Source organism: Aliiruegeria lutimaris, from assembly GCF_900099935.1.
Classification (GTDB): Bacteria; Pseudomonadota; Alphaproteobacteria; order Rhodobacterales; family Rhodobacteraceae; genus Tropicimonas; species Tropicimonas lutimaris.
Genome location: NZ_FNEK01000037.1, coordinates 1 through 46,045, shown reverse-complemented (window position 1 = coordinate 46,045; position 46,045 = coordinate 1). Strand labels below are relative to the sequence as shown.

The 46,045-nt window shown below is 63.0% G+C and carries 41 protein-coding genes, 1 tRNA gene and 1 pseudogene; 23 read left to right on the top strand and 20 right to left on the bottom strand.

Annotation, left to right across the window (positions count from 1 at the left end; translation table 11 throughout):
• Together BLR85_RS16880 and BLR85_RS16870 are read right to left on the bottom strand one after the other, a co-directional pair.
• A pseudogene (locus tag BLR85_RS16880) lies at positions 1–256 on the bottom strand (transposase); the annotation flags it as partial.
• Positions 257–886: 630 nt separating this feature from the next.
• Positions 887–2,305 carry a LuxR C-terminal-related transcriptional regulator gene (locus BLR85_RS16870; protein WP_093158830.1) on the bottom strand — a complete coding sequence of 473 codons (1,419 nt, stop codon included), beginning with the start codon at positions 2,303–2,305 and terminating at the stop codon, positions 887–889.
• Between the two features lie 180 nt (positions 2,306–2,485).
• Between BLR85_RS16870 and BLR85_RS16865 the strand changes: the two genes are divergently transcribed.
• The 3 genes from BLR85_RS16865 (at position 2,486) to BLR85_RS16855 (ending at position 4,704) form a co-directional block, all read left to right on the top strand.
• A complete protein-coding gene (locus BLR85_RS16865; RefSeq protein ID WP_093158826.1) occupies positions 2,486–2,899 on the top strand; it encodes an ester cyclase in 414 nt (137 codons plus the stop codon).
• A 92-nt stretch (positions 2,900–2,991) separates the two neighbouring features.
• Positions 2,992–3,507: a GNAT family N-acetyltransferase gene (locus tag BLR85_RS16860; protein WP_170844608.1), complete on the top strand. Its 516-nt coding sequence runs from the start codon at positions 2,992–2,994 to the stop codon at positions 3,505–3,507.
• 720 nt (positions 3,508–4,227) lie between these two features.
• The gene (locus BLR85_RS16855) at positions 4,228–4,704 is read left to right on the top strand and encodes a heme-degrading domain-containing protein (RefSeq protein WP_093158818.1); all 477 of its coding nucleotides are present in this window, start codon (positions 4,228–4,230) and stop codon (positions 4,702–4,704) included.
• 164 nt (positions 4,705–4,868) lie between these two features.
• On the opposite strand, the gene BLR85_RS16850 is transcribed toward BLR85_RS16855, so the two are convergent.
• The 5 genes from BLR85_RS16850 to glpX form a co-directional block, all read right to left on the bottom strand.
• The gene (locus BLR85_RS16850; protein ID WP_093158814.1) at positions 4,869–5,648 is read right to left on the bottom strand and encodes an SGNH/GDSL hydrolase family protein; all 780 of its coding nucleotides are present in this window, start codon (positions 5,646–5,648) and stop codon (positions 4,869–4,871) included.
• A gap of 66 nt (positions 5,649–5,714) precedes the next feature.
• On the bottom strand, positions 5,715–6,932 hold the full coding sequence (locus BLR85_RS16845) for a zeta toxin family protein (protein WP_093158809.1): 1,218 nt from the start codon (positions 6,930–6,932) through the stop codon (positions 5,715–5,717).
• Positions 6,933–7,032: 100 nt separating this feature from the next.
• Positions 7,033–7,107, bottom strand: a tRNA-Glu gene (locus tag BLR85_RS16840).
• Between the two features lie 94 nt (positions 7,108–7,201).
• Entirely contained in the window at positions 7,202–8,953 is a 1,752-nt protein-coding gene (recJ, locus tag BLR85_RS16835; RefSeq protein ID WP_093158804.1) for a single-stranded-DNA-specific exonuclease RecJ, read from the bottom strand.
• Between the two features lie 6 nt (positions 8,954–8,959).
• A complete protein-coding gene (gene glpX / locus BLR85_RS16830; protein ID WP_093158801.1) occupies positions 8,960–9,922 on the bottom strand; it encodes a class II fructose-bisphosphatase in 963 nt (320 codons plus the stop codon).
• A 264-nt stretch (positions 9,923–10,186) separates the two neighbouring features.
• Between glpX and BLR85_RS16825 the strand changes: the two genes are divergently transcribed.
• Both BLR85_RS16825 and BLR85_RS16820 read left to right on the top strand, forming a co-directional pair.
• Positions 10,187–10,480, top strand: coding sequence for a Dabb family protein (locus tag BLR85_RS16825; RefSeq protein WP_093158796.1), 294 nt, complete (start codon positions 10,187–10,189; stop codon positions 10,478–10,480).
• A 21-nt stretch (positions 10,481–10,501) separates the two neighbouring features.
• Positions 10,502–11,614, top strand: coding sequence for an aminodeoxychorismate synthase component I (locus BLR85_RS16820; RefSeq protein ID WP_212635098.1), 1,113 nt, complete (start codon positions 10,502–10,504; stop codon positions 11,612–11,614).
• 26 nt (positions 11,615–11,640) lie between these two features.
• Here the strand turns inward: BLR85_RS16820 and BLR85_RS16815 are convergent, their stop codons facing one another.
• Both BLR85_RS16815 and BLR85_RS16810 read right to left on the bottom strand, forming a co-directional pair.
• The gene (locus BLR85_RS16815; protein ID WP_093158787.1) at positions 11,641–12,927 is read right to left on the bottom strand and encodes a homoserine dehydrogenase; all 1,287 of its coding nucleotides are present in this window, start codon (positions 12,925–12,927) and stop codon (positions 11,641–11,643) included.
• A 69-nt stretch (positions 12,928–12,996) separates the two neighbouring features.
• On the bottom strand, positions 12,997–13,326 hold the full coding sequence (locus BLR85_RS16810) for a hypothetical protein (protein WP_093158782.1): 330 nt from the start codon (positions 13,324–13,326) through the stop codon (positions 12,997–12,999).
• Positions 13,327–13,432: 106 nt separating this feature from the next.
• Here BLR85_RS16810 and BLR85_RS16805 point away from each other — a divergent pair, with 106 nt between their 5' ends.
• Positions 13,433–14,026, top strand: a complete 594-nt coding sequence (locus tag BLR85_RS16805; RefSeq protein ID WP_093158778.1) for a TetR/AcrR family transcriptional regulator — start codon at positions 13,433–13,435, stop codon at positions 14,024–14,026.
• 18 nt (positions 14,027–14,044) lie between these two features.
• On the opposite strand, the gene BLR85_RS16800 is transcribed toward BLR85_RS16805, so the two are convergent.
• Entirely contained in the window at positions 14,045–14,956 is a 912-nt protein-coding gene (locus BLR85_RS16800) for a pirin family protein (RefSeq protein ID WP_093158774.1), read from the bottom strand.
• Positions 14,957–15,101: 145 nt separating this feature from the next.
• Between BLR85_RS16800 and BLR85_RS16795 the strand changes: the two genes are divergently transcribed.
• Positions 15,102–15,623, top strand: coding sequence for a hypothetical protein (locus BLR85_RS16795; RefSeq protein WP_093158769.1), 522 nt, complete (start codon positions 15,102–15,104; stop codon positions 15,621–15,623).
• 50 nt (positions 15,624–15,673) lie between these two features.
• Here BLR85_RS16795 and BLR85_RS16790 read toward each other — a convergent pair whose 3' ends face one another.
• The 6 genes from BLR85_RS16790 to BLR85_RS16765 all read right to left on the bottom strand — a co-directional run bounded on the left by BLR85_RS16790 (position 15,674) and on the right by BLR85_RS16765 (position 21,224).
• A complete protein-coding gene (locus tag BLR85_RS16790) occupies positions 15,674–16,282 on the bottom strand; it encodes a TadE/TadG family type IV pilus assembly protein (RefSeq protein ID WP_093158764.1) in 609 nt (202 codons plus the stop codon).
• A gap of 17 nt (positions 16,283–16,299) precedes the next feature.
• Positions 16,300–16,845: a TadE/TadG family type IV pilus assembly protein gene (locus tag BLR85_RS16785; protein ID WP_093158760.1), complete on the bottom strand. Its 546-nt coding sequence runs from the start codon at positions 16,843–16,845 to the stop codon at positions 16,300–16,302.
• Between the two features lie 18 nt (positions 16,846–16,863).
• Positions 16,864–17,430, bottom strand: a complete 567-nt coding sequence (locus tag BLR85_RS16780; RefSeq protein ID WP_139188431.1) for a hypothetical protein — start codon at positions 17,428–17,430, stop codon at positions 16,864–16,866.
• A 90-nt stretch (positions 17,431–17,520) separates the two neighbouring features.
• Complete coding sequence (locus BLR85_RS16775; RefSeq protein WP_093158750.1) at positions 17,521–18,711, bottom strand: Tad domain-containing protein; 1,191 nt, start codon at positions 18,709–18,711, stop codon at positions 17,521–17,523.
• 238 nt (positions 18,712–18,949) lie between these two features.
• The gene (locus BLR85_RS16770) at positions 18,950–20,560 is read right to left on the bottom strand and encodes a pilus assembly protein TadG-related protein (RefSeq protein WP_093158745.1); all 1,611 of its coding nucleotides are present in this window, start codon (positions 20,558–20,560) and stop codon (positions 18,950–18,952) included.
• Between the two features lie 379 nt (positions 20,561–20,939).
• A complete protein-coding gene (locus BLR85_RS16765) occupies positions 20,940–21,224 on the bottom strand; it encodes an SH3 domain-containing protein (protein WP_093158740.1) in 285 nt (94 codons plus the stop codon).
• A gap of 175 nt (positions 21,225–21,399) precedes the next feature.
• Here BLR85_RS16765 and BLR85_RS16760 point away from each other — a divergent pair, with 175 nt between their 5' ends.
• The 13 genes from BLR85_RS16760 (at position 21,400) to ribD (ending at position 34,829) form a co-directional block, all read left to right on the top strand.
• Positions 21,400–22,653, top strand: a complete 1,254-nt coding sequence (locus BLR85_RS16760) for a sarcosine oxidase subunit beta family protein (RefSeq protein WP_093158736.1) — start codon at positions 21,400–21,402, stop codon at positions 22,651–22,653.
• Positions 22,631–23,176: a hypothetical protein gene (locus BLR85_RS16755; protein WP_093158731.1), complete on the top strand. Its 546-nt coding sequence runs from the start codon at positions 22,631–22,633 to the stop codon at positions 23,174–23,176. The genes BLR85_RS16760 and BLR85_RS16755 overlap by 23 nt, the downstream gene beginning before the upstream one ends.
• 4 nt (positions 23,177–23,180) lie before the next feature.
• Positions 23,181–23,447: a sarcosine oxidase subunit delta gene (locus BLR85_RS16750; protein ID WP_093158726.1), complete on the top strand. Its 267-nt coding sequence runs from the start codon at positions 23,181–23,183 to the stop codon at positions 23,445–23,447.
• Complete coding sequence (locus tag BLR85_RS16745; RefSeq protein WP_093158721.1) at positions 23,444–26,371, top strand: sarcosine oxidase subunit alpha family protein; 2,928 nt, start codon at positions 23,444–23,446, stop codon at positions 26,369–26,371. Before BLR85_RS16750 ends, BLR85_RS16745 begins: the two co-directional genes overlap by 4 nt.
• Positions 26,368–26,928: a sarcosine oxidase subunit gamma gene (locus tag BLR85_RS16740; protein WP_093158718.1), complete on the top strand. Its 561-nt coding sequence runs from the start codon at positions 26,368–26,370 to the stop codon at positions 26,926–26,928. Before BLR85_RS16745 ends, BLR85_RS16740 begins: the two co-directional genes overlap by 4 nt.
• Positions 26,929–27,198: 270 nt before the next feature.
• The gene (gene dnaG, locus BLR85_RS16735) at positions 27,199–29,196 is read left to right on the top strand and encodes a DNA primase (RefSeq protein WP_093158714.1); all 1,998 of its coding nucleotides are present in this window, start codon (positions 27,199–27,201) and stop codon (positions 29,194–29,196) included.
• Between the two features lie 126 nt (positions 29,197–29,322).
• Entirely contained in the window at positions 29,323–31,326 is a 2,004-nt protein-coding gene (gene rpoD / locus BLR85_RS16730) for an RNA polymerase sigma factor RpoD (protein WP_093158709.1), read from the top strand.
• A gap of 12 nt (positions 31,327–31,338) precedes the next feature.
• Complete coding sequence (locus tag BLR85_RS16725; protein ID WP_093158705.1) at positions 31,339–31,611, top strand: HlyU family transcriptional regulator; 273 nt, start codon at positions 31,339–31,341, stop codon at positions 31,609–31,611.
• Positions 31,612–31,812: 201 nt separating this feature from the next.
• Complete coding sequence (locus tag BLR85_RS16720) at positions 31,813–32,241, top strand: hypothetical protein (RefSeq protein ID WP_093158701.1); 429 nt, start codon at positions 31,813–31,815, stop codon at positions 32,239–32,241.
• 8 nt (positions 32,242–32,249) lie between these two features.
• Positions 32,250–32,696 carry a hypothetical protein gene (locus BLR85_RS16715; RefSeq protein ID WP_093158696.1) on the top strand — a complete coding sequence of 149 codons (447 nt, stop codon included), beginning with the start codon at positions 32,250–32,252 and terminating at the stop codon, positions 32,694–32,696.
• Position 32,697: 1 nt separating this feature from the next.
• The gene (locus BLR85_RS16710) at positions 32,698–33,114 is read left to right on the top strand and encodes a secondary thiamine-phosphate synthase enzyme YjbQ (RefSeq protein WP_093158690.1); all 417 of its coding nucleotides are present in this window, start codon (positions 32,698–32,700) and stop codon (positions 33,112–33,114) included.
• A 138-nt stretch (positions 33,115–33,252) separates the two neighbouring features.
• Positions 33,253–33,720 carry a transcriptional regulator NrdR gene (nrdR, locus tag BLR85_RS16705; protein ID WP_093158685.1) on the top strand — a complete coding sequence of 156 codons (468 nt, stop codon included), beginning with the start codon at positions 33,253–33,255 and terminating at the stop codon, positions 33,718–33,720.
• A 29-nt stretch (positions 33,721–33,749) separates the two neighbouring features.
• On the top strand, positions 33,750–34,829 hold the full coding sequence (gene ribD / locus BLR85_RS16700) for a bifunctional diaminohydroxyphosphoribosylaminopyrimidine deaminase/5-amino-6-(5-phosphoribosylamino)uracil reductase RibD (RefSeq protein WP_093158852.1): 1,080 nt from the start codon (positions 33,750–33,752) through the stop codon (positions 34,827–34,829).
• A gap of 4 nt (positions 34,830–34,833) precedes the next feature.
• Here the strand turns inward: ribD and BLR85_RS16695 are convergent, their stop codons facing one another.
• The 3 genes from BLR85_RS16695 to BLR85_RS16685 all read right to left on the bottom strand — a co-directional run bounded on the left by BLR85_RS16695 (position 34,834) and on the right by BLR85_RS16685 (position 39,432).
• The gene (locus BLR85_RS16695; protein WP_093158682.1) at positions 34,834–36,876 is read right to left on the bottom strand and encodes a capsular polysaccharide biosynthesis protein; all 2,043 of its coding nucleotides are present in this window, start codon (positions 36,874–36,876) and stop codon (positions 34,834–34,836) included.
• A gap of 10 nt (positions 36,877–36,886) precedes the next feature.
• Entirely contained in the window at positions 36,887–38,017 is a 1,131-nt protein-coding gene (locus tag BLR85_RS16690; protein ID WP_425284489.1) for a polysaccharide biosynthesis/export family protein, read from the bottom strand.
• Between the two features lie 128 nt (positions 38,018–38,145).
• Positions 38,146–39,432, bottom strand: coding sequence for a capsule biosynthesis protein (locus BLR85_RS16685; RefSeq protein WP_093158843.1), 1,287 nt, complete (start codon positions 39,430–39,432; stop codon positions 38,146–38,148).
• A gap of 223 nt (positions 39,433–39,655) precedes the next feature.
• Between BLR85_RS16685 and BLR85_RS16680 the strand changes: the two genes are divergently transcribed.
• Complete coding sequence (locus BLR85_RS16680; protein WP_093158677.1) at positions 39,656–40,243, top strand: riboflavin synthase; 588 nt, start codon at positions 39,656–39,658, stop codon at positions 40,241–40,243.
• A gap of 206 nt (positions 40,244–40,449) precedes the next feature.
• On the top strand, positions 40,450–42,264 hold the full coding sequence (locus tag BLR85_RS16675) for a M3 family oligoendopeptidase (protein ID WP_170844607.1): 1,815 nt from the start codon (positions 40,450–40,452) through the stop codon (positions 42,262–42,264).
• A 259-nt stretch (positions 42,265–42,523) separates the two neighbouring features.
• On the opposite strand, the gene BLR85_RS16670 is transcribed toward BLR85_RS16675, so the two are convergent.
• Positions 42,524–44,437 (bottom strand): PHA/PHB synthase family protein, encoded by a 1,914-nt coding sequence (locus tag BLR85_RS16670; protein WP_244520757.1) that lies wholly within the window; start codon positions 44,435–44,437, stop codon positions 42,524–42,526.
• A gap of 227 nt (positions 44,438–44,664) precedes the next feature.
• On the opposite strand from BLR85_RS16670, the gene BLR85_RS16665 reads away from it, so the two are divergent.
• Positions 44,665–45,630: a Gfo/Idh/MocA family protein gene (locus tag BLR85_RS16665; RefSeq protein WP_093158668.1), complete on the top strand. Its 966-nt coding sequence runs from the start codon at positions 44,665–44,667 to the stop codon at positions 45,628–45,630.
• Positions 45,631–46,045 lie beyond the last annotated feature (415 nt).

Here is a 46,045-nt window from a genome sequence, read left to right as displayed (position 1 = left end):
GTTCCGGCATCGTGATGTCCCCGTCCTGCCCGATGATCTCGGCGAAGAAGGCGCGATGCGGATCGAGCTTTCCCTTGCCTTTGGGACGACCTTGGGGAGCGGCACAGGCACGGCCCGTGCGCCGGATCGAGAGCGCCCATCTGGCCCCTGTTGCTGGCGACAGCTTTAACCGCAACGCTGCCGCGCGCCCGCTTAACCCTACTTCAACCAACTTCTGAAACCGCAGCCGCAGCACGTCCGGCAAAGGTGCTGACATGATCCATCCTCCCAAACAGGATGAATCACAGATCAGGCTTCAACGGAATCCCAACGATTCAGGTTTTTGGCGGTACGCTTTAGTGGCCTTTCTTGGGAGATGATACTGTCCCGGAGGACATGGGAGGCGAAAGCCCGGGGCGCTACTCGACGTGGGTTGTCCGGAAACGTTTGCAATCCAAATTGGACTTGACCCGCTTTGGTGGAGAGCCTTTGGGCTCCAGCCCAATCAATTTCAAAGCCACAAGATGACGGTTTTGGTCAGTGCGACTGAGGAAAGGAAAACCAATGGAGATTTGTCGTGTCGGGTGGTGACACGCTGCCAATCCTTCAACCGACCGGGCATGATCTCCATACGGTTGCGTTGCCTGCATCTGAGCCTGGCCCAGACGTGCTTGGGCAGCAATTGCTTGAGAGAGCGGAAGCCGAATTTGCTCTGCATTCGCGATGCGGCGGTTCTGAGAAGATGGAAGCCGACAGTCATACCGTCTCGAAACCCGGCGTCTCTCTGCGCCACCGCAAGTCGGCAACCTACCCCATAACCACGGATCGTGGTGACAAGGTCGTTCGAGGCCAAGGGTGGCAAGCGGGCTTTCACGTCACAGCGTCCGGATTTTCAGCGGCACGTATCTCAGGAAAACCCGGCTTCACTCAGGCGGGCACGCAACTCCCCCATCTTGCCGGTCGCCTTGATTGGAATCCTGTCGATCTCCGAGATACGGATATCGGGCAGAACGGCGCGGCAGGCCCGGACTGTCTCCTTTGCCTGCTCGGTATGCCCGAGCGCGACATGACTCGCGGCCAGGATGAAATGCGCGCGATACCAGCCGGGCATGCGGTGAATGGAGCGTTCGGCCCATTCGATGGCGACTTCGTAGCGGCCGGCAATGTAGTGCGCGAGGGCAAGACCGGAAAAACGGAAAAAGATGCTCGGGTCTCTCGGGTTCATTCGGATCGCGATCTCCTGGTTGCGAATTGCCCTGTCGGTTCGTCCCGCCAGTGCGAGGGCCGTCCCGAGACTGCCATGGGCGACCGAACAATTGGGGTTCAGGTCCACGGCCCGTTCGAGCGCCGCGATCCCTTCGTCGAGCCGGTCCACCCCCAAGCAGGAGAGACCAAACGCCCAATGCGCATATTCGTTTCGGTCGCCGAGGCGGGTCGCCCGCCGGCTAAGCGCATAGGCGGCTTCCATCGCCTGCATCCTGTCCGGCGCGAACCCTATGATGGCCTGATGATGGTTGACGAGAGACAGGAGCAGGTTGGCCTCGCAACTTTCGGGATCGAGCGCCAGGGCCCGCTCCAGAAGCGTCTTGGCGGCAGCTAAGGCCTCCGGGGTAAAGTCGTAGAGCAGGCGCCACGATCGCATCGTCAGCTCCCAAACGGTCAGGTCCGGTCGGCTGAGGCGTTCCACCGGTTCCTCGATCGTGTTCAAATGTACGGCGGTCTGGATCGAGGCGACGACCTGCCGCGTGATCTCGTCCTGCAATTCGAACACGTCCTCGATCCGGCCGTCGTAACGTTCGGACCAGATATGGCCGCCGGTCAGGCCGTCGATCAGCTGTGCGGTGACGCGGACCTGATCGCCGCCCCGGCGCACGCTGCCCTCGAGAACGAAACGAACGCCAAGTTCTGTCGCCACTCGCCGGACATCGACGCTCTGGCCCTTGTAGGTGAAGGTCGTGTTTCGGGCGATGATGAAGAGCCATGGCGAGCGGGAGAGCGCGGTGATGATCTCCTCGGTAATCCCGTCGGAGAAATACTCCTGCGCGGGATCGCCAGACATGTTCTCGAAGGCCAGAACGGCAATCGACGGCTTGTCCGGGCGCGGCGGAAATTCCGTCGCCGGGTCGATCGGGACGGCGCCGGCGATCAACTTGCTGAGTTCAAGCTTGGAAGACACGCCAAGCTTGCGATAGATCGTGGCCAGATGGGTGCGGACGGTCGATGGGGCGAGGTGCAGGCGCTCGGCGATCTGCTGGTAGGTGGCACCTGCCGCATAGGAGCTGGCGATCTCGATCTCGCGGGGGCTGAGCATCTCGTCGGGCGACATGGGCGGAAACTGTCCTCGTTCGAACGGCCGATCATCCTGTTCCGGGCGCCGGCATCACGCAATAATGCAAATGCTGTAGCAGAATACTGCACGGCGCGATGACAATTTACTACACCTGCCTGATATCCATGGCGCGATCCCAAGAGCATCCTTCTGTCATGTTTGACAGGGGATACGCCAATGACAATCGAACAGACTGCGCGTGATTTTTTCGAAGCCTGCGAGACGGGTGGAGGTTGGGCCGCCTGCAAGGCCTGGTGCAAGGACTTCGCAAGCTTTTCCTGTCAGGCCGATGCGCTGGCCGAAACGGAAACCCTCGCCGAATATGCCGAATGGATGAAGGGTCTGCTGGTGCCGATCCCGGACGGACGCTACGAACTGACGGCTTTTGCGGCTGACGAGGATCGCGGGACGGTGGTCGCGTCGGCGGTGTTCCGCGGCACCCAGACGGGCGCGGGCGGGCCAGTGGCTGCCACGGGGCGCGCGGTTGCGTCGGACTATGCCTATGTCATAGCCTTTGAGGGCGACAGGATCAGCCACATGACCAAGATATGGAATGACGCTCAGGCGCTGCGTCAGCTCGGGTGGGCGTGATGGTGGGCACCACTGCGGCGCGCATTTCGGCGCCTACCAGGGCCGGCATCGGGTCAGCGCCTGGTTCGAACGAAAGCACGGAAGCTGGAAAGATGACCTACAGGATATCCTCCGTGACGGAAGTTGCCGACCGGCCCGCGCTCGACGCGTTGCTACTGGAATATTACGGCGTCATCCTGAAAAAACTCGCAGTGGCCGGCGGCCCGCCTCGCTACACACCGCAGGACCTGATCGCCTCTTTCTGGCCTAACCTGCATAGGGTTCTACCCCCGACCGGACGGCTCATCCTGGTGCATGACGAAAGTGACCGGCTCGTCGGGTGCGGCACGCTGCACCAGGCGCGTACCGGCGCGGGCGAGCTGAAACGCCTCTATGTCCGGCCCGAGGCCACCGGCCACCGGCTTGGACGCGCCATCGTCGATGCCCGGATCAACGCCGCGCGCGAAATGGGTTGGACAACCCTCCTCGTGAACGCGCTCCGGAACAATCGGGACATGCTGCGTATTTACGAAAGCATCGGGTTCCGGTTCATCGACCGCTATCCCGAATGCTCCGATCCGATCGAGGTCGATCCCTATTTCATCTACATGCAATACGATCTGGATTGATGCGTTTGCGAATCCACCACATTCGGAGAGGGCCGACGACTGCCAGTCTGCGATCCTCGAGATACCTGGGCAATGGACGGCCAGATTGAAGCCTGTCTTCGAATTAGGGCTGTAGGGATTGGTTCGAGAACCGTCGGAAATGTTCTTTGGTCGCGGTGCTTCTCTTCCCTGTGCGATCCGGTGCCGGCGCCTCAACATTCGGGGTTCCCGTACCACGCCTTGCAGAAAATCCGCTCAAGATCGCGATAGCCTGCACGACTGGTCGTCGAGGGGCGTCAGCCGGCGTTTCTGACAACTGATTGGTGCCTGGCGCATGATATTTCGGCGGACTGGAAAGAGCAGGCCATCTTGTTGGGCGTTGGCTGACAAAGCACGTCCCCATACCGGAAAGATGATTTCTGCGAACTGAAACGCTTGCGGATTAGGCCGGCGCTCGCGGCGAGTTTTTCAGTCGCTGTAGTCGTGCGCGGTGCAAAAAGCTTTGAAGTCACGAGATGGTACTCTGTCTGTCTCAGTGCTCTCGAAATTGTCCGGCCCCCATTTCCACGGGCCAAATCCATTTTGAGTCTCGGGAACCGGCGGACGCATGCCGTACGCCGTTCTATTGTTAAAGGTTCCTTTGCTCCGTCGTTCTTGAACTGCCGAAAACACCATTCTCGACGCTTTCCATTCCATGAAAGCTCGGCGATCCTGTGCGAGAATTGAAAAGGAAAGCCGACAATGAACGCTACATCTCCGATGCCGACCGCAGCCGAGATCGCGCAGCAGGAAGACGCCCTCGTCTTTTCCCATTTCGACGAGGAAACCGCCATTGCGCTCGGGTTGGCGCTCGTCTCAGAGGCGCGGACAATGGCGGCCCCGGTGGTGGTCGACATTCGCACACCGGACCGCACGCTCTTTCACGCCGCCTTGCCCGGGAGCGCGCCGGACAATGACCACTGGGCGCGGCGCAAGAGCAACGTTGTGCTGCGCAAACATCGCGCCTCGATGCTGGTCGGTCTTCAGTTCGCTGCCGCGGAAAAGACGGTCGGGGCCGATCTTGGGCTGGACCCGATGGACTATGCCGCGCATGGCGGCAGTTTTCCGATCCGCGTGGCCGGCACAGGCGTTGTCGGGGCCGTCACCGTCTCAGGGCTCGCCTCGGAGGACGATCACGCCATGATCGTCCGCGTCCTCGAAACGATGCTTGCCGGGTAGCGAGCGCCGCCTTGGCATCTGTTGGCAGGGGGCAGTAGCATCTGCCAGGTGTCTCGGACTCCCGGTTCGAAACCGAACGGGGCGGGCGTCGCGGAACTGCGGGCGCGGAGGTCGGGTTTTCACTGGCGTGCCGACGCTCCCGCGAGAGCGCCGGCACGTGCAGATCACAGTGTATTCCGGAAGGCCTGAACCGTCTCCCAGGCGATGGCCTGGAGTTTTGCGGCCGTCTCCTTGGACATGTCCGAACCGATCGGAACGTCGCCTCCGACAGGCGACTGGATGTAAAGCGTCGCGAAGAAGACGCAGGCTGCAAGATAGGTGCCTTCCAGCGAGGGATGCTTGCCGTCGACGAAATAGAGTTCGATCTCCGGATGCTCCTGCATCGCCCGCGCGAAAGCCAGCCCGACGGGCGCAACATATCCTCCTGTCTTCTCGGCGATCTCGACATAAGCCCTGGCCAGCGCCTCGGTCTGTTCGGGATTGGCCTTGCGGGCCCAGGTCATGAAATAGACCACGCTCGAACCGGCGTCGTGCGCGATCCGTGCCATCTCGGTTGCCGATTCCGTGAAATAGGCGCGCGCCTCGGGTTTTTGGTGGATCTGTTCTATGGAATTGCCCTGGAAGATCACCGCGTCCCAGTGCTTTTGCTCGTTCTGGAACCGGAGATTGGGCAAGTGCCAGCCGAGGCGGGCACTGGAAATGCTCAGGCCGCGATAGCTGTAGCCCTTCGCATTGTTGGGCAGAAGGGAGCGGGTCAGGTCACGCAGGCGCGTGTTCAGGTTGTTGTTGTAGTGCGTGTAGGAGTTTCCGTAGATCGCCACGACCTTGGCATCGCCGACGAAGGCGGCATTGGGTGCGGCGGCGGCGACCTCCTCGGAAATCACCGGGGCTGCCTGGCCGAACAGGCCGAACAGGGCAAGCGACGCAATCAGAAGCTTACGCATTTCATACTTCTCCGATTTCGTAGGGGAATGCCGAAAGGTGTGTCACGGTCCTTTAAAAACAAGGGCTTAGAAAGGAGAGTGTACACCGAAAGGTGTGTGAAGGTGTCCCCAATATGCACCCTTTTGCAGGGGCAATTGGCAAAAAACTGACAAAGATGGACAGGGCGTTCGCGCGTCTGCCTGCGCCTCGAGCCGATCGCGCAGCGTGACGGGCGCGACACCGGCCATGAGCACCTGCTCGCCGGCGCCAGTCTCTTCCGTCAGTGCGTTTTCTGCCCTCGCTCCGCCCGAAGCTTCGCCAGAATTTTCTTGTGCGACGGGGTCATTTCCTTGCCCTCGTTCTCGTCCACCCGGAGATAGATCTGCGTCAACTTCTCTTCCGGGGTCAAAGCGGCTTCCTTCGAGGGGGTTGACCCCTTCGAGCTCTGAGACGGGTTTTGCATCGTGCTTCCCTCCGTTGTTGTCGATTTCCGCGTAACCATCAAAAAGCCCCTTCTCTTTCAACTCGCGGAACACGGATGACGGCTTGTCGCCGATCGCGTCCACATAGGCCGGCGGGATAATCCGGCCAGAACTCACATAGCGCCCGATCATTCGCTTGTAAGCGTTCTCGCTCGTCACGGCCATATTCACGAGCCGGATCTCGTAGCCGGCCGCGCGCAACCGGCCGGCCAGTTTCTCGATCGACGCGGCCGAGCCGCCCACTTTCGGGATAACGACATTGTAGCCGCCGGCGAGCAATTCGGCCTCAACCAGCTTCGCGAGATCCGAGCTTTCCTCATGGACCGCGCCGGCGCCGATCCCCCCGTCAAATTCAGGGATCGTTTTCTTGATCTCGTCGCTGTCTAGGATTGCGGCGCCGCGGGCGACTGCGATCTCGTTTGCGATCGTGGACTTGCCGGCCGCGGGCGAGCCCAAAAGCAATGTAGCCTCGCGCCCGCCGGGCTGCAAGGGCTCCGGCTCGAGATCGAGTTCCCGCCAGGCGAGCGACTTGGCGTCCTCGACTTCGCCGTAAAGCGCAATCATCTTCGCCTCGGCGTCTGCTACCTGCTCCGGCGTTGACGCTGGACCCCGCGCAATCTCATAGAGCTTGTGGCCGCCGCGTTTTCCCTTGGCCTCGAGCATCCCCGGCGGCCAGAATTGGAACTCGCCAAGCGTGCCGTCGTCAAAGACAACCACCAATTTCTGATCGAAATATCCCTGCGGCGTCGTCGCCCAGCCCTCGTCTATCACCCGGTAACGGCGCGCCAACGTGGCGATGAAAGTTTCGGTGCCCTCGGGCAAAAAACTGACAAAACACCTTACGTCTCAAGTGAGATCGAAAGATTAAAAGCAGTAATATCAGTGTGTTATGGGCAAAATGCGGCACTCTTTTGGTGCCAAATGGCAGTCCGTAGGGGAATCGAACCCCTCTTTCCAGGTTGAAAACCTGGCGTCCTAACCGATAGACGAACGGACCATGCTCATCGGTGAGGCGCTATTTAGGAAACGGCGCAGGGGCGCGCAAGCGGTTTTTCGCTTCGGGGATGGATTATTTCCAAGCGGGGTTTTCGTCAGCCGCCGGAAGCCTCGGCGGCGTCTTCCAGCCGGAGCTGCGGGGAGCGGCGGCCGTTCCATTCGTTAACTTCCAGCCGGCCAGCAAGGTGGAACCGCGCGCCGCCATTCTGTTCCAGCCGTGGGCCGAGCGGCGTGTCATAGGCGCCGAAGGCGATCGCGTCCATATGGGCGCCCAGCCCGTCGCCGAAACTGACCTTCAGGTGGTTTTCGCCGACCCTCTTGGCAAAGCGGATCGCCATGTCGGGCAGTACGAAGCGCGGGGCAGGGGCAGAGGCGCCGAAAGGGCCGGCAGTTTCGAGCTTCTCGATCAACTCGACGCTCGCGGCGCCCGGCATCAGGAGCGAATCCACCTTGAGGTCACGCGGGCCGCCGGCATCGGCGCCTTGCCGGGCCAGAAGCTCGCTCAGCCGCTCCATGGTGGCGTCCAGCTTGTCCTCGGCAACGGTCAAACCAGCCGCCATCTTGTGGCCGCCGCCCTTGATCAGCAACCCCTCCTGCGCCACACGCTGGATCGAGGCGCCGAGATCGATGCCCGAGACCGACCGGCCCGAACCCTTACCCTCGCCATCCGACAGCCCGATCACGACGGAAGGGCGGTTGGTGGCCTCTTTCAAGCGAGAGGCGACGATGCCTACCACGCCCGGATGCCAGCCTTCGCCCGCGGCCCAGACGAGCGCGCCGTCGAGGCCGCGCGCCTCGGCCTGTTCCATCGCCTCCTCGGTGACCCGCTGTTCGATCTCGCGCCGCTCGCGGTTCAGGCGGTCGAGCTGCTCGGCCAGTGCCTGTGCCTCGGCGGGTTCGACCGTCGCCAGCAGGCGGGCGCCGAGATCGGCCTTGCCGATGCGGCCGCCGGCATTGATGCGCGGGCCGAGCAGGTAGCCGAGATGATAGGCGCGGGGCGCCTCGTTGAGACTGGCCACATCGGCCAGCGCCCGCAGGCCGACGCGGTTGCGCTGCGCCATGACCTTGAGCCCGGTGCGCACCAGCGCGCGATTGACCCCGATCAGAGGGGCCACGTCGGCGACGGTGGCCAGCGCCACGAGGTCCAGCAGCGCCATGAGGTCCGGCCCGGTGGCGCCTTTGGAACGCAGCTGCCGGTTTACCTCCACAAGCAGCAGGAAGACCACGCCAGCGGCACAGAGATGGGCCAGATCGCCGCTCTCATCCTGCCGGTTCGGGTTCACTACGGCGAGGGCAGCGGGCAGAGTCTCGCCGCCAAGATGGTGGTCGAGCACGATGACATCCGCGCCCTTGGCGGCGGCAAGCGCCTCGTGCGAGAGAGTGCCGCAATCGACGCAGACGATCAGGTCATGGGCCGCGGCAAGGCGGCTCATGGCGGGCGGGTTGGGGCCATAGCCCTCGTCGATGCGGTCGGGAATATAAAGCGTGGCCGGCCGGCCCATGTCGCGCAGCCAGGAGATCAGCAGCGCCGCCGACGATCCGCCATCCACGTCGTAATCGGCGAAAATGGCAATGCGCTCGCCGCGCTCGGCGGCGCGCAACACGCGCGTGGCGGCGGGTTCCATGTCCTTGAGCGAGAGCGGGTCGGGCAGCAGGTCGCGCAGGGTCGGCTCAAGGAAGCCCGCAGCCTCCTCGGCGGTAATGCCCCTGCGCACCAGCGTGTGGCACAGCGGCCCGGGAAGCCGGGTCGCCTGCGCCATGGCTTCGGCGCGGCGTTCCTGTTCGATGGACGGTCCGACCCATGTCCGGCCGGTGAGCGATTGCTCGACCCCGAGGAACGCCGCCATCCCGGATCAGACCGGGTTGGAGTAGGTGATGCGGCGGACGGAGCCCGTCTTGGAACGCATCAGCAGGGTTTCGCAGGTGAACCGGTGCGGCTCGCGCTTCACTCCCGGCAGCAGGTTGCCGTCAGTCACGCCGGTGGCGGCAAAGATCACGTCGCGCGTTACCATCTCGTCCCGGTTGTAGATCTTGTCGAGATCCTCGATGCCGGCCTTGTGGGCGCGGGCGACCTCGTCCTCGTTGCGGAAGGTGAGTCGGCCATACATCTGGCCGCCCATGCATTTGAGCGCCGCCGCGGCCAGAACGCCCTCGGGTGCCCCACCAGATCCCATATACATGTCGATTCCGGTCTTGTGCGGCTCGGCGCAGTGCATGACGCCGGCCACGTCGCCATCGGTAATCAGGCGGATCGCGGCGCCGGTGGCGCGGACCTCGGCGATCAGCTCCTCGTGGCGATCCCGAAGCAGGATGCACACGTTGATGGCGTTGGGCTCGCAGCCCTTGGCCTTGGCCAGCGCGTGAACGCGCTCGGTGGGCGTCATTTTCAGCGTCACGACGTCCTGCGGATAACCCGGTCCGATCGCCAGCTTGTCCATGTAGACGTCCGGCGCGTGCAGCATGGAGCCGCGGGGGCCCATGGCGACGACGGTCAGCGCATTGGGCATGTCGAGCGCGGTCAGCGTGGTGCCTTCGAGTGGATCGAGCGCGATGTCCACCTCGGGGCCTTCGCCATCGCCCACTTCCTCGCCGATATAGAGCATGGGAGCTTCGTCCCGCTCACCTTCGCCGATCACCACCACGCCCCGGATCTCGAGCTTGTTGAGCTCGCTGCGCATGGCGTTCACGGCTGCCTGGTCCGCGGCTTTCTCGTCGCCGTGGCCGATCAGGTGCGCCGAGGCCATGGCGGCCGCTTCGGAAACACGGGCCAGGGCAAGCGAGAGCATACGGTCGTGAAATTCGGGGGGATGGTGCATGAGATGTTTTTCCTGGGTCAGAATAGCGTAAATGGTTCTTCAATCGGCGTAGCGGTGCAGCGCTGGCCCACGCAAGCGGTGTTAGCGCCGAAGCGTCAAAATGGCCACAGCTTCCCTTCGGTACCGGCGGATTTCCCGCGTCTGGCGACCGCGCACGGATGGGCCGGGGATCCGGCAACCCACTGAGAAACCAACTTGCACAAGCGCCTGCGGTGTTCTATCGCCCGCGGGTCGTTTCTGCACGCGCCGCGCATAGGTGATCCAATGAGCTCCAGACCCTTCATCAGGCATGTCGTTTTCTTCAGCGCCAGGGACAAGAAAGATGTTCCGACAATCGTAGAGGGGTTGTCGCGGCTGGGAAACATCCCGCATTCGCAGAATTTCGACGTCAGCCATAACCGGCGCAAGGATGCGCTGTCGGATGATGTCGATGTGATCGTCTACGCGGAATTCGAGAGCGAAGAAGCGCTCGCCGCCTACAAGGCGCACCCGATCTACCAGGAATCCATCGATATCGTCCGCCCGCTGCGTGAGCTTCGCATCGCCGCGGATTTCTGAGGCGGCCGCGACTTGGATCGGCTGCAGGTCCTGTTCGATTGCGGACCGCTCGGCGCGCCCACGGCCTTTCGCGCGCCGGTCAAGCTGATCCGTGCCGATCAGCCGAAGCAGGTTTCCGGGGCGATGGAGGCGTTGAAACAGGCGCAGGAAGACGGGAAATGGCTGGCTGGCTACGCGTCCTACGAGCTGGGCTTCATATTCAGCCACAAGCTGCGCTGGCTTTTGCCGGAACTGCGCGACTGTCCCTTGTTGCTGTTCGGCGTTTTTGATGCGGTCGAGCCTTGGGTGCACGCGGAGGCAGCCGGTCAAGCGGATCTGAAGCGGCCAGAAGCCCTGTGGAGTTTCGAGCGTTACTCGGAGGCCTTCGATCAGCTTCAGGCCCATATCGCGGCGGGGGACCTCTACCAGGGCAACCTGACCTTCCCGATGCGCTCGGAATATCGGGGCGATCTGGAGGCGCTTTACCAGCAACTTCGCGTCCGCCAACCGGTCCGGCACGGCGCGCTGGTCGATCTGGGCGGGCCAGCGATCCTGTCGCGCTCGCCCGAGCTGTTCTTTCGCTGCGATGCCGAGGGACGGCTGACGACCCGACCGATGAAGGGCACGGCACCGCGCGGCGCAACGCCCGAGGAAGACGCGGCCAATGCCGAATGGCTGCGGACGTCCGAAAAGAACCAGGCCGAGAACCTGATGATCGTGGACCTGCTGCGCAACGATGTCAGCCGCATCTCCGAGATCGGCAGCGTCAAGGTCCCGGAACTGTTCGCGGTGGAGAGCTATGCCACGGTGCACCAGATGACGTCGCGGATTACTTCGCAGCTGCGCGAAGGGGTGGGCCTGCCGGAAATCCTCGCGGCGCTCTTTCCCTGCGGTTCGGTGACTGGCGCGCCCAAGATCATGGCCATGACCCTGTTGCGCAAGCTCGAAGAGATGGCCCGCAATGTCTATTGCGGTGCGGTGGGCTGGGTCGCGCCGGATGGCCGCATGGAGTTCAACGTCGCCATCCGCACCCTGACCTGCTGGTCCGACGGGCGGGTGGATCTCAATGTCGGCGGCGGCATCGTCCATGACAGCCGCGCCCGGGAGGGATATGACGAAGCGCTGCTGAAATCGCGCTTCGCCTGGCTTGATTAAAGGGTTTGGGGAAGTCCCGAACTGTTCTAGACCCGCTCGATCCGGATCGCCACCGGCTCTCCCAGAACCACGCCGGTCCCACCGAAGGCGGCGAGCGCGGCGTCGAGCGCATCCCGGCTGGTTTTATGGGTGACGATCACCACCGGGGCGGAGGCGCTGTCGTGCCGGGTCTGGCGCATGCGGTCGATGCTGATGCCGGCCTCGCCCAGAACCGTGGCGATCTTGGCCATCGCGCCGGGTCTGTCGTTCAGGATCATGCGAAGGTAATAGGGCGCCGGCGCCGTGGCGCGGGCAGGGCGTGCTTTCTCCAGCCCCGCGGCCGGCTGGCCGAACGTGGTCAGCCTGGTGCCGCGGGCGATCTCGATGATGTCGCTCATCACGGCGCTGGCGGTCGGGCCTTCGCCCGCACCCGCGCCGCGCATCACGATCTGGCCGACGCTGTCGCCTTCCAGCACGACCATGTTCGTGCCACCCTGCAATTGCCCGATCGGGCTGTCGGCGGGAACGAGGCAGGGCGACATGCGCTGCTCCAGCCCGCGCCCGGTCATCTGGGCCACACCCAGCAGCTTGATACGGTAGCCGAGGCTGGCCGCGGTGCGGATATCGTCGATCGAAAGCTTCTGGATGCCTTCCAGTTCGACCGCGTCGAAATCCACCTGGGTGCCAAAAGCAATGGCGGCCAGCAACGAAAGCTTGTGGCCTGCATCGATGCCGCCGACGTCAAGGTTCGGATCCGCCTCCAGGTAGCCAAGCGCATCCGCCTCGGCAAAGACCTTTTCATAGGGCAGGCCGGCATCCTCCATCCGGGTCAGGATGTAGTTGCAGGTGCCGTTCATGACCCCCATGACGCGGGTGATCTCGTTGCCGGCAAGCCCCTCGGTAAGCGCTTTGACCACGGGAATGCCACCCGCGACGGCGGCCTCGAAGCGGATCACGTGGCCCGCTTTCTCGGCGGCCTCGGCCAGTGCCTGCCCATGAACGGCCAGCATCGCCTTGTTCGCGGTTACCACGTCCTTGCCGGCGGCAATCGCGGCTTCGGTCGCGGCTTTGGCGGGGCCATCGCTGCCGCCCATCAGTTCGACGAACACATCGACATCGTCGCGGGTGGCCAGCGCCACGGGATCGTCTTCCCAGGCATAGCCCGAAATCGGCACGCCGCGATCCTTGTCCCGGTTGCGGGCCGAGACGGCGGAGATCTCGATGGGCCGGCCGGTCCGCGCGGCCAGAAGGTTGGCTTTCTGGCGGACGATCTTGATCACACCGGTGCCGACGGTGCCAAGTCCCGCAATGCCAAGGCGAAGGGGTTGGGTCATGCTCGATACTCCCGTGTGGTCAGGGTTTGGTGTCCGTTGCCGCATCGCGGCTTTGGCTGATTAGCCTGTTCAGCTTTCCTGTGCAACGCGTGCCGCTTCGGCGCGCAGCTCCGCCGCCCGTCGCAGCAGTTCTGCTCTTTCTTCTGGCGAAATTACAGGCCCGCTTGCCGCTTCAGCGCGCGCTTGAAGGGCGGCGGCGCGGGCGAGCATCTCGTCGCGTGTCTCGGTGTCGAGCAGGGCTTCGGATGCGGGTTCCAGCACCACGGCATTGTCCGTGAGCACCGGGCGGTCGGCCTGCCGGGCCTTGTCGGTTATCTTCGCGTCCAATTCCGGAAACTGGGCGCAGGCCGTTGGCAACAAAAACAGGCATATCATGACAAGCAGGGGGACAGGGCGCATCGCGGGCTCCGGTTACTCTGTGCGCAACCTATCCAAGCCGCCCCCTCGGGAGCAAGACACACAATGTCCTCTTGAATTGAACGCTCGTTCAATGGATGCTCGGCCAATGGCAAGAAAGACAGGCTCCCATGCCGAAATCACCGGCCCCAGGATCCGCGACGCGGCGCTGAGGCTTTTTGCGCGGCATGGCTACGCGGCTGTCTCCATGCGCCAGATCGCGGCCGAGGTCGGGGTGCAGGCCGGCGCGCTCTACGCCTATACGTCCGACAAGCAGGCGCTGCTTTTCGACCTGATGAAGGGGCATATGGAGCATCTTCTGGGGAGCTGGAAAGAGGTTGCCCGATCGGCCGATCCGGCCCAGCAGCTCGAAACCTTCGTCCGCTTCCATATTCGCTATCACCTCGACCGGCCGGACGAGGTGTTCATTTCCTACATGGAGCTTCGCAACCTTGAGCCGGAGAATTTCGTCGCGCTGGAATCCCTGCGGCGCCGGTACGAAGACGCTCTGCAGGACATTCTGACCGAGGGTTGCGCCGCCGGGCAATTCACCATCAGCGATACGCGTGTGGCGGTTATGGGGCTGATCGCCATGCTTACCGGCGTCAGCACCTGGTTCCGCGAAAGCGGCCGGTTGAGCCGGTCCGATGTCGAGCAGGTCTATTGGGACATGACCCGGCGCGCCGTCGGACTCGCCGGGTGAGGTTTTTCTGGCGCTGCCTTAATGGGCGGGGCGGATGAAGGTTCCGTTGCGCAGCTCGGCAAAGGCCTTGCGCAGCTCCTCCTGCGTGTTCATCACGATGGGCCCGTGCCACGCAACCGGCTCCCGGATAGGTGCACCCGCCACCAGCAGGAAGCGCACGCCTTCTGGGCCAGCCTGCACCACCACCTCGTCACCGCGTCCGAAGCGGATGATCGTCCGGTTTCCAGAGAGGTCGCGGATATTCACTTCCCGCCCCATGACTTCCTTTTCCAGCAACACGCCCTGCGGCGCGGCGGCGTCGGCAAAGGCGCCGGCGCCTTCGAAGACATAGGCAAAGGCCTGCCGGTAGGTGTCCACCGGGAAGGTCTTACGCACCCCGGCGGGCACGAAGATGTCGAGATATAGTGGATCGGCGGCGATTCCGTCCACCGGGCCGCGGCGGCCCCAGAAATCACCGATGATCACCTTTACCCGCGTTCCGTCGTCTTCGAGAATCTCCGGGATTTCGGTCGAGCCGACATCCTGGTAGCGGGGCGCGGTCATCTTCAACTGGCCCGGCAGGTTCGCCCAGAGCTGGAAGCCATGCATCTGGCCGGTCTCGTTGCCTGAGGGCATCTCCTGGTGCAGGATGCCCGACCCGGCAGTCATCCACTGCACGTCGCCCGCGCCGAGCGAGCCGGAATTGCCGAGGCTGTCGCCATGCTCGACCGTGCCTTTCAGCACATAGGTGATGGTTTCGATGCCGCGATGCGGGTGCCACGGGAAACCGGCGAGGAAATCTTCCGGCCGTTCGTTGCGAAAATCGTCGAACAGCAGGAACGGGTCCATGAGTTCCGGGTCCTGGAAACCAAAGGCACGGTGCAGCTTCACCCCGGCCCCTTCCATCGTGAGGGTTGCCCGGGACTTGTGGTCAATGGGTCTGAGGGACATTTGCGCTCTCCTTTCCCCAAAAGTAGCTTCGCGGGAGCCTTGTTACAATTCGCCGCGGACTCTCGGGTTCGCGGTGGCAATGTGCGTTTTCGAACATGAACCATTTCCCCTCGCGCTTCGGACAGTTGGCGGGTAATCAGGCGCCATGATCGAAAATGACTCCCCCTCCGAAGAGATCCTGGCCACCATCTCGGCATCGGCGCCTCGGCGCATCCTTGGCATTGCCGTGCTGTGCACGCTGGGAGCGGGCCTTGTATATCTCGGTATCGTCAAGCCGCCAGCCGTGCTGCACTGGCAGGTCTTCCTGATCGCCCTTGGGGGATTGACCCTTTTCCTGGCTGAAAAGCTGCGCCGGGCGACGGAGAATTCGCTGGTGCTGACGGCGGAAGAATTACGGGAAAGTACCGGCCGGGTGGTCGTGCGGGTCGAGGATGTGGTGGCGATCGAACGTGGCGCTTTCGCGATCAAGCCGTCGAACGGCTTCCTGCTCCGCCTCTCGGTGTCTTCTCCCGATGGCAACCACTGGGCGCCCGGGCTTTGGTGGCGGGTCGGCAAGCGGGTCGGTGTCGGCGGCATCACGGCGGCGGGGGAAACCAAGTCGGTGGCCGAGATCCTCTCGGCGCTGCTGCTTGCTCGCCAGACGGGACAATCGCCCGACGCGCCGTAGAGTGCCCCCGGGAATGGACGCCCGCCACGGGGCGACCGACGCGCCCCGGTTCAGTTGTTGTAGCAGTGTTCGACGCTGTCGTTCGACTTGGTGTATTTCATCTGCCCGGACATGCGCGGGGCGGTGAAGACGATGTTCTCGAAAACCTGCGGATCCAGCCCGACATCGAAGGCGGGGCTATAGGCCATGAAGGTCTCGGCGACGATCAGTTCGTCGCCCAGCGGGAAGATTGGCACCTGGCTGGCACGGGCCTGCAGATCGGCCGTGGTCAGTATGGCGCGACCTTCGCTGGCCTTCGACCAGCAGACTTCCAGCACGCGCTCGGAGTCGTCTTCGCATTTATCGGTACATTCGATGATCGTCAGGCGCAGGTGGGTCTCGTAATCGCCATAGGTCAGGTAGTCATAGATATCGTCCATGCCTTTGAAATAGGCCTCGTCGATCCCGTCGGCCTCGCGGCTGATCATGTCGGCAATGGTGTAGGTCGCCTTGAGGTTGACGTTCTGCATCCGGAACGCGTCGAACCAGACGAAGGAGCCGACATAGACCGCGCAGAGCAACGGCATGATGATGGCGGCTTCGACCGAGAGCGAGCCGTCGGTCCGGTCACGGAGCTGACGAAGCGCGTGGAGGGTGGGGCGGAAAATGCGGTCGGACATGGTGCAGCGTTCCTCCCTTATCCCGGTTCGTTAACAAAAGCGGATTGGGTCATCAGCGCGTAGTGATCGTCATCGACTCGCGGAAGCCTCAGACCCAGACCGGTCAACGGGAAGAACGGCTCCTGCAATGCGCAGACCTGAACCAGCATCATCTCGTGCTGGACGCCCAGTTCGAAGGTGACAGCAGGCTGGATGGTGGCGGTCTTGTCGACACACAGCGAGGCGCCAGGCGTGATGGTCCAACTGCTCTCATCGACCGCGCTGAGATTGAGCCGCAGATTCTCGTTGCAATTTGGCAGGATCAGCGCCTCGTTGCAGATATTGGTCTTTACCTCGTCATAGGTCGGATCGTCCCATTCGCCGATGCGCAGCGCGCGCACGACGATGTCGGTGGCGCGGTCCAGCATCACCTGGCGGACCATCAGCAAGCCGATCTCGAAGGCATTCATGAAAAGGACCATGAAGATCGGGAACAGGATGACGAACTCGATGGTCGCGTTTCCGTCCTCCCTGTGCAGGCGTCCGCGCCAAGGGCGCAATATCGAACCTGTTCTCCCACTCATTCCACTATCCTCGGTTTCTCAAATCTCGTCCCAAATAGCATTTCCTGTTCTCCGGCCTGCCGCACTGGCTCTCGTGCTCCGGCTCGGGAGTCCTTGCCGGAATTCAACCGCGCCCGTGTGGCTGAATTGGGGCAAGAGAGGGTCAAACGCGCGGTTTGTTGCTGGTTCGTGGACGGTCACGACCGGTCTATCCGGCCGTGAGCGGTATTGTGTCAGGCGAAGCTGGTTGATCTGCAGCGCGATCGACGCAAAGGCGCTGGCGATGTCCACGCTCTGCACGTCGTAGTAATAGGACGAGAGCGTCGCACAGTCTTCTAGCGTTTCATCGGCCACGCTGTCGTCGGTATCCATGCCAATGGTGAAGACCAGGATGCCTTCCTCCTTGGCGGCGGAGCAGATCGCGGAGGTATAAGCGTTCTTTTCGTTGCCCAACCTTGTGGTCTCGTACTTGGAGCCGATGTCCCGCAGGACCTCGTTGAAGTAGGAATTCGCGTAGGAATGGCTGCCGTTGTGATTGACGGGCGAGAGGCACTCGTAGGCGAATTTGTAGACCGTCATGTCTGCCCAGACTTCCGCCCAGGTCATCTGGACGTTGTCGTCCACTTCGCCATAGGGCGTGTCGTACCAGTCATTTTCGGTGGTGCTGGAGTAGTAGCACCCCTTTTTCTTGCACTTTTAGGTGTAGGTGGTGCCTTCGCGATAATACTGATCGTCCTGATAGTAGGAATACTGCTCTTCCTTCGAATTGTAGAAGAGCGGCGACAGGCCGGATTTGTACGCGTCCTCGATATCGCGCTGATAGCGGTTCGCGCCGTCGGACATGACCACGAGGATCTTCATGGTGCTCGCCCGATCGTAGTCGAAGGGCTGTCCCTCGAGGTCGCCAGCGACCTTCTTTGCGTCGATCATTGAACTCAGGACGGACTGGGCGGAAGGATCGAGCATGGCCACCCCCCACTTCGTGCCGACATCGATGGAGGTCCAGCCCTTCGCATACATATCGTCGATCCGGTCGTAGAGCGTGTCCGCATCCGCGGTCCAGGGCGTTATGTCCCGCCCACCGGTCGTGTCGCAGATCTCCGGATCATAGACCGTCCAGCCGGAATTATCCGGATCGAAATAGGCCATCCGGCTGAGTTCGTCGGTCGGCTCAATGGCCGCGGAATAGAAATCCTCTTTGTCGAAGGTGACGCAATGGGTCGTGTCATGCTCGCTGGAGACATTGTACTGGTCGAGCAGCGTCTTGCCGACCGTGACCTGCTCGGCAAAGGGAACGAGCGATATGATCGTGCTTCCCTCATCCGAGGCCTCCTTGGCCACTGTCTCGACGAAATCCTTGGCCGCTTCCTGCAAAAGCTGCAGGCGCGTCTTGCCACTCGATGTCCACGATCCCATCGAGCCGGAATTGTCGAGAACCAGCGCGACCTCCAGGTCGGCCAGGGTTTCATTGGCCTCGCCGGCGGCCGGCACGAACAACTCGTTGATCCCCACCATGTCGAGAAAGATCGTCTCGATCTCGGCCCCGGCCTCGGCCGAGACCGTGCGGTAGTTGATCGCCTGCGAGACTTTCACATCCTTCAGGTTGTCGGCGAGTCCGGCCTTGTCGAAATAGTCCTCGACGACGAATTCCGGGTCGAGCGTCTGTTCCATGTTTGCCGCGGCAAGGACCGCCCGGTCCAATGTATGCTGCAGCTTTGCCCGGTTATACTCGAAACGCGCCACGTCGATCGCCATGCCGATGGCGAGCATCATGCACAACAGTACGAAGAGGCTGAAGACGACCAGCCCTCCGTCTTGCTCCCGAACAAACTCATTTACCTGACCGTGACACGTATGCGTCCGGCTCGGATTCTCCGAAATACACATTTTACTTCTTCCACAGCTTTTTTTGCTGCGTCCCCCTCCGAGGAGCAGATGCGTTATCGGGCACTGTGAACATGACAGAAAAGCGGCGCCCTCTAGGCGCCGCTTTGGTTAATCGTTCAGGTGCTGAAACAAAGCGTGTCCCTTTCGGAACCAATTGATTTTGTTTTAAAAATTACGCTAGGTAAATCTTTGATACGGTTCCCCAGGGTAACTTTCTCGTCTTACCCTGGGTCACCTTCTAGTTGGTCAGTCGCAGCTGGTTGATCGTCCTGGCGATGGAGGTGAAGGCCTGATCGAGGTCGTCGCTCTCCACGTCGTAGAAATAGGACGGACCGGAGGCACAATCGGCCAGTGTTGTATCGCCCTGTCCATAGGTGTCCATGCCGATGGTGAAGACCAGCACGCCCGCATCCTTGGCTGCTTTGCAGATATTGGAGGTGCGAGTGTTCTTGGTGGTGCTGGAGGGGCCCGTGACCACATCGGAATAGGTGGTTCGGTCAATCAGCCCGGGAACCTTCGCTTCGACCCTGTTGACGTAATACTTGACGCTCATCATGTCCCAGACCTCGGGCCAGGAAAGCTGCCTGGCATTGTCCTGGCCGGTGGGTTGCTGACGCCAGGCGCTGATGTCGAAGCGGTAGTACTTGCTGTCGCCACTGTGATCGGCGTCGTAGTAGGATAGGTTGTTGAGCGAGGCGGTATCCCCGTCGAGAAACAGCGGCGACAGCCCGTCGCGGTAAGGGGATTTGATGTCGTATTGGCTGGTATTTTCGCCATCGGACATGATGACGAGATATTTCATCCGGCTGACTTCGGCGTCGCTGCTGCCGTAGTCGAAGGGTTGGCCGGCGAATTTCGCGTCCACCGTCTTGTCTTCGATGAGCGCCGTCAGAACCGGGCGCGAGGACGGGTCAAGTAGGGCGGCCCCCCATTTGGCGCCGATCTCGATCGAGGTCCAGCCGGAGCCGACCATGGCGTCGATCCGCCCTTTCAGGTAGTCGACATCATCGGACCAGGGCGTGATCTCGCGGCTCGTATCGGTGCGGCAGACGCGCGAGCTGGAATACGGCGGCATCCGGGTGTTGCTCGGATCGAAATGCGCGGTCCGGTTGAGCGGCTGCGTCGTCGACAGCTTCGCCGCGGAGAAATCCGCGTCGTCGAAAGTAACGCAGTGAGAATAGCTGTGTTCATCGGAAACCTTGTACTGGCTAAGAAGGCCCGCACCGGCGGTAACCTGGGTAGCGAAGGGAATGATGGAGATGGCGACCTTGCCGTCGGAGCTGTCATTGTCGAGAACCTGTTCGACAAAGTTCTTCGCGGCCGGCTTCAGAAGGTTCATCCGGTAATTGCTGTTGCTCGCCATCGATCCGGAATTGTCGAGCACGAGGGCGATTTCCAGCTCGCTCACCGATTCCATGGCGGTGCCGGCGGCAGGGGCGGAGAGATCCTTGATGCCAACCATGTTCATGAACATCGTCGGCACGTCGTAGTTGGTCACGGCAGAGACCTGGCGCGAGTCGATACCCTGCGTGACAGTGATCTGCACGTCGTCGGGATTGAGGCCCGCACGGCGGAGATGATCCTCGACCACCGATTTCGGATCCAGCGTCTGGTCCAGATCGGCCGCGGCCAGAACGGCGGCATCGGTCACGTTCTGCATCTTGATGCGGGTGAACTCGGTGCGCACCGTGTCGATCGCCATGCCAATGGCCAGCAACATGCAGATCAGGATGAAAAGGGTGAATATTATCAGCCCGCCATCCTCTTCGCGTGTGAAGCGGCGCAGGGATGCGGACGTAGCAAAGGATTTCCGCGACGTGCGGATTCTCAAATCGGACTCAAACAACATTTTGGCACCCTTGCCCCCCGGCTAAATGGGCGCCCCTACCCAGGTCTTTTTTTTGCCACAAAATTGGCGCGACTTTTAGAAGAACCTGCCTAAATGATTAATGAAAATTGAAATACTGTTTTGAATCAATTAGTTGCGCTTTGGTGTGCCTCCCGGGGCGGTTTCCTGGCTGAAGACGATCGCAAATGACCTTCGGGATTGTCTCCCGGTCACGTCAAGTCGGCCCGAATTGAGGCCGAATCACCGCGTGAAAAACGGCCGAACCATGGCGACGATCTGGCGATATATGTCCGAAATGTGGGGACGCCCCTGAAATCGGAGGTTTTGCCCGGCTATCGGCCCATTGGCAGCCTGACGATGCCAGGGGGGGCGACCAGTCTCAGCGATCTTTGAGGTAGTGCCCTGACACGTATCCCTTGAGTTGGCGCACGTCGCGGAGCGAAACCTTGCACCAGGGTGTTCCTCCAACCCGGTCGCAGCCGTAATTGCGCACGATGGTGCCGTTGGGAAGCCCGACCACGACGCGATAGCCCAGCCCCGGGCCCGATCGCAGCTTGAGCATGTCGTCTTCGGCGACGCCCGCCACCTCGGAGAGGGACGCGGCCATGGCCGGCAGGCTCGACAGCAAGAAGGCGATCGTGGTCGCGAGATAGAGTGGTTTCATTGGACTGCTCTGTGTTTTTGTATTTGCGCCAGTTTCTCGCAGGTAGCCGATTCATGCAACCGCGAGACATGGCTGAGGCGGGACGTGTCGCAGCCCGGACGCGCCGTGTCGCGCAGGAAGATTGCATTGCCGGGGCGGAGTTGCTTTTCTGGACGCAACAAAAGGGAGGGCCGGGATGCGCTACAGCGCGCTGCAGATCCTGAAGCAGGGGCTGACGGGGAACCGGCGCTGGGAACGTGCCTGGCGCAAGCCCGATCCCAAGCCATCCTACGACATCATCATTATTGGGGGGGGCGGGCACGGGCTTGCCACCGCCTACTACCTGGCTGCCGTGCACGGGCAGAGCAACGTGGCCGTTCTGGAAAGGGGCTATTTCGGCGGCGGCAATGTCGGGCGCAACACGACCATCGTGCGCGCCAATTACGGGCTGCCGGGAAATTCCGAGTTCTACTCGCATTCGCTGAAGCTCTGGGAGGGGTTGGAGCAGGAGCTGAATTTCAACGTGATGCACTCGCAGCGCGGCGTCATCAACCTGTTCCATTCCGACGGCCAGCGTGACGCGGCCGCGCGCCGGGGCAACGCGATGATCAACCAGGGCGACGATGCGATCCTGCTCGACCGGGGCGATTGCCGGCAGATGCTGCCCTATCTCGATTTCGACCAGACGCGCTTTCCCATCTATGGCGGGCTCTACCACCCGCGCGGCGGTACGGCGCGGCATGATGCAGTCGCCTGGGGCTTCGCGCGGGGGGCGGACCAGCGTGGCGTGGACCTGATCGACAATTGCGAGGTGACCGGAATCGACATCCAGAACGGCCATGTCACTGGCGTTCAGACCACGCGCGGTGCCATTCGTGCCAAGAAGATCGGAATCGTTGTCGCGGGCAATTCCAGTCGCGTGGCGGCAATGGCGGGGATGCGCCTGCCGATCGAGAGCCACGTGCTGCAGGCCTTCGTCACCGAGGGGCTGAAGCCTGTGATCGATCATGTCGTCACCTATGGGATGGGGCATTTCTATATCAGCCAGTCGGACAAGGGCGGGCTGGTCTTTGGCGGCGATCTCGATTTCTACCCCTCCTATGCCAGCCGGGGGAACCTGCCGATGGTGGAGCACGTTATGGAAGCGGGCATGACGCTGATGCCGATGCTCGGCAAGGCGCGGCTGCTGCGCAGTTGGGGCGGGATCATGGACATGTCGCCCGATGGCTCGCCGATCATCGACCGCACCGGTATTCGCGGCCTCTACCTCAATTGCGGCTGGTGCTATGGCGGTTTCAAGGCCGTCCCGGGCTCCGGCAATTGCTTTGCGCATCTGATGGCGACGGACCGGCCGCATGACGCCGCCGCCCGCTACAAGCTGAGCCGGTTTGAAACCGGATTCGGATTGATGGACGAGGAGGGGACTGGTGCCCAGCACAATCTCCACTAGCGCCGGGGCGTTCTGCGCAGTGCTGTTTGCGTCTTCCGCGGGCCTTGCCGATGGTTCCGTTGTCGAGTGCTACGACCGCCTCTACAGCGACGATCACCTGCTCCGCCATCCGGCCCAATCCGTGCGCCGCATTACGGTCGCACTGGTCCAGGATCCCACCGAGGCTGCCGACTGGCATCATTGGATGAATGTCTGGGTGCGGTTTGCCGATCAGGGAATTGGCGGCAGGAATTTCGAGCCCGGTGTCGAATATGGGCAGCCGCTGCGCTGCCTGTCGGCTGTCGCGGGCGCGGAAATGTTGGAACCGGCCGGTACCCGGTGTGTGATCGAAGGCGATGGCGGAGCGATGGAAATCGTCAAGAGGCAGGCATCCGGACTGACCTTGCGAACCACCGGAATCGTCTTGGAGGAACCGGACTGGTCGAGCGACCAACCGCCGGCCGAACTGACCGCCGAGGGCAATGACAACGTTCTCTTCCGGCTGAACCGGGTCGATCAGAACGTATGCATGAACAAATGGTGAGCGCATGTTGATACCTTGTCCGCTCTGTGGTGCGCGCGATCTGCGGGAATTCACGCCGAAAGGGGCGGCGGTCACCTTGCATCGCCCCGACGTAGGCGCCGGGCTGGACGCATGGAACGATTACCTCCACCTGCGCGACAACCCGGCAGGACCTACGCGCGAACTCTGGTGGCATGGTTCGGGCTGCGGGGCATGGCTCGTGGTGGAGCGCAACACGCTCACCCACGAGGTGAGCGGGGCGCGTCTGGCCGAAGAGGAGGCCGGGGCATGAGGCTCGCCAGTCGCGGGCGGATCGACCGGTCCGTTTCGCTGCCCTTCTCCTTCGACGGAAAGCTGCTGACGGGGCATCCGGGCGATACGCTCGCCTCGGCGCTGCTGGCCAATGACATCCGGCTCATGGGGCGCTCGTTCAAATATCATCGCCCGCGCGGGGTGATGACCGCTGGTTCCGAGGAGCCGAACGCCCTGATGGAGATCGGCTCCGGCGCGGCCATGGTACCCAATGTCCGCGCCACCGTTCAGGAATTGCACGAAGGGCTGGAAGCGCATAGCCAGAACCGCTGGCCCAGCCTCTCGGCGGACCTGCTCGCGTGCAATGACCTCCTTGCGCCCTTCCTCGGCGCGGGATTCTACTACAAGACATTCATGTGGCCCCGGAGCTTCTGGGAGCGGCTCTACGAGCCGGCCATCCGCCACGCGGCAGGGCCGGGGCGGCTGACGACAGACCCGGACCCGGCGCGGCACGAAAAGGCCTTTGCCCATTGCGACCTGCTGGTGATCGGGGCCGGTCCGGCCGGGCTGATGGCGGCGCTCGTGGCAGGCGAGGCTGGCGTGGACGTGATCCTGGCCGATGAAAGCAGCGAACCCGGCGGACGGTTACTGACGGAGCAGGAGCGTGTCGGCGGCAAACCCGCGGCCGACTGGGTCGCGGCGACACTCGCGCGCCTCGCGCAGATGGACAACGTCCGGATCATGTCGCGCACGACCGTTGCCGGCGCCTATGATGGAGGTGTCTACGCCGCGCATGAGCGGGTGTCGGAACATCTCGGCGCGCGGTCGAAGGACCTGCCGCTGGATTGTTTCTGGCGGATCGCGACCCGGGCCGCCGTGCTCGCGGCCGGCGCCATCGAGCGCCCCATCGCCTTCCCGGATAACGACCGGCCCGGGATCATGATGGCGGGGGCGCTGCGATCCTACGTCAATCGCTACGGCGTGTCGCCGGGTCGAAAGGCGGCGCTCTTTGCCTGCAACGACGATGCCCACCGTACCGCGCGGGACTTGCAGGAAGCCGGGATGGAGATCGCCGGCGTCATCGACCCGCGTTCGGAACTTCCCAAAGGGGACTATCCGGTATTCTCGGAGGCGCGCGTCGTCGGAACGCGCGGGCGGCACGGGCTGCGGCAGGTGCAGGTCCAGTCCGCAAGCGGCACCACGTCCCTCGCCGCCGATGTGCTGGCCATCTCCGGCGGCTGGAACCCGTCGCTCCATCTGAGTTGCCACATGGACGGACGCCCCCGTTGGGACGAAACGATCGAGGCTTTCGTGCCCCGTCCGGGCGCGGTGCCCGGCCTGTTCGCGGCAGGTGCGGCCAATGGCGTCTTCGATACCTCTGGCTGCCTTTCCGAAGGCAAGCGCGCGGCGGGCGAGGCGCTTGCAACACTCGGGGTCGCAGCCCCGGATTGGTTGCTGCCGGAAGCCGAGAACCAGGCGGGATCCGGCAAGACGCTCTGGTTGGTGGAGGGTAGGGCGCGCGCCTGGCTCGATTTCCAGAACGACGTCACAGCCAAGGATGTGAAGGGCGCGGCGCAAGAGGGCTATGACAGCGTCGAATACATGAAGCGCTACACGACGCAGGGGATGGCACCGGACCAGGGCAAGAGCTCCAACGTCAACGCGCTCGCGATCCTGGCCGATGCGACGGGGCGCTCAATCGCGGCCACCGGCACGACAATCTACCGCCCACCCTACGCGCCGCTGCCCATTGGCGCCTTGGGGGCCGGTGCGCAGGGCAAGGGTTTCGCGCCGGAACGTTTCACGCCGTCCCATGCCGCCTGCCTTGCCCGCGGCGCGCCGATGATCGAGGCCGGGCTGTGGTATCGGCCCAGCTATTTTCCCGCGCCGGGCGAGACGACATGGCGCGAAAGCTGTGATCGCGAGGTGCGGATGGTGCGCAGCGCCGTGGGCATCTGCGATGTCTCCACCCTTGGCAAGATCGAGCTTCAGGGGCCGGATGTGGGCCTGTTTCTCGATTTCGTCTACGCCAACGGTTTTTCACGACTGAAACCCGGCCGCGTGCGCTACGGGATCACGCTGCGCGAAGACGGCCACGTAATGGATGATGGCACGACGGCGCGGCTGTCGGAAAACCATTGGGTGATGACCACCACCACCGCGGCCGCCGGGCAGGTGATGGCGCATCTGGAGATGGTGCAGCAATGCTTCCTGCCGCGGGCGAGACTGCGCTTCACCTCCACCACGGACAGTTGGGCGCAGTTTGCCATCGCCGGTCCTCGCGCGCTGGAGGTATTGAACACGGTTCTCGACAACCCGCTGCGCCCGGAGCAGTTCCCCTTCATGGCCTGCGGTGCGGTTCGGGTGGGGGGCGTTGAGGCACGGCTGTTCCGGATCTCCTTCTCGGGCGAGATGGCTTTCGAACTGGCAGTGCCGACACGAGTGGGGGCGAGCCTCTGGCGCCTGCTGCTGGCACAGGCGGAAGGCTTCGGCGGCGGACCCTACGGGATGGAGGCGCTCAACGTGCTGCGGATCGAGAAAGGCTTGTTGACCCATGCCGAGATGCACGGGCGGACGACGGCCTTCGATCTCGGGTTGCAGAAAATGCTGTCGCGCAAGAAGGATTTCATCGGCAGGTCCGCGTCGGAGCGGCCGGGTCTGTGCGACGAAGGCCGCGAGCAACTTGTCGGGCTGATCTCCCGTTCCCGCGAGATCGGCCTGCCGGCGGGGGCGCATCTCTTCGCGCCGGATGCCGCCCCAGAGCGCATCAATGACCAAGGCTACGTGACCTCTTCGGCCTGGTCTCCCACCCTTGAGCGGCATATCGCGCTCGGTTTCCTGCGCCAGGGCCGTGCCCGGCACGGCGAGAGGCTTCGGCTGGTTGATCACCTGCGCGGCGTGGATGTGGCCTGCGATGTCTGCGATCCGGTCTTTTTCGATCCCGAAGGAGGGCGCATGCGATGACCGTTCTGACACCGCAAAGGGCGCTCGACGGGCAGGAGCTGCGCCACGGAAATCTGCAATTGAGCACGGTCGCGCTTGGCCGCGTCACCTGGGTCGCACCCTATCCGGGGGAAGAAACCGCTCTCTCCCACGCCCTGCAATCGGCTTGTTCAATGAGTTTTCCCGGTCCGGGCGAAAGCCGTGAGAGCACGGCCGGGCGGATCCTGTGGTCGGGCCGGGCGCAGGCGCTGCTGATCGGTCCGCACCCGTCCGCAGCAATCGAGAAATGCGCCGCCGTCGTCGATCAGACCGACGGCTGGGCCGCGATGCGTCTCGGCGGGGCCAGTGCGGCGCAGGTCCTGGCGCGCCTGACGCCGCTTGACCTCAGACCCTCGCATTTCCCGCGGGGACGAACGGCGCGGAGCCTGCTGGGTCATGTGCCTGTGCTCCTCGTCGCCATCGAGAACGGTTTCGAAATCTTCGTCATGCGCTCAATGAGCGAAACCGTCAGGCACGAGATCGAGACCGCGATGCGTTCCACGGCTGCGCGAGAGAAGATACCAACAGCACACGCTTGAGTGGGGGGGCGCCGGCCAGAGGCCGTGCGGCGGTGGCGCCGCTGCGCGGCGTCGGCCTACGGCCGGCTTTCTGCCCTCCGAACGTGCAACCAACTTCTTTTCCTGCTCGTCTTCCTCTTTCCCGAAAATATCCCGGGGGAGTCGTCGCTCACTACCACGGGGGCAGCGCCCCCTCCTTCGGCGGGTCGTCATTCACCTTGTCCACAGAAAAGGCACGACCTCTAACCGGGACATCTGGACTTGCCTCCGCGCCGGGGCGATATTCCCCTAATGTCCCTGGCACCCGGATTCCTTGACGAGCTTCGCTCCCGCACCTCGCTTGCGCAGGTCGTGGGTCGAAAGGTCATGTGGGACGCGCGCAAGTCCAACCAGGCGAAGGGCGATCTCTGGGCTCCGTGCCCATTCCACCAGGAAAAGACCGCCTCTTTCCACGTGGATGACCGCAAGGGCTATTATTACTGCTTCGGATGTCACGAGAAGGGCGACGCGATAAAATTCGTCCAGGAAACGGAAAATGTCTCCTTCATGGAGGCCCTCGAAATCCTCGCCCAGGAAGCGGGCATGCAGATGCCGGCCCGTGACCCGAAGGCGCAGGAAAAAGCCGACAGGCGCACGCAGCTCGCGCAAGTCATGGAAGAGGCGGTGAAGTTCTTTCGTCTGCAGCTTCAGACAGGCGCAGCCAGCGAGGCGCGCAGCTACCTGACCGGCAAGCGGGGGCTATCGCTCCAGGCGCTGGAACGCTGGGAGATCGGTTTCGCTCCCCCGGGCTGGCAGAACCTCTGGAACCACCTGACTGCCAAGGGGATCGCGGCCGACCTGATCCTTGGTTGCGGGCTGGCCAAACCGTCGGACAAGGGGCGCGAGCCCTATGACACCTTCCGTAACCGGATCATGTTCCCAATCCGCGATGCGCGCGGCCGCGCCGTCGCCTTTGGCGGGCGCGCGATGGACCCGTCCGACAATGCCAAATACCTGAACTCTCCCGAGACGGCGCTCTTTGACAAGGGGCGCAGCCTTTACAATCACGGCCCCGCGCGGGAGGCCGCCGGCAAGGGCGCGCCGCTGATCGTGGCCGAGGGCTACATGGACGTGATCGCGCTCAGCGAGGCCGGTTTCGGCGCCACGGTGGCCGGGCTCGGCACCGCGATTACCGAGGACCAGTTGCGGCTGATGTGGCGGATCGATCCTGAACCGGTGATCGCGCTCGATGGCGACACTGCCGGTCTGCGCGCGGCGATGCGCCTGATCGACGTGGCGCTGCCACTTCTGGAGGCGGGCCAGTCGCTGCGCTTCTGCCTGCTGCCCGAAGGGCAGGACCCCGACGACCTGCTCAAGGCGAAGGGCGCGGAGGCAATGCAGGCGCTGCTCGATGCATCCGTGCCGATGGTCACGCTGCTCTGGCGGCGGGAGACCGAGGGCAAGGTGCTCGACAGCCCCGAACGCCGCGCCGCGCTCGACAAGCAACTCCGCGCGCTCATCAAGTTGATCAGGGATCCGGGGATCCGGAACCACTATGCCGAGGAGATGCGGCGGCTCAGGGCAGAGCTTTTCGGCTTTGGCAACGGTGCCCCGACCGCTGGCCAATCCCGGCCCGAGCGGCCTTGGCAACCCGGCGGGCGCAAGATCAAGCCGGCCGCCTCGCCGATGCAGGGCACGCGCAGTTCCGTTCTTGTCGGCACCGACGAGAACACCGCGCTGGTGCGGCGCGAAGCCGTCATCCTGGCGACGCTGATCGCGACGCCCGCGCTGCTCGATGAGTATTCGCATGTTCTGGAAGAAATGCATTTCGACGGCGAGGGCCACTCGGCGCTTGCCGCCGTCCTGCTCGGCTGTGGCCCGGAGGACACGGCGACCCAGATCGAAACGCGGATCGCCGAGACGCTGGATCCCGGCACCCTTGAAAGGTTGCGGGGGGAGCGCCATGTGTCCTTGGCTCCGTCGTTGCGAAAACCCGGGGATGCCGAACTGGCCCGCCTGTGCCTTGGCGAAGAGATCGCCAAGCTTGCCGCCCTGCGCGGCACCCGGCGAGAGGTCGACGAGGCTGTCGCCGGGTTCGCGGACGCACCCGAGGAGTGGATTGATCGCCGCCTGTCGCTTTCGGCTAGGGCGCGTGAGATGGCTACGAATAACAGCGACGGCGACAGGGCCGATTTTGACATTGCCGAGAACGGTGCCCGTATCGACCGGGACGAGCGCTCGGATCTGGACAGGCTGCTCAAGGCAATCGGCTTCTCGGGCGAAGACGAGGGTCCCAAGGGCAGCGAGTAGAGACGGGGCGGGCTTTCCATTCTGCCCCCGGATAGATATGCCGGTGGAAATCGGCGTTTTGAGCGCTAATGATTCGGAATGATTCGAATCGCGACGAATCACCCGCCCGCGAGACAGGAGTTCTAGATGGCCGCCAAGGACACCGAAGACCGCAAGCCAGATGATGGTGAGCAGGAAGTATCGCTCGACATGAGCCAGACCGCGGTCAAGAAGATGATCGCAGAAGCGCGTGAGCGTGGATACATCACCTATGACCAGCTCAACCAGGTGTTGCCGCCGGACCAGGTTTCCTCGGAACAGATCGAGGACGTGATGTCGATGCTCTCCGAGATGGGCATCAATGTCATCGAGGGCGAGGAAGCCGAGGATGATGACTCCTCGGACGGCAACAAGAAGAGCGGCTCGACCGAGGTCGTCGAAACCTCGAGTTCGCGCGAAGTGGCCGTCGCCACGAGCGAGACCGAAAAGCTCGACCGCACCGATGATCCGGTGCGCATGTACCTGCGCGAGATGGGCTCGGTGGAGCTTCTGTCGCGCGAAGGCGAGATCGCGATTGCCAAGCGTATCGAGGCAGGTCGCAACACGATGATCGCCGGGCTCTGCGAGAGCCCGCTGACCTTTCAGGCCATCACGATCTGGCGCGAGGAACTTCTCTCCGAGGAGATCCTGCTGCGCGACGTGATCGATCTGGAAACGACCTTCGGCCGTGGTTTGGAGGAAGACGCCGACGAAGCGCCGGTTGTCGAGAACCTGAACGTCGACGCGAGCGGCTCGGAGACGAAGTCGGACGAGCCGGAATACGACGCGGACGGCAATGTCATCAAGACTGACGATGACGAGGACGAGGACGAACAGGCCAACATGTCGCTCGCCGCGATGGAGGCCGCGCTCAAGCCAAGAGTGCTCGACATCCTCGACCGTATTGCCCGCGACTTCACTGACCTGGAGGAGATGCAGGACGCGCGGATGTCGGCGACGCTGAACGAGGATGGCTCCTTCTCGACCACCGAGGAAGCCACCTACCAGAAGCTGCGTGCCGAGATCGTCGAGTTGGTGAACGAGCTTCACCTGCACAACAACCGGATCGAAGCGCTGGTGGACCAGCTCTACGGCATCAACCGCAAGATCATGTCCATCGATTCCAACATGGTGAAGCTGGCCGACCAGGCCCGCATCAACCGCCGGGAATTCATCGAGGCCTACAAGGGCTACGAACTGGATCCGACCTGGATGGACCGGATGGCCGAAAAGCCCGGTCGCGGCTGGGCAGCGCTGTTCGAGCGCTCCTCGGACAAGATCGAAGAACTGCGGGCCGAGATGGCGCAGGTCGGCACCTATGTCGGTGTGGATATCCCGGAATTCCGCCGCATCGTTCAGCAGGTGCAAAAAGGCGAGAAGGAAGCCCGCCAGGCCAAGAAGGAAATGGTCGAGGCAAACCTGCGGCTCGTGATCTCGATTGCCAAGAAATACACCAACCGCGGCCTGCAATTCCTGGACCTGATCCAGGAAGGCAATATCGGCCTGATGAAGGCCGTTGACAAATTCGAGTACCGCCGCGGCTACAAGTTCTCGACTTACGCGACATGGTGGATCCGTCAGGCCATCACCCGCTCGATTGCCGACCAGGCGCGCACGATCCGTATCCCGGTGCATATGATCGAAACGATCAACAAGCTGGTCCGGACCGGTCGCCAGATGCTGCACGAGATCGGCCGCGAGCCGACGCCGGAAGAATTGGCGGAAAAGCTGCAGATGCCGCTGGAAAAGGTTCGCAAGGTGATGAAGATCGCCAAGGAACCGATCTCCCTCGAAACGCCGATCGGCGACGAGGAGGACAGCCAGCTTGGCGATTTCATCGAGGACAAGAACGCCGTCCTGCCGCTGGACTCCGCCATTCAGGAGAACCTGAAGGAGACGACGACGCGGGTTCTGGCCTCGCTCACGCCGCGCGAGGAGCGGGTTCTGCGGATGCGCTTCGGCATCGGTATGAATACCGACCACACGCTGGAAGAGGTTGGCCAGCAGTTCAGCGTGACCCGCGAACGGATCCGGCAGATCGAGGCCAAGGCGCTCCGGAAGCTCAAGCATCCGAGCCGCTCGCGCAAGCTGCGCTCCTTCCTGGACCAGTAAGGGGGCGGGGCCATGTCGCTTCTTTCGCGTCTGTTCGGTGGCGGCGGCAGCAAGCCGCAGGTCGAGCCGGAAAGCTACAAGGGCTTCGCGATCTTCGTGGAGCCCATCAAGGAAGCGAACGGCTTCCGGGTGTCCGCCCGCATCGAGAAGGAAGTGGGCGGCGAAACCCGCAGCCATACGCTGATCCGGGCCGATGTCTGCACCGATCCCGTGCAGGCAGCCGAGATTTCCGCGTCCAAGGCCAAGCAAATGATCGACGAGAGAGGCGAGCGGCTTTTCGACTGAATTCCGTGCCGTGCAGCCGCGACGGTCCTCAATCTGCGGCTGCATGATTCCGCTTGAAAATGTGAACTCTGCTCAGTTGCAGTGGCCTTCCGATACTGTCAGACAGGAGCGGAATGGCGGCGCGTTCGTGACCCTGACGGGGTGCGGCTCCGGGTGCCGGGCCGTTACGTCTGGCCGCCGCGATGATCGGAGATGGGTTCGATGCAAAAATCTGGGAAAATCCTCGCTGCCATCTGCGTGGTTGCTGGCGTTTCGGCGCTTCCGGCATCGGCACAGACCGTGCACCGGTTGGCCACCAGCAGCGGTCTCGTGGCCGTCGGTTCCAGTTCCAATTTCGAGGTCCTGACGCAAGCTGGGTCTGGCAAGGTGGATTATTTCTGTGCTGCCGGCGAATTCGCCAAACGCTGGCTGAACGCACGGAACTCTGATCGGCTTGTTGTCACCGGTGTGCGTGACCGGAGCCAGTATCGCGCGAACCGGTTGGCGGTTGCTTTCGAATTGAACGCTCCTGCTGGGCAGGGGGAAGATTTTCTCCATGTCGGCGGACCACGCGTCGGCCAGAGCATAAGCGTCGGTCACTCGGCCGCGCTCTGCGGGCGGGCAAGGATCAATACCGTTCTGGACGATTAGGGTGCGCCATGCGTCGGTCTGTATTCCTGCCAAGTCTCCTTTTGCTCTGCGCAACATTCTTCGCCTCGTCGGCCTCGGCGGATTTCGTGGCCCGTAACTGGATGAAAGCCGCCCCGAACCCGACGCGGGCCGGCTATTTCGAGGTGTTCCAGAAGGCGACAGCGGGGCCTTCCGATTATTGGTGCGCGGCAGGAGAGTTCGTGCGCTACGGCTTGCGCGAGCATAATACGACCCGGATTTATGTCGTGCGTGGCCTCGGGCCAAGCCAGGCCCGCAAGGGCCGGCACTCCGTACTCTTCTCCTACGTCAAATATGACAACATCCCGGATCTGAGCGACAAGGAGAAGGGGTATTCCGTCTCCATCAGCAAACCAGGCTATCATCTGAGCGCGGCGCATGGCTCTTCTTTTTGCCGTAAGAGCCTTCAGGATTTCCGGAAGCGGGGACTTCTCTAGGATGCCCGAGATCCTTGAACTCGATACCGTCGGCGCGGGGCTCTACGAGTTTACCACCGACCTGATTGCCTGGCTTCAGCAGATCGGTGCCGGGGATGGGTTGCTGACGCTGATGGTCCGTCACACCTCCGCCTCTCTGCTGATCCAGGAGAATGCCGATCCGGAGGTTCAGACGGACCTGCAGGCCTTTCTGGAACGCCTCGTGCCACCGGCGACCGACCCATCCATGGATTACCTGTGCCATACCTATGAAGGGCCGGACGATATGCCGGCCCATATCAAGGCGTCCCTGCTGCCGGTGACGCTGGGCATTCCCGTGCAGGATGGCCAGATGATGCTGGGAACCTGGCAGGGGGTCTATCTCTTCGAGCATCGCCACCGTCCGCACCGGCGCCAGGTTGCTCTGCATTTTTCCTGACGAATCAATCTCGCAACACCCGGATAGGGCCATATAGGGTATGTGGATAAATCCTCTACCCAAGCTGTCGAGGCTGCCCTATAGTCATTGCAACAAGAAGGGGTTGCACCCCAAGGGGCAGTTTTAAGGGGGACACGCATGCGATGCCCGTTTTGCGGAAATGTCGATACACAGGTGAAGGATTCCCGTCCGGCCGAGGACCACGTTGCCATTCGCAGGCGGCGGTTCTGTCCGGCCTGTGGTGGGCGATTCACGACCTATGAACGGGTTCAGTTGCGTGATCTGGTGGTGATCAAATCCAACGGTCGGCGTGAGGATTTCGATCGGGACAAGCTCGAACGCTCGGTACGGATTGCCCTTCAGAAACGCCCGCTCGAACCCGACCGGATCGATCAGATGATCTCTGGTATAGTCCGCCGGCTCGAAAGCATGGGTGAGACGGATATCGACTCCAAGATCATCGGCGAGATCGTGATGGAAACGCTCGCCCGGATCGACACCGTCGCTTATGTCCGCTTCGCCAGCGTTTACAAGAATTTCCAGGCGGCGGACGATTTCGACAAGTTCGTCAGCGAGTTGCGGCCCGGGGAGACCTCTACGGAGTGAATGACCCGGCCGAGGCCGACAGCCGCTACATGGCGCATGCAATCGCTCTCGGGCGTCGCGGCTTGGGGCGTGTCTGGCCCAATCCGGCTGTTGGCTGTGTGATCGTCAAGGACGGGCACGTGGTTGGCCGGGGTTGGACCCGGCCGGGCGGTCGCCCCCATGCCGAGACCGAGGCGCTGGCACAGGCCGGCTCGGCCGCGCGCGGTGCCACCGCCTATGTCTCGCTCGAACCCTGCGCCCATCACGGCAAGACACCGCCCTGTGCCGAGGCGCTGGTTTCTGCCGGTGTGGCGCGGGTTGTCTCGGCCATGACCGATCCCGATCCGCGTGTGGCAGGCGGCGGTCACGCCATTCTGCGCGGTGCGGGGATCGACGTTGTGACGGGCGTTCTGGAAGCAGACGCACGATGCGCGAATGAAGGCTTCCTGAAGCGCGTCACGCGCGGGCGCCCCTTCGTGACGCTGAAGCTCGCAAGCTCCTTCGATGGCCGGATCGCGACTGCAACGGGCGAAAGCCAGTGGATAACGGGCCCCGCGGCGCGGCGCATGGTGCACGGCATGCGCGCCTGCCATGACGCCGTTCTGGTGGGGGCGGGCACGGCGCGGGCAGATGATCCCTCGCTGACGGTGCGCGGGCTGGGCGTGGCGCATCAACCCGTGCGGATCGTGGCCTCGCGCCGTCTCGACATTCCGACCGATAGCCGCCTGTTCAACGAGATCGATGCCGCACCCGTCTGGCTCTGCCACGGGCAGGACGCGAAGGAGGCCCGGAAAGCCCCGTGGGCGGCGCAGGGGGCACGGCTGGTTTCGGTGCCGGTTCATCAGGGGCGGCAGTTGGAGCCCGAGGCGATGCTGGCCGAGTTGGGCAAGGCCGGGCTGACGCGGGTTTTCTGCGAGGGCGGCGGATCGCTGGCCGGATCCCTGCTGAATGCCGGGTTGGTGGATGAACTCGTGACCTTCACTGCTGGCCTGGGCCTTGGCGCCGAAGGGTTGCCCGGGCTGGGCGCGATGGGGATCGACGCGTTGGCGCAGGCGCCGCGCTTCCGGCTGGATCGCCTGCGGGCCGTGGGGCCGGATGTCATGGCGGTCTGGCGTCCAGAGCGGGGCTGAGCGCTCAGCGCCAGAAGGTCGTTCGGCTCGCCAGAAGCCCCTGGATTTTCGACAACAAGCGGTGTGGATGTGGTGAAAACCCTGCCTCGAGCCGCTCGACGACCACTTCCACGGGACAAGCCTGGCCAGACACCGGGTCGCGATAGCGCGGATAGCCGATCAGCGTCGCGTGCGTCAGGCCGGACAGGTTCGGCCGGGCCACGCGGCGGGCCGGCACCGGGCCGAGGTCACGCGTCAGGCCCCAACCGGCATAGAAGGGCGCGCCGAGGCAGGTGACCGGTAATTCCCGCAGAAGTGCCTCGAAGCCGAGGAGCGAGGTCAGGGTCCAGACCTCGTCCACCACCGGGAGCAGGGCCATCGGATCCGTCTCGCGCAGCACGCAATCGGCCAGCCCGCGGAGGTCCTCCTCGGCAATCGCGCCCTTGCGCAGGCCTGCTTCGACATCGGGATGAGGCTTGTAGAGCAGCACTGCGTCCGGATTGGCGGCGCGGGCCGCCTTGAGCAAGCCCATGTTACTGTTGGTCTCGTTGCAACCCAGCCGGATCGAAGCGTCGTCCTCGACCTGTCCCGGGACGAGAATGCGATGGCCTTCGGGCAGGTCCGGCAGGGCGGTGCTGCCGATATTGTATTTCGAGAGGGCAGAGCGGATCAGCCTTTGGCGAAGGCGCTCGGCGCGTTGCAGGTCCGCCTCGGACAGGTCCGCAGATGCAGAAATGAGCCGTTCGAGCCGGTTTTCGCGTGTCGGGTCGTAATAGATGCCGAGGTCATCGCGGACGAGCGACAGGGGCGGGACCAACTCGGCGCCGAGCCCGCGCGAGCGCAGGAAACCGTCTTCGACCCGGAACACCGGAACGCCGCTGGCTTCTGCCGGACTTTCGGTCTTTTCATCCAGACGCCCCGCCCAGCACAGCAGCGGCCGTGCTGTTTTCCGGGCCCGTTCCACCGCGCGCGGTCCCTCGACGAAGGCGAGCCCGCCCTTGGAGCCGAAAAACGCGCGCAGATGGTTCCGCTTCCACAACCGCATGCCGGTGGCGACATACCCATTCCGGTCTTCCCGAAAAGCACGAATGCGGGCCTCCAAGCCGTCAATGGCGTCTTCGAGGGAGCAAAGACTGTCTCTATAGGGATCATACCAGCGCGGGGCGAGGATCATGGCTGCCGCAAAGAGCTGCGCGCGCGTCAGCTTGCGCGTGCGGCGCGCGACGGGGGCTTCGTCTTCGGTCAGCCCCCATCCGGCATAGAATGGCTGGCCGAAGACGCGTGGACGGTGCCCGGCGAGGATGGCTTCGAAACCGAGCTGCGAGGAGACGGTATAAACAGCCACCGCGCCCTCCAGCAATTTCCAGGGCGAATGTGGTTCGGTGGAAAGTTCGACCATGCCCTGCGCCTGCTCGGGTCCGAAATGTCCCTGCCGGTAGCCGGCAGCCGTCTCGGGATGGGCGCGGATCAGGATGCGCTGGCCGGGATGTTCGATTTGTGCGACCGCCAGCATTTCCCGAAAACTGGTCTCAGAGGCCCCGGCATGGCGGATAGACGCGTCGCCAAGGGTTTGGTCGATCACCAGCACATAGCCCGGGGCAGGTGGTTCAAGATCTGTCCGGAAGCTGTTGTACTTGCTGATCTCAAGCTGCTTGAGGCGCGCCATGCAGGCGCGGGCGCGGTCAAGCAGTCCCGTTTCATCCAGAGGGGCCTTGGCAAGGGTCTCTTCGAGTTCGGATGGAACGCTGGAATCGAAATGGACGCCCTGGCGGTCAAGTTGCAATCCTGCGGGTGCCTCGCCCGAGCGACCGGGTTGAATCGATCGCAGAAAGGCGTCTTCGACACGCAGGATACGGGCGCCGCGCCGCGCCGCGATGGCCTCGCCGCGATGGGCGGTCGGGCTATGCCCCCAGACGCCGACCCAGTCTTCCGGTCCGGGCAGCCCGGTTGTCACCTGCCAGCCCGACAGTTCCAGGATCCGCCGGATCCGCCGGTTCAGGAAACCGCCATTGTAAACGAAAAGCCGCCGCGGAGCGGTCTCCGCGGCGGTATCAAAGCTTTGGCGCACAGGGCCGATCCTAGTTGACCAATGTCGAGTAATTTGCCAGCGGGTTGAGAGTGCCGGTGATGGCGGAAAGCGTCTTCTGCCAGCTTACGAAGGGCGCTTCGGTCACGTAGAGCGTGTCGTCGTCGCGGATGGCGAAGTCGCGGGCTTCGAACATGCCGTTCGGCTCGGTCAGGTCCAGAACATAGACGAAGCGCTGATCGCCGATGATGTCGGAACGGCCAAGCACGGCGCGGGCGACTGCCTCGGGCTCGTTGCGGAAGACGAAAACGCCGGTCGGATCGGCCAGGTTGGAGTTCAGGCCGCCCACCTGGGCCAGGGCCTCGATGGCCGAGAGGGTCTGGGTCTCGAACCGGACGCGGTTTTGCGTGCCGGTGGCGCCGAGCACGGAGAAGGCGCGCTTGTCTTCCTCGACCAGGATGCGGTCGCCGCCGCGAAGGGCGATATCGAGCCGCGGATCGGTATGCAGATCGTCGAACCAGATCTTGGAGGTCTGGCTGCCGCGCGACACGGTGATCTGGGCGATTTCGGTGGGTACGGTCACGCCGCCGGCAAGCGCGATCATCGCGGAGAGCGTGCGTGTCGGGCGGGAAATAGGATAGACGCCCTGCTTGGTGATGCCACCCATGACCGAAACCGTCGCCCCGTCGCCGGCGGCGCGGGTCACGAGAACCTGCGGGTCGGGCGTCTGGGCGTCGAGCTTCTCGGTGATGATCTGGCGCAGCCGTTCGGGCGTGTTGCCGGAGGCCTTGATGCGGCCGGCATAGGGCACGAAGATGAAACCGGAGCCATCCACCTGCACCTCTTCGAGCAGGGTGGCCGAATTGCCCTGATCGGCGAGCAGCCCGTCATCCACGTTTTCCCAGATTGTCAGCGCCAGCGTATCCCCGGAGCGGATCGTGTCGGATCCGACTTGTCCGGCATTCAGAAAGTCGCTGGAAAACCCGAGGACCGGGGTCACGGACGTGGCGCGGGTGACGCGATCATTTACGGAGACGACAAAGGCGTCGCCTTCCTTCATCACGGATCCGGAAAAGATTTCCTTCTTGCCGGGACCCGAACGTGGCAAGCCACAGGCTCCCACGGCACATGCCATGAAAAACAGGGCCGCAATGCGGGCCCAGCGGGATGTCGTTCTTTTCACTGCTCGGGCTCCTTAAACGGATTTTGCCTCAAGTTTTGCGGCTAACCCTACAAGACTCCGATAAAAAAGGAAGCCCGAGCTTCAGGCCGCCGGCAAGTGTTGCCTCCACGCCGCGTTCGGCAGGTTTCTCAGCTTGCGCTCTGGAGTTGATGACGCGGTGCGGCGGTGCCGGTCGCAAGCGCGTCATACGGGTCGAGCGGGGCGAGCATCATGTCGACCACTTGCCGCAGGAGCTGGCGTCGCCCGTCCGCCGAGTAGAAGCCGCCCGTGATCTGGGAGGTTTCGAGCAGGTAGGAGCGGTAATCTCGATAGGCGCGGCTGTCCGGTTTCGTCGGGTGGGCGAAAAAGGCTCCGATCGGCTGGGTCGAGACAAATTCCGGCTTTGCATACACGGCCTTGCCAAAGGCACGGATCGGCAGGCCGCGCCAGAGCGCCTGCTGTCCCGCGGTCGAGTTGACGGTCACCGCAGAGCGTGCGTGATCGAGCAGCGCGGCCAGCTTGCCGCCACGCACGTAATGCACCCGGTCCGGGACGTCGTGCTCCCGCGCCAGCCGCAGGACATCCTTGCGCAGCGGCGTCCGCCCGTCTTCGAGCGGGTGCGCCTTGAAGACGAGATGGTGATGTTTCGGCGCGCCCTCGGCAAAGCCGCGAATGCAGATTTCGAGGAAATCCGTCATCGTCTCGAAGGGGCCATGCTCCTGGAAGCTTGAATCATGCTCGAGCTGCAACAGCACGAGGTGATAGGGGAAACAGCCATGCGAGATGCGATGGGTGGCCAGTTTCCGGTCCAGCCAATGCGCCGGCATCAACAGCAAGCGGTTGAGATTCAGCTGGAACTCCCGGGTCACGGGCAGCGAGCGGTGTGGCCGGAAATGCGTGTAGTGGCGGTTCCGGAACATGACATGCCAGTGATAGAGCGCGCCGAACCAGACATGCTGGCGCATGTCGCCCCAATGCGCGGGCACGCCGGGCAATTCCACGTCGGATTGTTCGAGCGCCGCGCGCATCTCGTCCAGCTCCAGCGACATCAGCCGCGAATTGCCGTTCGATCCGCCGCGCTCATAGGTCACCCAGTAGGGGCGCAGATAGCCTTCCTCGAACACATGCACGGTGATCCCGCGCGCCTTGGCTATGGCCACGGCATGGGCATGGATCGGCCGGACATCGCCATAGAGGACAAGATCGGTGATCGCTTTTTGCGTGAGGATCTCGGCGAACCTGTCGGGCCAGTTCCCGGCGGGTTCGTTGTAACGGATGAAGTTTTGCCGCTCTTTCCAGAATGCTTCGTCCCCGGCATTGAAGCCGACCCGGAAGACCTCGGCTCCCGAGGCGCGGAGCTGTTCGGAGAGTTGCTGGAAGAACGGCCCATGCGGCCCCTGCAGGAACAGGAACCGGCATTCGCCGCCTCGGCGCATATGGGTCTGCACCCCGGTCACCTCTGCAATCCCATCCTTGGTTCTTCCAGACGGTTTCGGCTTTCCGGGCCGGTTTGTCACGCGTTCGTTGAATTTTCTGCATAATTCCATCGCGGCTGTGTCTTCTGTCGCGGGGGCAGCGCCGCTATGGCGCGCCCGGGCCCTCTTGCCCGCGCGCGAGCGTCCCGTTACCTGCTGGTGACGATCAACAGGAGTCGAACCCATGTTCACCGGCATCGTGACCGACATCGGCGAAATCAGGCAATTGGAAAAGCGCGGCGACCTGCGCGTGCGGATCGGCACGTCCTATGACATGGCGGGCGTCGACCTGGGCGCGTCGATTGCCTGCAATGGCGTCTGCCTGACGGTGATCGAGAAGGGGGCGGATTGGTTCGACGTGAACATCTCGGCCGAATCCGTGTCCAAGACCAATATCGGCGGCTGGAAGGAAGGCGGACGGATCAATCTCGAACGTGCGCTGAAAGTGGGCGACGAGCTGGGCGGGCATATCGTGTCGGGCCATGTCGATGGCACCGCCGAGATCGTGGCCATGGCGGATGAAGGCGACAGCACCCGCGTGACCTTCCGCGCCCCGGCGGGCCTCGCCCGTTTCATCGCGCCCAAGGGCTCCGTGGCGCTGAATGGCACCTCGCTGACCGTGAACGAGGTCAATGGGGCCGATTTCGGCGTCAACTTCATCCCGCACACCAAGGAAGTCACCACCTGGGGAGAGGCAGCCGTCGGGGACCTGATCAACCTGGAAATCGACACGCTGGCGCGGTATGTCGCCCGGCTTGCAGAAACGGTCTGATCGGCGCGCAACTCCGCGAACCCGGTCTCAAGCCGACGCTCCGCCGCTGGCGTTGCGTCCACAGGAAGCATTTTCCTGCGGTGCGCATAGGTGATGCCCAAAGCGCCGCATGCTTTCGGTGTTCTTGACGGCGTTTTCGGTTGAACCCGGGTGAATATGTCCATTTATTCGTCGGACAGCTCAGCAACGAGGTTCCGATGCAAACCATGTCTCCCACCCCCGTCCTTGATGCCGACCTCTCCGCCGCAGGGGATTTCGGCGAGCTGCCGGATTGGGATCTGACCGATCTCTATGCCGGTGCGGATGCGCCGGAGCTCAAGCGGGACATGGACTGGCTGGAGGCGGCCTGCCTCTCGTTCGCAGAGGATTACGAGGGCAAGCTTGCAGATCTGGACGCGAAGGGGCTGCTCGATTGCGTGCTGCGCTACGAGAAGATCGACATAGTCGCCGGGCGCATCATGTCCTTTGCGGGCCTGCGCTACTACCAGAACACGACCGATGGCGAGCGGGCGCAGTTCCTTGGTAATTGCCAGGAGAAGATCACCAATTTCACCACGCCGCTGGTTTTCTACACGCTGGAGATCAACCGGTTGGAGGATGAGCACCTGGAGCGGTTGCTGGATGAGAATGACGATCTCTTCCGCTTCAAGCCCATCTTCGACCGCCTGCGGGCGATGAAGCCCTACCAACTCTCGGACGAGCTGGAAAAATTCCTGCATGACCAGTCGACGGTTGGCGCGGCCGCCTGGAACAGGCTGTTCGACGAGACCATGGCCGCGCTGGAATTCGAGCTGGAGGGCGAGACGTATAACCTCGAATCCACGCTCAACTTCCTGACCGAACAAGATCGCTCCAAGCGGGAAGGGGCCGCGCGCGAGCTGGCGCGGGTCTTCGGCTCCAATGTCAAACTCTTCTCCCGCGTCCACAACACGCTGGCCAAGGAGAAGGAGATCGAGGATCGCTGGCGCGGCATGCCCAGCCCGCAAACCTCGCGCCACCTGGCCAACCACGTGGAGCCCGAGGTGGTCGAGGCGCTGCGCAACGCCGTGGTGGAAGCCTATCCGCGCCTGTCGCATCGCTATTACGATCTCAAGCGCAAATGGATGGGTCTGGATATTCTCGAAGTCTGGGACCGCAATGCGCCGCTGCCGATGGAGGACAAGCGCACGATCTCCTGGGCGGAGGCGAAGGAGACCGTTCTGGGCGCTTATGCCGGCTTCTCGCCGCGCATGGCCGAGATCGCCGAGCCGTTCTTCAACAAGGGCTGGATTGATGCCGGCGTGAAGCCGGGCAAGGCTCCGGGGGCGTTCGCGCATCCGACCGTGGTCGAGGTGCACCCTTACGTGATGCTGAACTATCTCGGCAAACCGCGCGACGTGATGACGCTCGCGCATGAACTGGGCCACGGCGTGCACCAGGTGCTGGCCGCGGGGCAGGGCGAGTTGCTGTCTTCGACGCCCCTCACGCTGGCCGAGACGGCCTCCGTCTTTGGCGAGATGTTGACCTTCCGCAAGCTGCTCGACGACACCAAGGACGATGCGAAACGCAAGGTGCTGCTGGCCGGCAAGGTGGAGGACATGATCAACACGGTCGTCCGCCAGATCGCGTTTTACGATTTCGAGTGCAAGCTGCACGAGGCGCGCCGTCACGGAGAACTGACGCCAGAGGATATCAACGCGCTGTGGATGTCGGTGCAGGGCGAGAGCCTCGGGCCGGCATTCTGCTTCATGGATGGCTACGAGACCTTCTGGTCCTACATCCCGCATTTCGTACACTCGCCCTTCTACGTCTACGCCTACGCTTTCGGCGACGGGCTGGTGAACGCGCTCTATGCGGTCTACGAGGAGGGTGATCCGGGGTTCCAGGAGAAATATTTCGAGATGCTCAAGGCGGGGGGATCGAAACACCACAAGGAGTTGCTGGCGCCTTTCGGGCTGGACGCGACGGATCCGAAATTCTGGGACAAGGGGTTGAGCATGATCTCGGGCTTCATCGACCAGTTGGAGGCGATGGAAGGCTGAGCTCTTCCTCCAATTGCCGACTCATGAAACGATCAGCATTGGCCAAACGGACTTGCCGCTCGCCCGGGGCGGAATGACAGGCGGGGGGCTTTGCCCCCCCACGCGCTCTGGTGAGCGCTCCCCCCAGGATATTTTGAGTCAGAAGAATTCAGAGGACGGTCCGGCGTTTCTTCTGACGCAAAATATCCCCGCCGGAGGCACGATCCGCAGGATCGTTCATGCGCCTCCGGGGAGTGTTCTTCTCGAAGCGTGGCGTCCCTTATTGCTGGAACACATATGTTCCGGGCGCCGCTCCGAGCGGGCGCAGGCCCTTGTCGGGCGCACCCATCGACGGCGGGTCGACCATCTCCTTCGAGCTGTGGCCGCTGAGGAAGGTTTCCCATTCCTCCCACCAGGAGCCCTGCTGCACGTCGTGATTGGCCAGCCAGGTATCGGGATCCATGTAGTGATATTCTTCCGCGCGATGCCCGATGCGATAGTGACGGCGCGGGTGGCCCGTCCGTGACAGGATGCCGGAATTATGCCCGCCAGAGGTCAGCACGAATGTGTGCTTGGCGCCGTTGAAAAGCCCGATCTTGTAGACCGATTTCCAGGGTGCGATGTGATCTTTCTCGGTGCCGACAACGAAGAATGGCGCCGCGATGTCCCGCAGGGCGATGACCTTGCCCTCGACGGCGTAACGCCCGCCCGAAAGCCGGTTCTCGAGGAAGAGCGCGCGCAGGTATTCCGAATGCATCTTGTAGGGCATCCGGGTCGCATCCGCGTTCCAGGCCGAGATGTCGAACGCCTTCTCCTGTTCGCCCAGCAGGTATTTGCGGATGGCGCGGGCAAAGATCAGGTCCTCGGCCCTCAGCGCCTGGAAGGCACCGGCCATCTGGTCCTGGTCGAGATAGCCCTGGTCCCACATCATGTCTTCGAGATAGGCGATCTGGCTCTCGTCGAGGAACATCATCACCTCGCCGGCCTCGGTGAAGTCGGTCTGTGCGGCCAGCAGGGAGACCGATGCGAACCGTTCGTCATCGTCGCGGGCCATCGTCGCTGCGGCAATCGACAGGATCGTGCCACCGAGGCAATAGCCGCAGGCATGCACCTTCTGGTCCGGCACGATGGCGGTGACCGCGTCCAGCGCCGCCATCACCCCGTCTTTCCGATAATCATCCAGCCCCACATTGGCATAGCTTGCATCCGGGTTGACCCAGGAGATGCAGAAGACCGTATAGCCCTGCGAGACGAGATACCGGATGAGCGAGTTCTTCTGGCTGAGGTCCAGGATGTAATACTTCATGATCCAGGCCGGCACGATCAGGATCGGCTCGGCATGCACCTTCGGCGTGGTCGGCGTGTATTGGATAAGCTCCATCAGTTCGTTGCGGAACACCACCTCGCCCGGCGTGCAGGCAATGTTTTCACCGATCCGGAATTCCTCCGGCATCGGCTCCTTCTCGTGCGAGATCTCGCGCACGAAATCTTCGAAGAAGTTGCGGGCGCCGGTCGCCAGGTTCTCGCCGCCGGTCTCCAATGTCTTCGACATCACTTCCGGGTTGGTCAGCGGGAAATTCGAGGGCGAGATCGCATCCAGCATCTGCTGCGTCTGGAACGCAACGCGATCGCTGGACTTGTGCCGCATGCCGCGCACCTCGGTCGTGGCGGCGGTCCACCAGTCTTCCAGCGCGAGGTAGCTCTGCTTCCAGGCATTGTAGGGCGGCGTGTTCCAGCCTTCATGGGTAAAGCGGTTGTCGCCCTTGCGCGGCTCGAAGCCACCGCTCAGGCCCATCATGCCAAGCCAGAGCTTGCGGGTGTTCTCTACGGCTTTCTCAGCCAATTCCTGCTGGCGGCCGGGGGCTTGGGCGATGTGCTTGGCCCAGTCCATCCACGCAGCGTGGGAGGCATTAACGGAAACGCCATTGGTCAGCTGCGCATTCTTGGCGCGGATCGAACGGTCGATATTCTGGTATCGCCGCTTGGCGGCCTGAGGCGCGGCGAGGCTGGGAACCTTGGGCTTCGGCGCGGGTCTGGCCGGCACGTTCGCGGCCGGAGCGGCGGACGTTGCCGGAGCCTCGGCGGAGGTCCGGGTCTTGGCGGTGGGAGTGCTCGTCATGGATACCTCGTGATATTCGCCGTGATGCTGCACTGCCGAGTCGGAGCGCCGCAATGCAGCGTAGATGGTTATCATCTGGAATTTTTCCAATGTAACTGCGACGAAGCTTCACCGTTAGCGCAACATCTTGCCGAGTTTCGCGGACGGGCGCGCCTTGTGCCGTCAGATCGGGCAAGGGCGTGGCGAAGCGACACTCCCGCGGCAGGCGGCTGTGTTTTGACATGACCCGCAGAGTGACCGAATGTGTTGCAGCGCCCGCGCCGTCCGGCCGGGGGCAGGCCAGATACGGAAGGAAGTTCGGCATGAAGATCATCCGATGGGGCATCCTGGGGGCGTCGAAATTCGCCCGTGAATACATGGGACCGGCGATCCACGCCGCCCGCGGCGCACAACTCGCCGCGCTGGCAACCGGTTCACCCGATAAAGCCGCCGAGTTCGAAGCGCTTTTCCCCGGTATCCGGGTGCATGCAAGCTATGACGCGCTTCTGGACGATCCGGAGATCGACGCGGTCTATATTCCGCTGCCCAACAACCTCCATGTCGAATGGACGAAGAAAGTCCTCGCCGCCGGCAAGGCGGTGCTGTGCGAAAAGCCCATTGCGCTCGCCGAAGCGGATTTCGACCAGCTTATCGCAGCGCGCGATGCTGCCGGCCTGCTGGCCGCCGAGGCCTATATGGTTGTTCATCACCCGCAATGGCAGCGGGCAAAAGCGCTCGTGGCCGAAGGTGCGATCGGACAGTTGCAGCATGTCCACGGCGCTTTCTCCTACAACAATCCCGACCCTGCCAATATCCGCAACCAAGCAGTCACCGGTGGCGGGGCGCTGCGCGATATCGGGGTCTATACGCTTGGGACAGCGCGCTTCGTCTCTGGCGAAGAGCCTGTGTCAGCCCATGCGAGCATCACCTGGGTGGACGGTTATGACACGACATCACACAGCCTGCTGAAATTCCCCTCCTTCGAGATGAGCATGATGCTCTCGACCCGGCTCGCGCCCTATCAGGAGATGGTCTTCCACGGCGATGCCGGGTTGATACGCCTGGCGTTCCCGTTCAACGCAAATGTCCATGGCGAGGCGCAACTGGAGTTGATCACCGGCCACCAGACGCGTGTCGAGCGCTGGCCGGGCGTGAACCATTACGTGCTCCAGGTGGAGAATTTTGGAGAAAGCCTGCGATCTGGCGCGCCCTATCCGTGCCCGCTCGAATTCAGCCGCGGAACGCAAGCCGCCATGGACATGATCTTCGCCGCCGACCCGGCACCTTGAGAAAGGGTCGGTTTATTTTCGGTGAAATGCCTGAAATTGACAGGGGGTTAGAGAGGCCGGGATTGAACTTCGGTGCATTTGGTGAACGGTCGCGGTCAAAGATGCTGCAGCCCGATCAACCGGTGCCCGGCCACCTCCTGCCGGTCAAGATTGGCAATTTCGTCTTGGAAGGGATGGGCGCCCTCGATACCTGGCAGGGCGCCAACGACCGTGTGCCCTGACGCGCGATCGGGTCCCGCAAACGCTCCAAGACGGGCGGCGCAAATGTCACGAAGCCCCCCAAGTTCGACAGTTGGAGGCGCGATTTGGTGTCCTTGGCTTGGCCGGCTTCAATGAATTCAATGGGTTGTGAGTTATGACAGGACGGAATCCGGGAGGTTCTGTTGTGGCACGCTGTATTTACAAAGCGTCTTTA

What these genes read in the sequence shown, in the direction of transcription:
- BLR85_RS16870 (WP_093158830.1), bottom strand. Translation starts at nt 2,305, where the DNA reads ATGTCGCCCGACGAGATGCTCAGCCCCCGCGAGATCGAGATCGCCAGC.
- BLR85_RS16865 (WP_093158826.1), top strand. Translation starts at nt 2,486, where the DNA reads ATGACAATCGAACAGACTGCGCGTGATTTTTTCGAAGCCTGCGAGACG.
- BLR85_RS16860 (WP_170844608.1), top strand. Translation starts at nt 2,992, where the DNA reads ATGACCTACAGGATATCCTCCGTGACGGAAGTTGCCGACCGGCCCGCG.
- BLR85_RS16855 (WP_093158818.1), top strand. Translation starts at nt 4,228, where the DNA reads ATGAACGCTACATCTCCGATGCCGACCGCAGCCGAGATCGCGCAGCAG.
- BLR85_RS16850 (WP_093158814.1), bottom strand. Translation starts at nt 5,648, where the DNA reads ATGCGTAAGCTTCTGATTGCGTCGCTTGCCCTGTTCGGCCTGTTCGGC.
- recJ (WP_093158804.1), bottom strand. Translation starts at nt 8,953, where the DNA reads ATGGCGGCGTTCCTCGGGGTCGAGCAATCGCTCACCGGCCGGACATGG.
- glpX (WP_093158801.1), bottom strand. Translation starts at nt 9,922, where the DNA reads ATGCACCATCCCCCCGAATTTCACGACCGTATGCTCTCGCTTGCCCTG.
- BLR85_RS16825 (WP_093158796.1), top strand. Translation starts at nt 10,187, where the DNA reads ATGAGCTCCAGACCCTTCATCAGGCATGTCGTTTTCTTCAGCGCCAGG.
- BLR85_RS16815 (WP_093158787.1), bottom strand. Translation starts at nt 12,927, where the DNA reads ATGACCCAACCCCTTCGCCTTGGCATTGCGGGACTTGGCACCGTCGGC.
- BLR85_RS16810 (WP_093158782.1), bottom strand. Translation starts at nt 13,326, where the DNA reads ATGCGCCCTGTCCCCCTGCTTGTCATGATATGCCTGTTTTTGTTGCCA.
- BLR85_RS16805 (WP_093158778.1), top strand. Translation starts at nt 13,433, where the DNA reads ATGGCAAGAAAGACAGGCTCCCATGCCGAAATCACCGGCCCCAGGATC.
- BLR85_RS16800 (WP_093158774.1), bottom strand. Translation starts at nt 14,956, where the DNA reads ATGTCCCTCAGACCCATTGACCACAAGTCCCGGGCAACCCTCACGATG.
- BLR85_RS16795 (WP_093158769.1), top strand. Translation starts at nt 15,102, where the DNA reads ATGATCGAAAATGACTCCCCCTCCGAAGAGATCCTGGCCACCATCTCG.
- BLR85_RS16790 (WP_093158764.1), bottom strand. Translation starts at nt 16,282, where the DNA reads ATGTCCGACCGCATTTTCCGCCCCACCCTCCACGCGCTTCGTCAGCTC.
- BLR85_RS16785 (WP_093158760.1), bottom strand. Translation starts at nt 16,845, where the DNA reads ATGAGTGGGAGAACAGGTTCGATATTGCGCCCTTGGCGCGGACGCCTG.
- BLR85_RS16780 (WP_139188431.1), bottom strand. Translation starts at nt 17,430, where the DNA reads ATGACCTGGGCGGAAGTCTGGGCAGACATGACGGTCTACAAATTCGCC.
- BLR85_RS16775 (WP_093158750.1), bottom strand. Translation starts at nt 18,711, where the DNA reads ATGTGTATTTCGGAGAATCCGAGCCGGACGCATACGTGTCACGGTCAG.
- BLR85_RS16770 (WP_093158745.1), bottom strand. Translation starts at nt 20,560, where the DNA reads ATGTTGTTTGAGTCCGATTTGAGAATCCGCACGTCGCGGAAATCCTTT.
- BLR85_RS16765 (WP_093158740.1), bottom strand. Translation starts at nt 21,224, where the DNA reads ATGAAACCACTCTATCTCGCGACCACGATCGCCTTCTTGCTGTCGAGC.
- BLR85_RS16760 (WP_093158736.1), top strand. Translation starts at nt 21,400, where the DNA reads ATGCGCTACAGCGCGCTGCAGATCCTGAAGCAGGGGCTGACGGGGAAC.
- BLR85_RS16750 (WP_093158726.1), top strand. Translation starts at nt 23,181, where the DNA reads ATGTTGATACCTTGTCCGCTCTGTGGTGCGCGCGATCTGCGGGAATTC.
- BLR85_RS16745 (WP_093158721.1), top strand. Translation starts at nt 23,444, where the DNA reads ATGAGGCTCGCCAGTCGCGGGCGGATCGACCGGTCCGTTTCGCTGCCC.
- BLR85_RS16740 (WP_093158718.1), top strand. Translation starts at nt 26,368, where the DNA reads ATGACCGTTCTGACACCGCAAAGGGCGCTCGACGGGCAGGAGCTGCGC.
- dnaG (WP_093158714.1), top strand. Translation starts at nt 27,199, where the DNA reads ATGTCCCTGGCACCCGGATTCCTTGACGAGCTTCGCTCCCGCACCTCG.
- rpoD (WP_093158709.1), top strand. Translation starts at nt 29,323, where the DNA reads ATGGCCGCCAAGGACACCGAAGACCGCAAGCCAGATGATGGTGAGCAG.
- BLR85_RS16725 (WP_093158705.1), top strand. Translation starts at nt 31,339, where the DNA reads ATGTCGCTTCTTTCGCGTCTGTTCGGTGGCGGCGGCAGCAAGCCGCAG.
- BLR85_RS16720 (WP_093158701.1), top strand. Translation starts at nt 31,813, where the DNA reads ATGCAAAAATCTGGGAAAATCCTCGCTGCCATCTGCGTGGTTGCTGGC.
- BLR85_RS16715 (WP_093158696.1), top strand. Translation starts at nt 32,250, where the DNA reads ATGCGTCGGTCTGTATTCCTGCCAAGTCTCCTTTTGCTCTGCGCAACA.
- BLR85_RS16710 (WP_093158690.1), top strand. Translation starts at nt 32,698, where the DNA reads ATGCCCGAGATCCTTGAACTCGATACCGTCGGCGCGGGGCTCTACGAG.
- nrdR (WP_093158685.1), top strand. Translation starts at nt 33,253, where the DNA reads ATGCGATGCCCGTTTTGCGGAAATGTCGATACACAGGTGAAGGATTCC.
- ribD (WP_093158852.1), top strand. Translation starts at nt 33,750, where the DNA reads ATGGCGCATGCAATCGCTCTCGGGCGTCGCGGCTTGGGGCGTGTCTGG.
- BLR85_RS16685 (WP_093158843.1), bottom strand. Translation starts at nt 39,432, where the DNA reads ATGCGCCGAGGCGGCGAATGCCGGTTCCTGTTCCTGCAGGGGCCGCAT.
- BLR85_RS16680 (WP_093158677.1), top strand. Translation starts at nt 39,656, where the DNA reads ATGTTCACCGGCATCGTGACCGACATCGGCGAAATCAGGCAATTGGAA.
- BLR85_RS16675 (WP_170844607.1), top strand. Translation starts at nt 40,450, where the DNA reads ATGTCTCCCACCCCCGTCCTTGATGCCGACCTCTCCGCCGCAGGGGAT.
- BLR85_RS16670 (WP_244520757.1), bottom strand. Translation starts at nt 44,437, where the DNA reads ATGATAACCATCTACGCTGCATTGCGGCGCTCCGACTCGGCAGTGCAG.
- BLR85_RS16665 (WP_093158668.1), top strand. Translation starts at nt 44,665, where the DNA reads ATGAAGATCATCCGATGGGGCATCCTGGGGGCGTCGAAATTCGCCCGT.